This window comes from Roseateles sp. P2_H4, assembly GCF_056403315.1.
The window spans coordinates 55531-110230 of the sequence record NZ_JBFUFR010000017.1 but is presented as its reverse complement, the minus strand read 5'-3'; the positions used below and the strand labels follow the sequence as shown (position 1 = coordinate 110230).

The following is a 54700-nucleotide window of genomic DNA, read 5'->3' as shown; positions in this document are numbered from 1 at the left end:
CAGCTCGACGGTTTCGGGCGCGACGCTGAAGTCGGCGAAGCGCGCCGCGAAGCGGGCCAGCCGCAGGATGCGCACCGGGTCTTCGGCAAAGGCGGGCGACACATGGCGCAGCACCTTGGCGGCGATGTCGCGCTGGCCGTCATAGGGGTCGATGAGCTGGCCCTGCTCGTCCTGCGCCATCGCATTGATGGTCAGGTCGCGGCGCGCCAGGTCCTGCTCCAGCGTGACGTCGGGCGCGGCGTGGAAGGCGAAGCCGTGATAGCCCGCGGCCGTCTTGCGCTCGGTGCGGGCCAACGCCACTTCCTCGTGGGTCCGGGGGTGCAGGAAGACGGGGAAGTCCTTGCCGACGGCCTGGTAGCCGGCGTCCAGCAAGTCCTTGGGCGACGCACCGACGACGACCCAGTCATGGTCCTGCACCGGCAGGCCCAGCAGGCGGTCGCGCACGGCGCCGCCGACGAGATAGGTCTGGAAGGTCTTGGACATCGCCCGCATTCTGCGGCCACACTTCAGGGCATGAAGCCCCCACGTCAACTCCGTTTCCTGCCCCCCGAGGGGGCGTCAGTGCCCTACGGGCGGCCGGGCGGGCACTGATGAAGACCCTCAGTGAACACGGCGCTTTTGGTGGCACGCAGCGCTTCCACCAGCACGACTCGACCGAGATCGGCCTGCCGATGCGCTTCGCCCTCTTCACGCCACCCGAGCCGCGGGCGCTGCTGGTCTATCTGGCCGGCCTGACCTGCACGGAAGAGACCTTCACGATGAAGGCCGGCGCCCAGGCCGTGGCGGCCGAGCTGGGCCTGGCCCTGCTGATGCCCGACACCAGCCCGCGCGGCGCCGGTGTGCCGGGTGAGAGCGATGCCTGGGACTTCGGCGTCGGCGCGGGCTTCTATCTCGATGCGACGCGTGAGCCCTGGGCGAAGCATTGGCGCATGGAAAGCTGGCTGATGAAGGAACTGCTGCCGCTGGTGCAGGCCGAGACGGGGCTGGACCGCGTCGGCATCTTCGGCCACTCCATGGGTGGCCATGGCGCGCTGACGCTGGCCCTGCGCCACCCCGGCCGCTTCGCCTCGCTGTCGGCCTTTGCGCCCATCTGCGCACCCATGCAGTGCCCCTGGGGCCAGAAGGCCTTCAGCGGCTATCTCGGCGACGACCGTGCGGCCTGGGCCGCCCATGACGCCAGCGAGCTGATGCGGGCCCAGGCCAGCGCGCCCTATCCCGGCGGCATCCTCATCGACCAAGGCCTCAATGACAAATTCCTGGCCGAGCAGTTGCACCCCGAGGCCTTCGAGGCCGCCTGCGCCGCGGTCGGCCAGCCCCTGACGCTGCGCCGCCAGGCCGACTACGACCACGGCTATTACTTCATCGCCAGCTTCGTCGACGACCATCTGCACCACCACGCCGGCCAGCTGCTCCCCTAACTTCTTTGCAATTCATGTGGGAAGCCACAGTCCCCGCCGCGGGCCTTCGCACCTAAGCTGCCGCCAAAGCCGGTTCCGCTCGAAGAACTGATGGAGACACGCATGCAAGCCACCGCCACCGGGCGCCCGCCCATCTATCGGTCCCTCTACGCCCAGGTCATCACGGCCATCGTCATCGGCGTCGTCGTGGGCCACTTCTGGCCGCAGACGGGCGAGGCCTTGAAGCCGCTGGGCGACGGCTTCATCAAGCTGATCAAGATGATCATCGCGCCCATCATCTTCTGCACCGTGGTGGTGGGCATCGCGGGCATGGAGGACATGAAGCGCGTCGGCAAGACCGGCGGCTATGCGCTGCTGTACTTCGAGATCGTGTCGACCATCGCCCTCATCGTCGGCCTCATCGTCGTCAATGTGCTGCAGCCCGGCGAGGGCATGCATGTGGACCCCAAGACGCTGGACACCAAGGGCATCGCCGCCTACACCGGCCCGGGCAAGCTGCAGGGCACGGTGGACTTCCTGCTGGCCATCATCCCGACCACGGTGGTGGACGCCTTCGCCAAGGGCGAGATGCTGCAGGTGCTGCTGTTCTCGCTGCTGTTCGGTTTCGCGCTGCACCGCTTCGGTGGGCGCGGCACGCTGGTGTTCGACGGCATCGAGAAGACCTCGCATGTGCTGTTCGCCATCGTCGGCATGATCATGAAGGTCGCCCCCATCGGTGCCTTCGGCGCGATGGCCTTCACCATCGGCAAGTACGGCGTCGGCTCGCTGATCTCGCTGGCCAAGCTGATGGGCACCTTCTATGCCACCTGCCTGATCTTCATCTTCATCGTGCTGGGCACCATCGCCAGGCTGCACGGCTTCTCGGTGTGGAAGTTCATCAAGTACATCAAGGAAGAGCTCTTCATCGTGCTGGGCACCTCGTCCAGCGAGTCGGTGCTGCCGCGCATGATGGCCAAGCTCGAGAACCTGGGCGTGCGCAAGTCCACCGTCGGCCTCGTCATCCCGACCGGCTATTCCTTCAACCTCGACGGCACCTCCATCTACCTGACGATGGCGGCCGTCTTCATCGCCCAGGCGACCGACACGCCGATGACGCTGACCCAGCAGCTGACGCTGCTCGGCGTGCTGCTGCTGACCAGCAAGGGCGCGGCCGGCGTGACCGGCAGCGGCTTCATCGTGCTGGCAGCCACSCTGTCGGCGGTGGGCGGCGTGCCGGTGGCGGGGCTGGCGCTGATCCTGGGCATCGACCGCTTCATGTCCGAGGCGCGGGCACTGACCAATCTGATCGGCAATGGCGTTGCCACCGTCGTCGTTGGCAAGTGGACGGGCGACCTCGACTCAGCGCGCATGCAGGCGGTGCTGAACAACGAGACGCCAGCCCAGGCCGACGAACCCGAGGAGGTGCTGGACGCCGTGGACCAGCACATGCCCAATAACCCGACGCCCCGATAGGTATTTGGCACGACCGTGCTAAATTGCGGGCATGGAAACCCGCAGCGAACGCGCTGAAACCACGCTGGCCGCCATCGTCAGCGCGGCGCTGGACATGGCCGTCACCGAGGGCCTGGAGAGCATCAGCATCGGCGAGCTGGCCAAGCGACTGGAGCTGTCCAAGAGCGGCGTGTTCTCCCGCGTCGGCTCGCGCGAGCAGTTGCAGGTGGCGGTGCTGCTGGAGTTCGACAAGCGCTTTGTGCAGACCGTCTTCCTGCCCGCCATGGGCGAGGCGCGCGGCCTGCCGCGGCTGCAGGCCGTCATGCGCCGCTGGCTGCTCTGGGCCAGCGACGTCGACCGCCACAAGACCTGCCTCTACACAGCCGGCGCCTTCGAGTACGACGACCGCGAAGGCCCGGTGCGCGAGCACCTGCTGGACGGCGTGCTGCGCTGGCGCGCCACGCTGCGCCGCACGGTGCTGCAAGCGATGGAGGCCGGCCATCTGCGCGCCGACCTCGACGCCGAGCAGATGGTGTTCGAGATGGACGCCATCTTCACCATCCTGCTGCACGACGCCCGCTTCCTGCGCGATCCGCGTGCCGGTGAGCGCGCGGAGCGTGCCTGGCAGCGCCTGCTGAACGACTGCCTCCCTGACTGATTGAACCCATGCCCGCTGACTTTTTTCGCTTGCCTTTTCGTCGCACGGTCGTGCGAAATACGGAGCCTGTATGACCACCTCGCACAACCCTGCCGCCGCCTTCTACGCGTCGCCCACCGCCCGCGGCATCGCGGCGCTGCTGCGCGGCCTGCACCGCCTGTCGCCCGACCTCGGCACGCGCGTCGCGCTCAGCCTCTTCTTCACGCCCATGCCGACCAAATGGCTGGCCCGCTCGCGCGACGTGCCGCGGCCTTGGGTGGAGCGCCAGCTGCCTTTCGAGGGCGGCCATATCAGCGTCTGGCAGCGCAACGACATCGAGGCCGGCCGGCCCAAGGTGCTGCTGACCCATGGCTGGGCCGGTGACGCCCAGCAACTGCGGCCGCTGGCCGACACGTTGGCGGCGGCTGGCTTCGAGCCCCTGCTGCTGGACCTGCCGGCGCACGGGCGCAGCAGCGGCTGGCGCAGCAATCTGCTGCAGTGGGTGAGGGCGCTGTTTGCCGTCACGGCGCGTTTCGGCCCCTGGGACGGCGTCGTCGCGCATTCCCTGGGTGCATTGGCGATGTCGCATGCGCTGGCCCGCGGCCTGCCGGTGCGACGTGCGGCGCTGGTCGCGCTGGCGCCGGCACCGGCGCAGTTCCTGCGCTGGTTCGCCCAGGCCATGGGCACCGGGGAGGGCCTGGCCTTGCGCATGCGCGGCCAGGTCGAGCAGCGCGAGGGCGTGTCGCTTGGCCTTTTCGAGCCCGCCTGGCTGGGCGAGCGCGTCGGGCAGCCGACGCTGATCGTGCATGACCGCGGCGATGTGACGGCCCCCCTTGCCGGCAGCGAAACGCTGCTGGCCGGCCTGCCCGCGGGCCGCATGCACGTGACCGAGGGCCTGGGCCACCGCCGCCTGCTCAGTGACCCGGCCGTCATGCAGCAGGTGCTGGCCCACCTGTCGGCAACGCCGTCGCTGAGGGCCGTTTGAACCGCCGAGGGACAATCGAGGGATGGCAGTCCTCTCCCTCTCCAACGCCCACCTCGCTTTCGGCCACGTCGCCCTGCTCGACGGTGCCGGCTTTTCTCTCGAAGTCGGCGAACGCGTCGGCCTCATCGGCCGCAACGGCACCGGCAAGTCCTCGCTGCTGAAGATCCTCGCCGGGCTCGAGAAGCTCGATGACGGCCTGCTGCAGCAGCAACAAGGCCTGACCAACGTCTATGTGCCCCAGGAGCCCGAGCTGCGCGGCGACGCGACCATCTTCGACGTCATCAGCGAGGGCGTGGCCGAGCACAAGGCGCTGCGCGAGCGCTACGAGATCCACGACGAGAACGACGACCTGGCCTGGGTGCAGGAGCGCATCGAGCACATCGGCGCCTGGAACTGGGAGCAGCGCGTCGAAGAGACCCTGCACCGCCTGGGCCTGGACGGCTCGCGCCTGGTGAGCACCTTGTCCGGCGGCCTGAAGAAGCGCGTCGCGCTGGGCCGTGCGCTGGTGGCACAGCCCGATGTGCTGCTGCTGGACGAGCCGACCAACCACCTGGACCTGGACGCCATCACCTGGCTGGAAGGCCTGCTGAACGACTTCAAGGGCTCGCTGCTGCTGATCACCCACGATCGCGCCTTCCTGGACAACGTGGCCAACCGCATCGTCGAACTGGATCGCGGCCAGCTGCGCGGCTACCCCGGCAACTACGCCGCCTTCCAGGCCGCCAAGGCCTATGAGCTGGAGAACGAGGCGCTGTTCAACGCCCGCTTCGACAAGCTGCTGGCGCAGGAGGAAGTCTGGATCCGCAAGGGCGTGGAGGCACGCCGCACGCGCTCGGTCGCGCGCATCCAGCGCCTGGAGGCCATGCGCCTGGCGCACGCCGCGCGGCGCGACGTGCAGGGCAAGGTCAGGCTGGACATCGACACCGGTGGCGCCAGCGGCAAGATCGTCGCCGAGCTGGAGGACGTGTCCAAGAGCTATGGCGAGCGCGCCATCGTGCGCGGCTTCACGTCCACCATCCTGCGCGGCGACAAGGTCGGCCTCATCGGGCCCAACGGCGCCGGCAAGACGACGCTGCTGAAGATGATCCTCGGCGAACTGGCGCCCGACAGCGGCACGGTGCGCCTGGGCTCGCGGATGAGCGTGGCCTACTTCGACCAGATGCGCGACACGCTGAATCTCGACGCGACGCTGGCCGACACCATCAGCCCCGGGTCGGAGTGGATCGAGATCGGCTCGCAGAAGAAGCATGTGAAGAGCTATCTGGGCGACTTCCTGTTCTCGCCGGCCCGGGCCAACTCGCCGGTGCGCACCCTCTCCGGCGGCGAGCGCAACCGCCTGCTGCTGGCCCGCCTGTTCGCCCGCCCGGCCAACGTGCTGGTGCTGGACGAGCCCACCAACGACCTCGACATCGAGACGCTGGAGCTGCTGGAGGAACTGCTGGCCGACTACGACGGCACCGTCTTCCTCGTCAGCCACGACCGACGCTTCCTGGACAACGTCGTCACGTCGACCATCGTCTACGAGGGCGATGCGCGCTGGCGCGAGTACGAAGGCAGCGTGCAGGACTGGCTGACGCAGTCCCGGCGCGCAGCGTCCCTGCAGGCCCAGTCGGCGCCCAAGGCCGCCGCGGCCCCCACGCCGCCGCCCGCGCCCGAGCCGGCCCCGGTCGTCGCGACCAAGCGCAAGCTCAGCTACAAGGAGCAGCGCGAGCTGGACGAGCTCCCCAAGCAGATCGCCGCATTGGAGGCCGAGCAGAAGCAGTTGAACGCGCTGATCGCTGGCAGCGAGCTGTACACGCAAGGTGCGACCCGCATCGCCGAAGTGACGGACCGCGCGGCCGACATCGACGCCGAGCTGCTGACGCTGATGGAGCGTTGGGAAGTGCTGGAGGCAAAGTGAACGCCCTGAACCAGGAGTGGCTGGCCCTGCAGTCCCAGCACGAGCGCTACGAGGCTCTGGCCCTGGGCGTGAAGCTGGTGGCGTTTGCGGCCACCGTCCTTGTTCCCGACAACACGCTGGCCTTGGCGCTGCTGGCCCTGCTGTGGCTGCAGGAAGGCGTACTCAAGACCTTCCAGGGTCGGCTGGGCGATCGCCTGCTCGCCGTCGAGGCAGGGCTGAAGGCGGGCGAGGGCGTGGTGGCGATGCAGCTGCACAGCGACTGGCTCGCCAGCCGGCCGCGTGGCGCGGGCTTGGTGACGCAGTACCTGAAGAGCGCGCTGCGCCCGACGGTCGCTTTACCTTATCCGTTGCTGATGGCGCTGGTGGTCGTCGTCTAGGCGGGCTGCAGCTTGTCGAGGGTCACGAGGCTGCTCTGGCCCTTGAGCTGAACGACCGTCTCGCCATGGCGGTGCACGACGTACTGGGCCACGTGAACGGCGCCGTTGAAGCGCACCTTGTCGCCGGGCTTGATGACGGGTTGAGGCGGGATCACCGGCAGCACGGGGCGCGCAGCCGGCTTGGCCGCGCGCATCACATCGCGCACCTGGCCATGCAGGCCGGGCGAGCGCTTGGCCAGGGCGTCGAGCGAGCGCGTCATCTCGGCCCGGAGCTGCTCGGCCGTGAAGGGCTTCTTCAGCAGGAAGTCGGCACCATGGGCCTGAGCCTCGAGTTCATGCTCGGGCGTCACCTCGAAGCTCAGCAGCGACAGATGCAGCGAGGGCCGCACCTCGCGCAGGCGCTGGTAGAGCTGGATGCCGCTGAGCGGCGCCTTGGCAAACCAGTCGGTGATCAGGAAATGAGGCTTGAAGAGCAGGCCCTGGGCCAGGGCGGCCTCGGTGTCGGCGCAGCACAGGATGCTGTCGGCGGCGAAGCCGCGGCTTTGAAGCAGCTGCCGCGCAAAGGTCTGTACGCCGGCCAGGGGATCTACAACGAGGAATTTCAAGGAGTCTGTCATGGCCGCCGGAGGGCCGCGGAAACGATTTCGCAGCGGCAGGATTTTGCCGCCCGCGCCGCGCCCGGCCCGTGACAAACACCCGCTCGGCGAGAACTTTTCGTCAGCCCTGCAGTCGGCAGAAATCGGCCCGCAGCCCCTGCGGTGTGCGGGCCAGGTACAGGGCCTGGGCGTCGCCGCCATCCTGGGTCAGCGTGTGGATGGCGTCGCCCACGCCGGCCGGCAGCGCGCCGGCAAAGCGCAGGCTGAACTGCTCGCCCGGCTGGCGGCTTTTCAGGGCGCTGGCAGCCCGCAGCGTGACGGCGTGGCCATCGATCTCGAAGCGCTGGCCGACATGGGCCTGCCAGCTCGCCAGCCCGGCCCGGGCGTCGAGGCTGGGGCGCACCGCGGCCAGCGCAGCCGTCGCGCCGGCGCCGGCGACGACAGCGGCCCCGCCGCTCTTCAGGAAATCGCGCTTGTTGATCACGGCAGGCACTCCTCAGGGCTGGGGGCGGGGCGTCGCATGGCCTGGTAGAGGCCCTGCAACTCGCCCTCGGCGACAAAACCCAGGCGCTCGTAGAGGCGCCGGGCGGGGTTGTGGATTTCCACCTGGATGCTCAGGGACCGGCCGGAGTCGGTCAGGGCCTGCAGGCAGCGCGTGCCGATGCCGCGGCCGCGCCAGGCCGGCAGCAGCGCGATGTCGAGGACGTGCAGGCGGTCGGTCCGGTCGTCCAGCCAGAGCCGGCCGGCCACCTCGTCCTGGACGAGGATGAGATGGCAGACCGAGGCGGGGTAGTGCAACGCATAGTGCTGCTGCTGGGCGCGGTGCTGCATGGCGACGAACTGCGCGCATTGCTCCGCAGGCCAACCCGTCAGCGCCATCTCGTCGGCGCGGGTGCCGGCATAGATGGCCAGCTGCCAGGCTTGGTCGGCAGGGGTGGCGACGCGCAGGCGGTAGTCCATCAGCTGCGCGCCGGAAAGATGCCCTGCATCGCGATGCAGAACATCAGCGCCAGATAGGGCTGGCGGTTCTCGTGCGGCTGGCCACCGCCCGCCGCGCCCACCATGCTGGCGGCCATCGGTGCCGGCGCGCCCGGCGCGCGATAGGTGCTGGCGCCATTGACGGGTGGCGCCATCATGGCGCCGCCCGGGCTGGCGGCCAGGCCGGCGCTRCCGGCCTTGAGGTCGTGGTTGTGGGCAGGCATCTCGGCCGCGGTCAGTGTCACGCTGGCCTGGCCGGTGTCCTCGGCCAGGAAGCGATCGCTCAGGCCGGGGCCCTGGCCTGGTCCCATCGCGAAACGCCCGACCAGATTGGGCAGCGCGAAAGTGGTCTTGCCGTTGCCGCCGTAGTAGGTGCCGAGCAGCGAGAACAGCGCGGTGTTCTGGCTGATGGGCAGCAACTGGCCGTCGCAACTGGCCCAGCCGACAGGGGCGAAGCTGAAGGGCAGCACGCGGATTTCGGCGACGAAGGGGTCGGACATGACGTGCTCCTCAGGCCTGTGACGGGAAGATGCCGAACAGCGCAATGATGTAGTTCAGCGCCAGCGTCGGGCCCATGTTCTGGTGGGGCTGGGAGGCGCCGCTGCTGCCAATGGCGCCGGCCGCCATGGCCGTGCTGCCGGCGCTGGTGTCGTAGCTGTTGACGGCCGTGGTGGCCAGCATCGCGCCGCCGGGGCTGCCCATGCTGGCGGCCGCCGAGCTGCCAGCCATGGCGTGGCTGTGCACGGGCATCTGGGCGAGCGTCAGCGTGACGGTCTCGCTGCCGCCAACCTCGCCGATGACGCGACTGCTCAGCCCCGGTCCCTGGCCCTGGTGCACCGGCAGGCGGCCGCGCAGATCGGGCATGGCGAAGGTCTGCTGGCCGTCGCCGCCATAGGTCGTGCCGATCAACTGGAACAGCACGTCGTTGTCGGCGATCGACAGCAACTGGCCCTGGCACAGGGCCCAGCCGACGGGTGCGAAGTTGCCGGCAAAGAGGCGGATTTCGCCGACGTAGGGAGTGGACATCGCAGTCTCCTAGTTGCGGCTCGGAAAGATGCCCTGCATCGCGATGACCCAGCTCAGCACGACATAGGGCTGCATGTTGTCGTGCGGCTGGCCGCCGCCCTTGCCGGCGATGGAGGTGGCGCCCATGACGGTGTTGCTGCCCGGGGGCGCATAGCGGTTGATGCCGCCGCGCGGCTTGGACGCCGGCACGGCACCGCCGGCGACGCTGGCGTTGGCGAGGTCGCTGGTGGCCGTCAGCGTGTGGCTGTGGGCGGGCAGCTCGGCCAGCGTCAGCGCCACGGCCTCGGCGCCGGCCCTGTCGCCGAGGTTGACGCCCGCGCCCTGGTGCAGGGGCGAGCGGCCGCGCAGGTCGGGCAGGGCGAAGGTGGTCTGGCCATTGCCGCCATAGGTCGTGCCCAGCAGCGCGAACAGGGCCTGGTTCTGGTTGATGGGCAGCAGCTGGCCATTGCACTGGGCCCAGCCCTTGGGGGTGAAGCCGAAACTCACCAGCTTGAGCTCGCCGAGGAAGGGAGTGGACATCGCGGTCTCCTAGCCGAACACGGCCTCGTAGCGCAGGGCATCGGCCGTGCGGGCCACGGGCACGAGGAAGATCTCCATGGCGTCGAGGCGCGGGTGCTCGACGCGGTAGATGCGCTGCGGCAGCGGCGGCTCGGCCGGCGCCTCGAAGGTCAGGCTGAAGGGTTGGCGGCCGTTGAAGGCCTCGCCACGGCCGGCGCGGGCTTCGATGAGCTGGGCGGGCAGCCCGGTGGCATCGTCGAGGCGCAGCGTGAAGCGGCTGCCCACCAGCGGCTCGAAGCGCGCCAGCGTGAAGGCGGCGGTTTCAGCCACGGCGGCGGCGCAGCACGGGCAGCAGGCCGCTCGCCAGCAGCAGCCAGGCGGCGGGCTCGGGGACGGCGGCGGTGACAAAGTCGATGCGGAACTCGGCGTAGTTGTCGCCCCCTCCCGCGAAGCGCTGCTTGAACTGCAGGGTGTCGAGATCGAAGCTGTAGGAGTCGGCATCGACCTTGTGCACCAGCACCGCAGGGTCGTTCGGGCTGAGCAGGCCGCTCGCGCTGGCGGGCCCCGAGGTCGCGAAGCCGTCGTAGGCATAGACCAGCACATTGGTGATGACGCGGCCCGTGAAGGCAATGCCGTCGAACTGGTAGCGCGCATGCTGACCACCACTGCCGACATAGCCCGTCGTCAGCACGCCGCCCGTGTCGTCGCCGGCGGCCACGCGCATCAGGATCATGGTGCCGGTGAAGAAGACGCGCTCGTTGTCGAGCATGAAGCCGCTGATGTCGCCCGCGCCACCCAGGTTGGTGGCCTGGACACCTTGGGCGAGGTCGGCGAAGGCTACCGTCTGCGACAGCGCGATGGCCGCCGGGCCGCCGCTCATCGTGCCGCCGGGGGCGAGCAATTGCACCGTGATGTCGCCCGCGAAATCGGCCTGGGCGGTGAGCGAGGCCAGGGTGAGGGCGACGCCGCCGAGGAGGCGGGCGAAACGGAACCGGTTGCCGAGCATGGAGTCCCCCGGGCGTTGTCAGGCGGCTCAGTGGACTCGCAGCGCCGCTCCAGCGCCAGGGGTTGCTCCCGTGAACAAGGGGGATGAACCTAGGGGGGCGCCGCCCGGCCTTGCAGGCTGTCCACGCCGGCGCGCAGCGCGCGCCAGAAGGCCGGGTCCTGCGAGGTCGCCATATTGATGCGCATCAGCGAGCCGGGCCGGCGCGTGGCGCTGAAGAGGGCGCCAGGCGCGATCAGCCAGCCGGCGTCCAGCAGCGGCTGGGCCAGTCTCTCGGTGTCGACACCGACGTCCAGCCAGCCGAACAGGCCGTCCGGCGGCGCGGCCCAGGCAAAGCCCTGCTTGGTGGCCAGCACCGAGATGCGCTGGCGCGCCGTGGCCAGGCGCTCGCGCAGGCGCTGCGCATGGCGGCGCAGCCGCCCCTGTTCCAGGCACAGCGCGACGGCACGCTCCAGCACGGGCGAGCTGGTCAGGCCGTCGAGCAGCTTGGTGTCGGTCAGCGCGCGCAGGCGCTCGGGCGCGGCGGCCAGGTAGCCCACGCGCCAGGCCGGTGTCAGCACCTTGGAGAAGCCCGACACATAGGTCACGCGGCGCAGGCCATCGAGGGCCGCCAGGCGCGGCAGATGCTCGGGCGCCAGGAAGCCGTAGCTGTCGTCCTCGACGATGAAGAAGTCGTGCTCGTCGGCCAGGCGCAGCAGCTTGTGGGCGCCGGCCAGGTTGAGGCTGTGGCCGGTCGGGTTGTGCAGTACCGACACGGTCAGGTAGGCGCGCGGCGCATGCGCGGCGGCCAGGGCACCCAGCACGTCCAGGTCCGGTCCGTGGGCCCCACGCGGCACGGGCAACAGACGGATGCCGGCCTGCGTGAGCCGCGCAAACATGATGGCCCAGCCGGGGTCGTCGACGAGGACGGCATCGCCCGGCTGCAGCTGCGTGCGGATGATGAGGTCCAGCGCGTGCGTGGCGCCATTGGTGGTCAGGATCTGCGCCGGCGCAGCGTGGATGCCGAGGTCGTGCAGGCGCTGGCCGAGGGCCGCGCGCAGGCGCTCGTCGCCGCTCGGGTCGCCATAGCTGGTCTGCACGGCCAGCGCGTCGTTCGCATTCAGGCGGCGCAGGGCGGACTGCAGCAGCGTCGGGTCCAGCCAGTCGGCCGGCAGCGTGCCCAGGCCGGGCGAGCGCGCCGCGTCGGCCTCGAACATGCCGCGGATCAGCGCGGTCGCGTCCATCGGCGCCTGGCGCGGCATGGCCGTGGCGGGCGCGCGGGGCGCGGGGGTTCGCGTCGTGGCAGGGCGACTTTCACGCACGAAGAAGCCGCGCTGGCGGCGCGCCTCGAGCAGGCCGGCGGCCTGCAGCTGGTCATAGGCGGCGACGACGGTGTGCGGGCTGACGCCGTGCTGGCGCGCGCAGTCGCGCACCGACGGCAGGCGGGCGCCCGGCAGCAGCAGGCGTTCGCGGATGCGCTGGGCATAGCGCTCGGCGAGCTGGCCGGCCAGCGGCAGGCTGGCGCCGCGCTGCAGCGGAGGGTGTGTACCGGTCGGCATGGCAATACAGATTCGTGGTCTGGTTGGCTGACTGTACTGGTTCTGTATCGGTGTCATGCCTCAGACTGGGTTCATGTCAGGGTTTTCCACGTCCACCACGGTCTCGACGACCACCTCGTCCGATGCAACGCGCGGCCTGCTGCTCGGCGGGGCCGGCGTCGTCATGTTCGCCCTCAGCATCCCGATGACGCGGCTGGCCGGCGGCAGCACCGCGGCGCCCCAGCTCGATCCGGCCTTTGTCGCCTTCGGGCGCGCCGTCGTCGCCGGGCTGCTGTCGATCGCCTACCTGTGGGCCACGGGCGCACGCCGGCCGCGTGGCGGTGAATGGCGGCTGCTGGCCTTCACGGCCGCCGGTGTCGTGTTCGGCTGGCCGCTGCTGCTGGGCTTCGCGGTCCGCCATGTGGATGCCGTGCATGCGTCCGTCGTGTCCGGCGTGTTGCCGCTGGCCACGGCCGTCATCGCGGCGCTGGTGCTGCGCCAGCGGCCGAGTGGCGGCTTCTGGATCTGCGCCTTGGCGGGCTTGGCCCTCGTCATCGGCTTTGCCGCCTGGCGCGGTGCGGGCGGCCTGGAGCTGGCGGATGGGCTGCTGCTGGGCGCCGTCGTCAGCGCGTCGGCGGGCTATGTCAGCGGCGCCAAGCTCACTCGGGAACTGACGGCCGAGCAAGTCATCTGCTGGGTGCTGGTCATCAGCCTGCCCATCACCGTGCCGCTGGCGGTGCTGACGCGACCCACCGCGCCGGTCGCGGCCTCGGCCTGGGGCGGCTTTGCCTATGTGTCGCTGGTGTCGATGTGGATAGGCTTCTTCGCCTGGTACCGCGGCCTGGCCTTGGGCGGCACGCTGCGCGTCAGCCAGGTGCAGGTGCTGCAACCCTTTTTGTCCATGCTGTTTGCCGTGCCGCTGCTGGGCGAGCGGCTGGACGCGATGACCGTCGTGTTCGCCGCCGCCGTGCTCGCGGTCGTGTGGCTGGGCAAACGGCAACCGGTTCACTGAAGGAGGCCTGCCATGAACGAACGTTTCACCACTCAACTCGTGCCCGGCCAGGCGCTGACCTTGGCCGCCATGGCCGCGCCGCGCCGCCTGGTCGTCACGAGTGGCCGGCTGTGGCTGACGGTGTCCGGTGGCACGGACGACCATTGGCTGCGCGCCGGCGAGGGTTTGACGCTGGCGGCCGGGCAGGAGGTCGTCGTCGAGGCCTGGCCGGAGGCGGCCTTCCAGTTGTTGCAGCCGGCGCCCAGGCGCAGAGTCGAGGCCAGGCCGGCACGGGGCTGGCGCATGAATCTGGCGGGGCAGGGCGCATGAAGACACTCGGCATTCTGGGCGGCATGAGCTGGGAGTCGACCCAGCACCTGTATGCGTTGATCAACCGCGGCGTCGCGGCGCGCCTGGGCGGCCTGCACAGCGCCCGGCTGGTGCTGCACAGCGTCGACTTCGCGCCCATCGCGGCCATGCAGTCGGCCGGCCAGTGGGCCGAAGCGGCACGCGTGCTGGGAGATGCCGCCGCTGGCCTGAAGCGCGCCGGCGCCGAGGCGCTGCTGATCGCGACCAACACCATGCACCTCGTCGCCACCGAGATCGAACAGGCCGCCGGCCTGCCGGTGCTGCACATCGTCGACGCGACGGCCGAGGCGCTGCGCGCCGCCGGCGTCAAGCGCGCCGGCCTGCTGGCCACGCGCTTCACGATGGAGCAGGGCTTCTATCGCGAGCGCATGTGGGAGCGCTTCGGCATCGAAGTCATCACGCCCGACGAGGCCGGCCGCAGCGAAGTGCACCGGCTGATCTACGAGGAACTGTGCCGCGGCCGCTTCGAGCCGGCCTCGCGCGAGGCCCTGCGTGGCCAGGTCGCCGCACTCGCCGACCGCGGTGCCCAGGCCGCCATCCTGGGCTGTACCGAGCTGGGCCTGCTGTTGCCGGCTGAAAGCGCTGCCGCCCTGCCGCTGTTCGACTCCACCGATTTGCAGGCCCGCGCCGCCGTCGACTGGATGCTAGGCTGACTCCTTTGAAATCCCACGTAACTCCATCATGAGCACCGTCTGGACCCAAGCGCGCCGCGCCGCGCGGATGAACCCGTCCATCATTCGCGAGATCCTCAAGGTCACTGAGAAGCCGGGCATCCTGTCCATGGCCGGTGGCCTGCCGAGCGCGGATACCTTTCCCGTCGACGCGCTGAAGGCCGCCTGTGACCGCGTGTTGAGCAGGAACCCGCGCGAGGCCCTGCAGTACGCGGCCAGCGAGGGCTTTGCGCCGCTGCGCGAATGGGTGGCGGCGCGGGTCGCCTCACTCGGCATGAACGTCAATCCCGACCAGGTGCTGATCACCAGCGGCTCCCAGCAGGGGCTGGACCTGGTGGGCAAGATCCTCTGCGACGCGGGCGCACCGGTGGCCGTCGAGACGCCGACCTATCTCGGTGCCCTGCAGGCCTTCACGCCCTTCGAGCCGCTGTTCGCCAGCCTGGCCAGCGACCACGAAGGCCCGCGCCCCGAGGCCATTGCGGCATTGCCGCACGACGCGCCCGGCACGCGCTTCAGCTATCTGCTGCCCAACTACCAGAACCCCACCGGCCGCGTCATGAGCGCCCAGCGCCGCGTCGAAGTCGTCGAGGCCTCGCGCCGCGCCGGCGTGCCCATCGTCGAAGACAACCCCTACGGCGACCTGTGGTTCGACGAGCCGCCGCCGGCCTCGCTGTCCAGCCTGTGGCCCGAGGGCTCGCTCTATCTGGGCTCCTTCTCCAAGGTGCTGACGCCGGGCTTCCGCCTGGGCTATATCGTGGCGCCGCCCGAGCTGTACCCCAAGCTGCTGCAGGCCAAGCAGGCCGCCGACCTGCACACGCCGGGCTTCAACCAGCGCGTCGTGCACGAAGTCATCCGCGACGGTTTCCTGGACAGCCACATCCCCACCATCCGCGCCCTCTACAAGGCCAATCGCGACGCCATGGCCGAGGCCCTGCGCGAGCACCTGCCGGCCGGCTGCGACTATCTGTCACCCCAGGGCGGCATGTTCTTCTGGATCCGCCTGCCCGAGGGCCTGGACGCGATGGCCCTGCTGCCGCGGGCCGTGGATGCCGGTATCGCCTTCGTGCCCGGCGCGGCCTTCTATGCCCAGCATCCCGACCCGCGCACGCTGCGCCTGTCCTTCGTGACGCTGACGCCCGACCTGATCCGCGAAGGCGTCGAGAAGCTCGGCCGTGTGCTGCACGAGGCGCTGGAGCCGGCCACGGAGCACGCGCCTTGACGTCACGCGACGGCTACCGGCTCAGCTTCGCGCCCGAGGACATCGACGCGCGGGCCGCGCATGCCTTCCTCGTCGGCGCCTACTGGTCCGAGGGGGTGCCGCTGGCCATCGTAGAGCGCTCGATCGCGAACTCGCTGTGCATCGCGATGCACGCTGAAGGGCAGGGCCAGGTCGGCTTCGCCCGCGTCGTGACCGACCGCGCGACCTTCGCCTACCTCTGCGACGTCTACGTGCTCCAAGCCCACCGCGGCAGCGGCCGCGCGAAGTGGATGATCGAGACGCTGCTGGCCCATGCCGACCTGCAGGGCCTGCGCCGCTTCATGCTCTTCACCCGCGACGCCCATGCGGTCTACACCGGTCACGGCTTCTCGCCGCTGGCCAACCCGCAGCGCGGCATGGAAATCGTTCGCCCAGGCCTCTATCTCAAGCCATGACTCAACTCCGCCGCTTCGCCCAGGTCGATGTCTTCACCGCCACGCCGCTGAAGGGCAATGCCCTGGCCGTCGTCATTGACGGCGGCGGCCTGTCCGACGCGGAGATGGCGGACTTCGCGCGCTGGACCAATCTGTCCGAGACGACATTTCTGCTGCCACCCACCGACCCGGGCGCCGACTACCGCGTGCGCATCTTCACGCCCGGCGGTGAGCTGCCCTTTGCCGGCCACCCGACGCTGGGCAGTGCGCACGCCTTCCTGGCCAGCGGCGGCGATGCGAGGAAGCCCGGTGAGGTCGTGCAGCAATGCGCCATCGGCCTGGTGCGCGTGAAGCGCGATGGCGCGCGCCTGGCTTTTGCCGCGCCGCCGCTGCAGCGCAGCGGCGTGGTCGGTGCGGCAGAACGAGCACAGGCGATCGCTGCGCTGCGCATCGCGCCCGAGGCCTTGCTGGATCTGGAATGGGTGGACAACGGCCCGGGCTGGATGGTCGCGCGCCTGGTCGATGCGGCCAGCGTGTTGGCCCTGCAGCCCGACTTCATCGCCATGCAGGGGCTCAAGCTCGGCGTCGTCGGGGCGTATCCCGAAGGCAGCGAATGCCAGTTCGAGGTGCGTGCCTTTGTGCCCGACCTCGGCATTCCCGAAGACCCGGTGACCGGCAGCCTGAATGCGGGTCTGGCACTGTGGCTGCAGGAAAAGGGTCTGGCGGGCGACAGCTATGTCGCGGCCCAAGGCGCAGTCCTGGGCCGCGCCGGCCGTGTGCATGTGAGGCGAGATGCCGAGGGCACCTGGATTGGCGGGGACGTCACGCCGCTGATCCATGGTCAGGTGAAGTTGTGAGCATGGAGCTGGACCACCTCGTCGTCGGTGCCGCGACGCTGGAAGAGGGCGTTGCCTGGTGCGAGCGCGTGCTGGGTGTGACGCCCGGCCCCGGCGGCAGGCATGCGCTGATGAGCACGCACAACCGCCTGCTCAACATCAGCGGCCCCAACCATCCGCGGGCCTATCTGGAGATCATCGCCATCGACCCCGAGGCGCCCCCACCGGCCCGCGCGCGCTGGTTCGATCTCGACCTGCCCGAATTGCGTGATCGCCTGGCCGCCGGGCCGGGGCTGATCCACTGGGTGGCCCGGGTTCCCAATCTCGATGCGGCCCTGGCCAATTGGCAGAGCGAGGGCGTGGATGCCGGCAAGGCGACCGAAGCCTCGCGCGGCAACCTGCGTTGGCGTATCGCGCTGCGCGAGGATGGCCGCCGCCTGCGCCGCGAAGCGTTGCCCGTGCTGATTGAATGGGGCGAGGCGCACCCGACCGACAGCATGGTCGATCAGGGCGTGCAACTGCTGGGCTTTGATTCACGCGACGGCCTGCGCGCGCGTCTCGCCACGCCACGCGGCGAGGTCGAACTGGAGGCGATTGGCTGATGAAGACCGAGGATCTGTTTCGCGAAGACGCGACGCTGCTGGCCTGTGACGCGACCGTCATCGCCCAGGGCGAGGGCGGCGTGTTGCTCGACCGTAGCGTTTGCTACCCGCTCGGCGGTGGCCAGGCCGGCGACACCGGCTGGTTGATCGCGGGTGAACAGCGCTGGCGCATCACCGACACGCGCAAGAGCAAGGAGCACGCCGAGGCCATCGTCCACCTGATCGAAGGCGAGCTGCCGGCCGTCGGCACCGCGGTGCGCGTCGAGGTCGACGCCCCACGCCGCCAGGCCCATCGGCGTTTCCACACCGCCACGCATCTGCTGTGCGCGCTGCTGCCCTATCCGGTCGATGGCTGTTCCATCACCGAGACCTATGCGCGGCTGGACTTCCACACCGACGAGCCCTTCGACAAGGAGGCCATCCAGGCGGGTCTGGATCGGCTGGTCGCTGAGGCGCATCCGGTGGGGCACCGCTGGATCACGGAAGACGAGCTGGACGCCAATCCCGGCCTGGTCCGCTCGATGAGCGTGCAGCCGCCGCGCGGACTTGGCCGCATTCGGGTGCTGGAGGTGCAAGGCGTGGATCTGCAGCCATGCGGTGGGACGCACGTCAGCAACACATCTGAGATCGGTCCTGTGATCGTGACAAAGATAGAAAAGAAGAGCGCCAAGACCCGTCGCGTGGTCTTGGGATTTGCTGCCTGAGGCGGCTGGCTAAACTGCGGCGCCTATGGCCGGCCCAGACATCCAGCTCATCACACCCGAGTCCCCCGAGGACTGGCAGGAAGCCCGGCTCGTGCTGCGGGACTACGCCAACAGCCTGGACATCGATCTCGACTTCCAGGGTTTCGAGCAAGAACTCGCCGGACTGCCCGGCGCCTACGCGCCGCCCGGTGGCCTGATGCTGCTGGCCACGGTTGATGGTGCCATCGCCGGCAGCGGCGCCTTCCGCCCCTTGCCCGATGCCGACTACCCCAACGCCTGCGAGATGAAGCGCCTCTATGTGCGTCCGGCCTTCCGTCGTTTCGGCCTGGGGCGCATCCTGGCGCAGGCGCTGATGGACCGCGCCACCGAGGCCGGCTACTCGTCCATGCTGCTCGACACGCTGGATGACATGGAAGCGGCGCGCGGCCTCTACGAGAGCCTGGGCTTCGCCGAGGTGCCGCCGTTCTACTTCAACCCCATCCCCGGCGCCCATTACCTGAAGGCCGAGCTCGGCGCCTTCCGGCCGAGTTACTTCGGATAACCGCCTAGAGTGGCGGGATGGCCTCCCAAGACATCCAAGCCCTCGGTTCCCACCGCTGCCTGCTCGGCGAATCGCCGCTCTGGCATCCCACTGAAAAGCAGCTCTACGCGGTCGACATTCCTGGCCGTCAGGTGCTGCGATGGCATGCGGGTGCCGAAGCGCCCGAGGTCTGGCGCCAGGACGCCGAGCCCGGCTGCATCGCGGCCCGTGCGGGTGGCGGCCTGCTGGTGGCGCGTCGCGACGGCCTGTGGGCGTTGGACACGACGACAGGCGCCCAGACCCTCGTCAGCCCACCGCCCTACGACCCGGCGCGGCTGCGCTTCAACGACGGCAAGGTCGACCCGGCTGGCCGGCTGTGGATCGGCAGCATCTCCGACGCCCGCGAGCCCGAGGCGGCGCTCTACCGCTTCGACGGCCAGGGCTTCTCGGCCCAGGTGCCCGGCCTGACGACGTCCAACGGCCTGGCCTGGAGCCCCTCGGCCAAGCGCATGCACTGGTCAGACACCAAGGCCCACCGTGTCTACGTCGCCGACTTCGACGCGGCGACCAGTACGCTGTCCGCGCCGCGCGTCTTCGCCGAGTTCAAGCCGCGCGCACCCGGCGAGGTCTATGGCGGCCGCCCGGACGGTGCGGCCATGGATGCTGAGGGTTGCTACTGGGTCGCCATGTTCGAGGGCGGCTGCGTCTTGCGCATCGCGCCGACCGGCGAAGTGGTGCAGCGCGTCGAGCTGCCGGCGACCTGCCCGACCATGCCCACCTTCGGCGGTGACGACCTGCGCACCCTCTTCATCACGACGGCCCGCGAAAAGCGCCCGGCCGACGAACTGGAGCGCGAACCGCTCGCCGGTGCCGTGCTGCAGCTGCGCGTCGACGTGCCGGGCTTGCCCGCCAGCCTGACAGGCGCCTGAATCCTGGGCCGGCGAGGGGGCGTATTTACCCCGGTGTAACTAGTCACCTATAATGAGTGGCTTTGTTGGGTGGCGCCTGTGCGCCGCCCCGGTGCAATCAGCTTTCCGGCAGTTTGGGAGGCTGAGCCGCCCACCCCAGGATCAGGCGCCATGACCGAGAACGGCCCCCGAAAGACCTGGCCCCCCGCTGTTTCGACGGCCGGTGGCTGGGACGACGACATCGAGGAGCCGCCCGTCAAGGCATTGAACCCGGATGAGGCGGCGGCGCTGAAGTCCGCGTTGCCGATGCTGTCGCCCTGGCGTGTGCTGGGGATGCAGCTGGTGGCAGGCTTGCTGTGCGTGGCCGTGATCCGGCTGTGGACGGCGTCCGGCGTGGCCATGGCCTCGGCGCTCTACGGCGCTGCGGCGGTGGTGCTGCCGAACATGCTGCTGGCGCGGGGCCTGACAAAGCACGTGGACTCTGCGGTCGGTGCGGCTGCGGGCTTCATGGGTTGGGAATTTTTGAAAATCGGTGCATCGATCGCGATGCTGGTGCTGGCGCCAAAGGTGGTGCCGGGCCTGAGCTGGCCAGCCCTGCTGGTCACCCTCGCGGTGTGCATCAAAGTGAACTGGCTTGCGCTCGCTTGGCGCAGCCGTCGATAGAACTGACGAGGCAGAAAGAAACATGGCAGCAGAAGGCCACGAAACAGCCGCCCCGAGCGCTGGTGAATACATCATTCACCACCTGCAGCACTTCCAGAGTGGCACGCAGAAGGGCATCGCCGACTTCTCCGTCGTCAACCTCGACTCCCTCTTCTTCAGCGTCCTGCTGGGCGTGGTGGGCTGCTTCTTCCTGTGGCGTGCCGCGAAGGCTGCTACATCGGGCGTCCCGGGCCGTTTTCAAGCCGCCGTCGAAATCCTCGTGGAAATCGTCGCTGAGCAGGCCAAGGGCATCGTGCACAACGCCAACAGCCGCAAGCTGGTGGCCCCGCTGGCCCTGACCGTGTTCATGTGGATCTTCCTGATGAACGCGATGGACTTGCTGCCCGTCGACCTGCTGCCCCTGATCTGGCAGACCATCACCGGCGACCATCACGCCAAGCTGCGTGTCGTGCCGACGGCCGACCTGTCCATGACGATGGGCCTGTCCCTCGGCGTGCTGGTCACCTGCCTCATCTACAACGTCAAGATGAAGGGCGCTGGCGGCTGGGCCCACGAACTGGTGGCAGCACCGTTCGGCGACAAGGTCTATCTGTACCCGATCAACTTCGCGATGCAGATCATCGAGTTCGTCGCCAAGACCGTCTCGCACGGCATGCGGCTGTTCGGCAATATGTACGCCGGCGAACTGATCTTCCTGCTGATCGCCCTGATGGGCGGCGCCATCACCACGGTGAGCTTCGGCATGGGCGCCTTCCTGTTCAGCATGCACGTCATCGCCGGCTTCGTCTGGGCAGCGTTCCACCTGATCATCATCACGCTGCAGGCCTTCGTCTTCATGATGCTGACGCTGGTCTACATCGGCCAGGCCCACGACGCGCACTGATTGCGCGCACTGAGCCTCACCCCAGTTTCCCCAAGCAGTTTTCCTTCAACCCTTTTCTCTAGTCCCTCTAAGGAGTCATCGTGGAAGTCATTAGCTTTGTTGCCCTCGCCGCTGGTCTGATCATTGGTCTGGGCGCCTTCGGTGCTTGTATCGGTATCGGCATCATGGGCAGCAAGTACCTTGAGTCCGCCGCTCGTCAGCCCGAGCTGATGAACGAACTGCAGACCAAGATGTTCCTGCTGGCCGGCCTGATCGACGCGGCCTTCATCATCGGCACCGGTATCGCCCTGTGGTTCGCCACTGCCAACCCGTTCCTGGGTCAGCTGGCGCAAATCGCCGCCAAGTAATTCGACGTTGCCGCCCCGCCCTCGGACTCCTGGGGGCGGCTTCAAGCACTCGAAAACTTTGTGAGGCACCAAGGTGTTTATTAACGCATCGCTCATCGTTCAGATGATCGTGTTCCTGGCGCTGGTCGGGTTCACGATGAAGTATGTGTGGCCGCCGATCGTCAAGGCGCTCGATGAGCGTGCCGCGAAGATCGCCGCAGGCCTGTCCGCCGCTGACAAGGCCAAGGCCGAGCTGGCCGGCGCCGAAGCGCAGATCGCCAAGGAACTGGCTCAGACCAAGGCCGAATCGGGCAAGCTGATCTCGGACGCCGAGAAGCGTGCCGCTGCCATCGTCGACGCCGCCAAGGGCAAGGCCGAAGAAGAAGGCGCCAAGATCCTGGCCGCCGCCAAGGCCGACGCCGAGCAGCAGGTTTCCCGCGCTCGCGAAGTCCTGCGCGAGCAAGTCGCTTCGCTGGCCGTCAAGGGCGCCGAGCAGATCCTGCAGAAGGAAGTCAACGCCGGCGTTCACGCCGAGCTGCTGGCTCGCCTGAAGACGGAGCTGTAAATGGCCGAGATCGCCACCATCGCCCGCCCCTACGCGGAAGCGCTGTTCCAGGTTGCCAAGTCGCAAGACCTGACCTCTTGGGGCCAGCAACTCGACGCGCTGGCCCAGGTGGCGCAGGACGCCGATCTGCGCCAGTTCGCCGATCACCCCAAGGCCCAGGTCGAGCAGGTCGTCGCGGTCGTGACCGCTGCCGCCAAGCAGACCCTCGCCGCCGGCGTGCAGAACTTCCTGCGCACCATCGTCGAGAACGGCCGCCTGGCTGCACTGCCCGAGATCGTGGCCCAGTACCACGTGCTGGCCAACGCTGCTTCGGGCGTGTCCGACGCGCAGATCTTCAGCGCCTACGAGATCAGCGACGCTCAGCTCGCTGACCTCAAGGCTGCGCTGGAAAAGCGCTTCGGCCGCAAGCTCGAAGCCCATGTGCAGCTGGAGCCCAGCCTGATCGGCGGCGTTCGCGTCGTCGTCGGCGACGAGGTGCTGGACACCTCCGTCAAGGCCCGCCTTGAGCGCATGAAAGTTGCGCTGACTGCCTGATCCGCAGCTGGACACCCGCAAGACATTCCGATTTACCCCGCGTCTGACCCCGCCCTTGATCCGGCGAAGGAACGGCCACCTGGGAGACCTAGCATGCAACTGAATCCCGCTGAAATTTCCGAACTGATCAAGAGCCGCATCGAGGGTCTTGGTGGCAGCACGGACATCCGCAACCAGGGCACCGTCGTGTCCGTTTCCGACGGCATCGTCCGCGTCCACGGCCTGTCCGACGTGATGCAGGGCGAAATGCTCGAATTCCCGGTCGCCAAGGATGGCAGCCAGACCTTCGGCCTGGCCCTGAACCTCGAGCGCGACTCCGTCGGCGCCGTGATTCTGGGTGCCTACGAGCACATCTCGGAAGGCGACACCGTCAAGTGCACGGGCCGCATCCTGGAAGTGCCGGTCGGCCCCGAGCTGATTGGCCGCGTCGTCAACGCGCTGGGCGAGCCGATCGACGGCAAGGGCCCGATCAACGCCAAGATGACCGACGTCATCGAGAAGGTCGCCCCGGGCGTGATCGCCCGCAAGTCGGTCGACCAACCCGTGCAGACCGGCCTGAAGTCGATCGACTCCATGGTTCCCGTCGGCCGTGGCCAGCGCGAACTGATCATTGGTGACCGTCAGACGGGCAAGACCGCCGTCGCCATCGACGCGATCATCAACCAGAAGGGTCAGAACATGACCTGCGTCTACGTCGCGATCGGCCAGAAGGCCTCGTCGATCAAGAACGTGGTGCGTGCTCTGGAACAAGCCGGCGCGATGGAATACACCATCGTCGTGGCCGCCTCGGCCTCCGAGTCGGCCGCGATGCAATACGTGTCGGCCTATTCGGGCTGCACGATGGGCGAGTACTTCCGCGACCGCGGCCAAGACGCGCTGATCATTTACGACGACCTGTCCAAGCAGGCCGTCGCCTACCGCCAGGTCTCGCTGCTGCTGCGCCGCCCGCCGGGCCGCGAAGCCTACCCCGGCGACGTGTTCTATCTGCACAGCCGCCTGCTGGAGCGTGCCGCTCGCGTCAACGCCGACTACGTCGAAGCCTTCACCAAGGGTGAAGTCAAGGGCAAGACCGGTTCGCTGACGGCCCTGCCGATCATCGAAACCCAAGCCGGTGACGTGTCCGCCTTCGTGCCGACCAACGTGATCTCGATCACCGACGGCCAGATCTTCCTGGAAACCAGCCTGTTCAACGCCGGTATCCGCCCCGCCATCAACGCCGGTATCTCGGTGTCGCGCGTCGGTGGTGCTGCCCAGACCAAGCTGATCAAGTCGCTGTCCGGCGGTATCCGTACCGACCTGGCCCAGTACCGTGAACTGGCTGCGTTCGCGCAGTTCGCTTCCGACCTGGACGAAGCCACCCGCAAGCAGCTGGACCGCGGTGCCCGCGTGACGGAACTGCTGAAGCAGGCCCAGTACTCGCCGCTGTCCATCTCGCTGATGGGCGCGTCGCTGTACGCCGCCAACAAGGGCTTCATGGACAGCATCGAAGTGCAGAAGGTCCTGGCCTTCGAACACGGCCTGCACCAGTTCCTGAAGACCAGCCACGCCGCCCTGCTGGCCAAGCTGGAAGCCGACAAGGCGATGGACAAGGATGCCGAAGCTGAACTGAACGCCGCCATCACGGCCTTCAAGAAGTCCTTCGCTTAAGAAGCCACGGAACCGCGGGGCTGAGCCTCAAAACCCACCCCGCACTGACTAGGAGTTCGAATGGCTTCAAGCAAAGAAATCCGCGGCAAGATCAAGTCGGTCGAGAACACCAAGAAGATCACCAAGGCGATGGAAATGGTCGCCGCGTCCAAGATGCGCAAGGCGCAGGAACGGATGCGGTCGGCTCGCCCGTACGCTGAGAAGATCGGCAACATCGCGGCCGAACTGGCCAAGGCCAACCCCGAGTACCGCCATCCCTTCCTCGTCAAGAACGAAGAAGCGAAGACGGTCGGCATGGTCGTCGTCACGACGGACAAGGGCCTGTGCGGTGGTCTCAACACCAACCTGCTGCGCGCGGCCACGGCCAAGCTGAAGGAACTGGAAACCGCGGGCCAGAAGGCCGAGGTCGTCGCCATCGGCGGCAAGGGCCTGGGCTTCATGAACCGCATCGGCGCCAAGGTCGTGGCTCACGCCACGCAGCTCGGCGACCAGCCCCACATCGAGGCCCTCATCGGCCCCGTCAAGGTGCTGCTCGACCAATACGCCGCCGGCAAGCTGTCCGCCGTCTACCTCTGCTACACGCAGTTCATCAACACGATGAAGCAAGAGGTGAAGGTTCACCAGTTGCTGCCCCTGAAGGCTGCCGACATGGCAACCGACAAGGCCGGTCACTCGTGGGACTACATCTACGAGCCGGACGCCGCCACGGTCATCAACGAGCTGCTCGTCCGCTACACGGAAGCGCTGGTCTTCCAGGCCGTTGCCGAAAACATGGCCAGCGAGCAGTCCGCCCGCATGGTGGCCATGAAGGCCGCGACCGACAACGCCGGCACGCTGATCGGTGAGCTGAAGCTGGTCTACAACAAGACCCGCCAGGCCGCCATCACCAAAGAGTTGTCCGAGATCGTCAGCGGCGCGGCCGCGGTGGGCTGATCCAGCCCGAACGCAAAGATTTGAATTGAAGGAACGCACAAATGTCTAACACTCAAGCAGTCGGCAAGATCGTTCAGTGCATTGGCGCCGTCGTTGACGTGGAATTCCCGCGCGACAAGATGCCCAAGGTCTACGACGCCCTGAAGATGGAAGGCGCCGCTCTGACGCTGGAAGTCCAGCAGCAGCTGGGCGACGGCGTGGTCCGCACCATTGCGCTGGGTTCGTCCGACGGCCTGCGCCGCGGCACCGAGGTCTACAACACCGGCGACACCATCCAGGTGCCGGTCGGCAAGGCCACCCTCGGCCGCATCATGGACGTGCTGGGCAACCCCATCGACGAACGTGGTCCGGTCGCTTCCACGCTGACCGCCTCCATCCACCGCGCCGCTCCGGCCTACGACGAGCTGAGCCCGTCGCAGGACCTGCTGGAAACCGGCATCAAGGTGATCGACCTGATCTGCCCGTTCGCCAAGGGCGGCAAGGTGGGTCTGTTCGGTGGCGCCGGCGTCGGCAAGACCGTCAACATGATGGAGCTCATCAACAACATCGCCAAGGCGCACAGCGGTCTGTCCGTGTTCGCCGGCGTGGGTGAGCGCACCCGTGAGGGCAACGACTTCTATCACGAGATGTCGGACTCCGGCGTCGTCGTGCAGGAGAAGCTCGAAGACTCCAAGGTCGCCATGGTCTACGGCCAGATGAACGAGCCCCCGGGCAACCGTCTGCGCGTGGCGCTGACCGGCCTGACCATCGCCGAGTCCTTCCGCGACGAAGGCAAGGACGTGCTGTTCTTCGTGGACAACATCTACCGCTACACGCTGGCCGGTACCGAAGTGTCCGCACTGCTGGGCCGCATGCCTTCCGCCGTGGGCTACCAGCCGACGCTGGCCGAGGAAATGGGCCGCCTGCAGGAACGCATCACGTCGACCAAGGTCGGCTCGATCACGTCCATCCAGGCCGTCTACGTCCCTGCGGACGACTTGACCGACCCGTCCCCCGCCACGACCTTCGCCCACTTGGACGCCACCGTCGTGCTGTCGCGTGACATCGCCTCGCTGGGTATCTACCCCGCCGTGGACCCGCTGGACTCGACCAGCCGCCAGATCGACCCCAACGTCGTCGGCGAAGAGCACTACTCGACGACCCGTGCCGTGCAGCAGGTGCTGCAGCGCTACAAGGAACTGCGCGACATCATCGCCATCCTGGGCATGGACGAACTGTCGCCGGATGACAAGCTGTCGGTCGCCCGCGCCCGCAAGATCCAGCGCTTCCTGTCGCAGCCTTTCCACGTCGCCGAAGTGTTCACGGGCACCCCGGGCAAGTACGTGCCGCTGAAGGAAACCATCCGCGGCTTCAAGATGATCGTCAACGGCGAGTGCGACACGCTGCCGGAGCAGGCCTTCTACATGGTCGGCACCATCGACGAAGCCTTCGAGAAGGCCAAGAAGATTCAATAAGACATTGCGGGACAGACCTGACGCGCAGCGGCAGCTCTGTCCCCAACTGATCAAGTCTTGAATCTTTGCAACCTAGCCAAGGAAGATTGAACATGGCAACCCTCCACGTCGACGTGGTCTCCGCCGAAGAGCAGATCTTCTCCGGCGAGGCCAAGTTCGTCGCCCTGCCGGGCGAGAGTGGCGAGCTCGGCATCCTGCCGAAGCACACGCCGCTGATCACCCGCATCAAGCCGGGCGCCGTGCGCATCGAGCTGGCCGATGGCAGCGAAGAGTTCGTCTTCGTCGCCGGCGGCATCCTCGAAGTGCAGCCGAACCGCGTGACCGTGCTGGCCGATACCGCCATCCGCGGCAAGGATCTGGACGAAGCCAAGGCCCTCGAGGCCAAGAAGCAGGCCGAGGAAGCGCTCAAGAACGCCAAGAGCGAACTCGACCAGGCCGCGATCCAGAACGAACTGCTCACGCTGGCGGCCCAGGTCGCGGCGCTGCGCAAGTTCCGCGCGAAGAGCTAAGGGCAAGCCCTGGCTGAACCGCAAGCCCGCCTCTTGGCGGGTTTTCTACTTTCTGACCCACCCATGACTTCCCCCGCCACCGCTCCCGCTGCTGCCCAGGATGGCCTGGATCTGCATGTCGAGCAGTGGGCGGCATGGGCGCCGGGTCTCGCGTCGCAGGACGACTGGCGCGCCTGGCTGCGCGATCCGCAGCCCCTGCCCGCCGACGCCCCGGCGTCGCCCCCCTTGCCCGAAGTGCCCGCCATGGCGCGGCGCCGCATCGATCCCCTGGGCCGCGCGGCCCTGCAGGTGGCCTACTGGGCCCAGCAGGATGTCGATGCCACGCTGCTGACGGCCATGCCGCTGGTGTTTGCGTCGCGTTGGGGCGAACTGGCGCGTTCCATCACGATGCTGCAGGAACTGGCGCAGGGCGAGGCGCTGTCGCCCACGGCCTTCAGCCACTCGGTGCACAACGCCATCGGCGCCCAGTACTCCATCCAGCGCGGCATCACGGCCAACGTCAGCGCCGTGGCGGCGGGCGAGGTCAGTGCCGCCGCCGGCTGGGTCGAAGCCCAGGCCCTGCTCGCCACCGGCGCGCCGGCCGTGTTGCTGACCGTCTTCGATGCGCCCCTGCCGGCGCTGTACGCCCCCACCGGGCTGGATGCGGCGATCGCGCCCCTGCATGCCTTTGCCTTGCGGCTGCGGCTGGCACGGCCGGGCGAGGCGGCTGTGCGGCTGTCACGCGAGGCCAGCCTCCCGCCTGCGACGCCCAAGGCGCCGACGGCGCCCAATCTGCAGTTGCTGCACTTCCTGCTCGACCCTGCCGCCGAACTGCGCCAGGCAGACGGCGCTGCGGACTGGCACTGGCGCCATGTCGTCGCTCGCTAGCCTGGCTTCGGCTTGGTCGCGCGCCTGGCGGGTGCCGGCCACGGCCTTCAGCTTCACCTGCTTCGGCCTGGGCGGCCTGCTGATGGGCCTGATCGCCTTTCCGCTGATCAACCTGCTCGTCTGGGAGCCGCTGCGCCGCATCCGCTGGTCGCGCGCCCTGGTGGGCGCCAGCTTTCGCGGCTTCATCGGCCTGATGACGCTGCTAGGCTTGGTGCGGGTGCGCTGGACGGGCGCCGAGCGGCTGCAGCGCCGCGGCCTGCTGGTGCTGGCCAACCATCCGACGCTGATCGACGTCGTGGCGCTGATTGCCCGCACGCCCAATGCCGACTGCGTCGTGCGCGGTGGCCTGGGCAACAACCCCTTCACCTGGGGCCCGGTGCGCGCCTGTAACTATTTGCGCAACGACCGTGGCAGCGAGGTGTTGGAAGGATTCAACGCCAGCCTGGCATCCGGCAGCAATCTGGTGATTTTTCCCGAAGGGACCCGCAGCGTGCCGGGGCATGCTTTGCAGTTGCAGCGCGGTGCGGCCCAATTGGCCCTGCGCAGCGGCGTGGCGATCACGCCGGTGCACATCCGCTGCGAGCCGCTGGGCTTGAGCAAAGGTTGGCCGTGGTGGAAAACCCACGACCGGCCGTTACAGCTGAGTCTGGATGTGGGCGAGGACATCGCCGTGACACCCTTTCTAGAGGGGGCTCACGGAGAATTCCCGCTCGCCGCCAGGCGGCTCACGGGATACTTGCGGGACTATTTTTCTAGGGGAAAAGGCGATGGAACAGAGCCTGGAACTTGAAATCAAGACCTTGCTCATCGACGCCTTGAACCTCGAGGACATGAGCGCAGACGACATCGACGCCGAGCAGCCGCTCTTCGTCGAAGGCCTCGGCCTGGATTCCATCGACGCGCTCGAGCTGGGCCTGGCGCTGCAGAAGCGCTATGGCGTGACCATGTCGGCCGACTCGGAAGAGACGCGCCGGCATTTCCGCTCGATCCGGGCGTTGGCAGCCTTCGTGGCCACAAGCCGCAAGAGCTGAATCGCCAGGGGAGTTCAAATGACCGAACAAGACATCTACACGCGCCTGTCGGCCATCCTGGTCGAGACCTTCGACATCGAGCCCGAGCGCATCCGCCCAGAGGCCCGGCTGTACGACGACCTGGACATCGATTCCATTGATGCCGTGGACCTCATCGTCAAGCTCAAGCCCCTGGTGGGCAAGCGCCTGCAGCCCGAGGCCTTCAAGTCGGTGCGCACGCTGCAGGACGTCGTCAACGCGCTGACGGCCCTGCTGCAGCAGGCTGACGAAACGACCGGCGAAGATGAAGCCGCGCTGCCGCGCGCCGCCTGAGTTCTTCTCTCCTTCCTTTCGTCCCAGCGTGCGCAACATCCTCTGGGTGGCGCTGACCGCCCTCTATCCCGTTCTCGTCTACCTGGGTCTCGCACATGCCGAGCCCCGGGTATTGGCCTTGCTGCTGCTCGCGCTGGCGCTGGCGCGTTATCTCGCCTCACGCAGCCAGCAGGCGCTTGCGGTCGCGCTGGCCGGCCTGGTGCTGGCGGCGCTGACGGCCTGGTCCAACCAGCTGTTGCCGCTGAAGATCTATCCGGTGGCGATGAACGTGGCCATGCTGGTGCTGTTCGGCGCCAGCCTGCTCAAGGGCCAGACCGTCGTCGAGCGCCTGGCGCGCCTGCACGACCCCGAACTGGACGCTCACGGCGTGGCCTACACCCGGCGCGTCACCATCGTCTGGTGCGGCTTCTTCATCCTCAACGGCGGCATCAGCCTGGCCACGGCCCTGTGGGGCAGCGAGCAGACCTGGGCGCTCTACAACGGCCTCATCACCTATGTGCTGATGGGCAGCCTGATGGGCGGCGAATGGCTGGTGCGCCGCCGCGTGCGAGCCGGCAAGCATGTGGCGTGAACTCCGACTCGGCCTCGCCGGTGCGCTGAGCCCGGCGCGGGCCGCCCAGCCCGTGGGCATTCGCGCCGGCCGCGCCATCATGTCGGCCGAGTTCCTGGCCCAGGCAGCCGGCTGGTTCGCGCATTTCCAGGCGCTGGCGACAGGGGATGTCGCTCTCCATTTCGAAGACACCTTGCATGCCGCCGCGGCCCTGTTTGGCGCCTGGCATGCGCGCAAGACCGTCTGGTGGCCTGGTGACGCATTGCCGGCCACGGCGCAGCGCCTGTCCGAGCGCGTGGGTGCCTTTGCCGGCGACTGGCCCGGCCGCCCCGATGCGACCGCCGCCGTGCCAGACGCTGCGCCGCCCGACTGGCAGCCGCTGGACCCGCAAGCGCCGCAGCTCGTGGTCTTCACGTCCGGCAGCAGCGGCGAGCCGACGGCCATCCCCAAGCAGCTGCACCAGCTCTTCGACGAGGTGAGGGCGCTGGAAGCCGAGTTCGGCGCACGCCTGGACGGCGCGACCATCCAGGCCACCGTCAGCCACCAGCACATCTACGGCCTGCTGTTCCGCGTGCTGTGGCCGCTGGCCGCCGGCCGGCCCACCGCGGCGCACCGCGTGGCCTATCTCGAAGACCTGCATGCCGCCCCCGGCCCTGGTTCCGGTCGTTTGGCGCTGATTGCCAGCCCGGCCCATCTGAAGCGCCTGCAGCTCGCCGTCACGGGCGACCTGCCCGAGCGCCTGGCCGCCGTGTTCAGCTCCGGCGGCCCGCTGCCGGCCGATGCGCTGCCCCCTTGCGCCGAACGCCTGGGCCAGACGCCCATCGAGGTCTATGGCAGCAGCGAGACCGGCGGCGTGGCCTGGCGCCAGCGCCCGCCCGGCGCCGGCGATGCCGAGCCCTGGCGCGCGCTGCCGGGCGTCGAGTGGCAGTTGAGCGATGGCCAATTGCAGCTGCGCTCGGCCCATATCGGTGGCGATGCCTGGTACACCGCCGCCGACCATGCCCGCGCCGAAGGCCCCGGCTTCGTGCTGCTGGGCCGCGCGGACCGCATCGTCAAGGTGGAAGAGAAGCGTGTGTCGCTGGCCGCCGTCGAGCAGGCTCTGACGTCCAGCGGCCAGGTGCAGGAAGCCCGCGCCCTGCTGCTGCCGGGTTCGCGCCAGGAGCTGGGCGTCGTGCTGGTGCCCACGGCCGAGGCCTGGGACGCGATCGAGAAGGCCGGCCGCGCCGCCTGGCTGGCGCCGCTGCGCGAACGCCTGGCGGCCCAGCTGGAGGCCACCGTGCGCCCGCGCCGCTGGCGTTTGTGCAGCGAGCTGCCCGCCAACACCCAGGGCAAGGCGACGCAGGCTGCGCTGCAGGCCCTGTTCGACCCCATGCGCCCGCCGGCGCGGCTGCTGGTACGCGAGCCGTTGACGGCGCGGCTGCGCCTGGACATCGAGGCCCGCCACCCCGGCTTCGAGGGCCATTTCGACGGCCAGCCCGTGCTGCCCGGTGTCGTGCAGCTGGACTGGGCCGAACGCTTCGCCCGCGAGCTGTTCGCGTTGCAGCCGGCCTTCGCCGGGTTGGACCAGCTCAAGTTCCAGCAGGTCATCCGCCCCGGTACCACCGTGGACCTCGAGCTGACCGTCAATGCCGACGGCAGCGAGCTGCGCTTTGCGCTGACCAGCGAGCGCGGTGCCCACGCCAGTGGCAAGCTGCGCTTCGGAGCCGCTGCGTGAAGGTTTGCGCCGTCATTCCCGTCTACAACCATGGCGGCACCGTCGCTGCGGTGGCGGCCCAGCTGCGCGGGCAGGGCCTGCCGGTGCTGCTGGTGGACGACGGCAGCGAGGCCGCCACCGCGACCCAGCTCGACGCGCTGGCGCGGCAGGACGGTATCCAGCTGCTGCGCCTGCCGCACAACCAGGGCAAGGGTGCCGCCGTCATCGCCGGCATGCGCCTGGCGGCCGAGCAGGGCTATACGCATGGCCTGCAGATCGACGCCGATGGTCAGCACGATGCCGGCGACGCCGCGCGTTTCGTCGCCGCCGCCGAGAGCAATCCGAAGGCGCTGATCTGCGGCTGCCCCGTCTACGACGCGTCCGTGCCGCGTGCGCGGCTGTATGGCCGCTATGCCACCCACATCTGGGTCTGGATCAACACGCTGAGCTTCGCGGTGCGAGACTCGATGTGCGGCTTTCGCGTCTACCCGCTGGCCACCACGCTGCCGCAGTTGGCCCATGCGTCCATGGGCCGGCGCATGGACTTCGACACCGAGATCGCCGTGCGCCTGGTGTGGGCCGGCGTGCCGGTCGTCAACCAGCCCACCCGCGTGCACTACCCGGTGGGCGGCATCTCGCACTTCCGCGTCTGGCGCGACAACGTGCTGATCTCGGCCATGCACACGCGGCTCTTCTTCGGCATGTTGTGGCGTTCGCCGCTGCTGCTGGCGCGCAAGCTGCGGGGCACGTCGACATGACCGCGCGCGCGCAGCACTGGGCGTCGTTGGGTGAAACGACCTTCGTCAGCGGCATCTGGCTGCTGTACGGCGTGCACAGGCTCTTCGGCCGCCGCCTGGTGCGCTGGGCCATGTTCCCCGTGGTGGTGTTGCATTGGCTGACGCGCCCGGCGCTGAGGCGTTCTTCGCTCGAATACCTGCGCCATCTGCACCGCGCCGAGCCCGGCGTGTTCAAGCGCGAGCCCGACTGGCGAGAGGGCCTGCGCCACGTCGCCTGCTTTGCCGAGACCATGCTGGACAAGCTGCTGGCCATGGCCGGCCGCTACCCGGGCGAAGCCGTGCGCGAGCAGGACTTCTCCATGGTCGACGCCATGCTGGCCCGCGGCCAGGGCGGCATCCTGATCACTGCCCATATGGGTTGCCTGGAGCTGTGCCGCATGATCGGCAAGTCCAAGCATGGGCTGAAGCTGACGGTGCTGGTGCACACCCGCCATGCCCAGGCCTTCAACCGCATCCTCAAGCGCCTGGACCCGAACTCGGCCGTCAATCTGCTGGAGGTCACCGACTTCGGCCCCAACATGGCGCTGCAGCTCAAGGCCCTGGTGGATGCCGGCGGCTGGGTGGCCATTGCCGGCGACCGCGTGCCCATCCAATCCGCTCAGACCGTCACCGTCGATTTCCTCGGCGCGCCGGCGCCGCTGCCGGTGGGCGCCTATGTGCTGGCCGGCGTGCTGCACTGCCCGCTGGTGCTGCTGACCTGTCTGCACAAGGGCGCCGGCTACGAGATCCGTTTCGAGCTGCTGGCCGAGCGCCTGCACCTGCCGCGCGCCGGCCGCCGCGAGGCTCTGGCCCAATACGCCCAAACCTACGCGCAGATCCTGCAGCGCCGCCTGCGCGAATCGCCCTATGACTGGTTCAACTTCTACGCTTTCTGGGACAGCCCGCATGCCGCTTGAACAGCACCCCCAAGGCTGGGCGCAGCCCAGCCCGCCCCCCGAGGGGGTCAAGGAACCTAGGGGCGGCCCGGCGGTTCCTTGCGAGATTGTTTTCGACGGCCGCCCGCTGAGCCTGGATGACATCGCCGCCATCTCCCGCCGCGAGGCCCGCGCCTGCCTGAGCGACGCGCCCGACTTCGTGCGCCACATCGACGCCGGTGCCGAGTTCATTGCCCGCCTGTTGGCCGAGGACGGCGTCGTCTACGGCGTCACCACCGGCTATGGCGACTCCTGCACCGTCAGCATCCCGCCGGCGCTCGTCGCCGAGCTGCCGCGTCATCTTTACACCTATCACGGCATCGGTGCCGGCCCCATGCTGGCGCCCGAGCAGGTGCGTGCCGTGCTGGCCGTGCGCCTGCAGTCCCTGGCGCAGGGTGTGTCGGGCGTGAGCTACGCCTTGCTGCAACAGTTGGCTGCCCTGATCGAGCACGACATCCTGCCGCTGATCCCCAGCGAGGGTTCGGTTGGCGCCAGCGGCGACCTGACGCCGCTGAGCTATGTCGCGGCCGTGCTGTGCGGCGAGCGCGAGGTCTGGTTCCAGGGCCAGCAGATGCAGTCGGCGCAGGCCCTCGCGGCCGTTGGCCTCAAGCCGCACACGCTGCGGCCCAAGGAAGGCCTGGCCATCATGAACGGCACGGCCGTCATGACGGCCCTGGCCTGCCTGGCCTTCCAGCGCGCCGAGAGGCTGTCGCTGCTGGCCACGCGCATCACGGCGGCCAATGTGGTCGCCAGCGCCGGCAATGCCCATCACTTCGACGAGCGCCTGTTCGCCGTCAAACCGCATGCCGGCCAGCAGCGCGTCGCCGCGCGCCTGCGCACCGACCTCGCCAGCGACAGGCCCAGCCGCAATGAACAGCGCCTGCAGGACCGTTACTCGCTGCGCTGCGCCCCCCACGTCATCGGCGTGCTGGAAGACGCGCTGCCTTGGCTGCGCCAGTTGATCGAGAACGAGCTGAACAGCGCCAACGACAACCCGCTGGTCGATGCGGTGGAAGAGCGCGTGCTGCATGGTGGCCATTTCTACGGCGGCCATATCGCGATGGCCATGGACACGCTGAAGACGGCCGTCGCCAACGTCGCCGACCTGCTCGACCGCCAGCTCGCCCTGCTGGTGGACACGCGCTTCAACCACGGCCTGCCGTCGAATCTGAGCGGTGCGCTCGGCGAGCGCGCCGCCATCAACCATGGTCTGAAGGCGCTGCAGATCAGTGTCTCTGCCTGGACGGCGGAGGCCCTGAAGCAGACCATGCCGGCCTCGGTCTTCAGCCGCAGCACCGAGTGCCACAACCAGGACAAGGTCAGCATGGGCAGCATCGCGGCCCGCGACGCGCTGCGCGTGCTGGACCTCAGCGAGCAGGTCGTCGCCGGCCTGCTCATCAGCGCCCGCCAGGGCCTGGGGCTGCGCCAGCGTCTGGGCGGCCTGCAGCTGAGCCCGTCGTTGTCGGCCTGGTACGAGCAGCTGTGTGCCCGCCTGCCGCTGATCGACGAAGACCGCGCGCTGGACGCCGAGCTGCAGATGTTGCTGCGCGAGATCCGTTTGCCCGCCGGAGCCCTGCATGCGCCTGCGTGAGGATCCCCGTCTCGCCCACGAGATCGAGATCACCCCCGCCTTCCACGATCTCGATCCGATGGAGATCGTCTGGCACGGGCGCTATGTACAGTACCTGGAGCAGGCCCGCTGCGCGCTGCTGCAGCGCTTCAACTACGACTACCCCGAGATGCGCGCCAGCGGCTACTCGTGGCCCATCATCCATCTGCAACTGAAGTACGTGCGCCCCGCCGAATACGGCATGCGCCTGGGCGTGCGCGCCTGCATCACCGAGTGGGAGCATCGCCTGCGCATCGACTACACGGTGCGCGACCTCGCGACCAACGAGCGCCTGACCAAGGCCCACACGCTGATGGTGGCCGTGGACATGCGCAGCAAGGAAATGCAGTTCGCCAGCCCGCCCATCTTGTTTGAACGTCTGGGCATCCCCCTGCCATGAAGCGCCGCCTCTTCCTTCTCGCCGCGTGCCCGTTGCCCGCGTTGGCCGACACCATCGCCCAGGTCCAGCAACGCCTCGTCAGCGCCGCCGTGCAGCGCGGTCGCTTCGAGCAGGACAAGCAGCTCGCCGGCTTCGCCAAGCCGCTGAAGAGCCAGGGCGACTACCTGCTGGTGCGCGGCAAGGGCCTGATCTGGCGCACCACCGCACCCTTCGCCAGCCAACTGGTGCTGACGCGCGACCGCATCGCTGGCGGTGGCGGGCTGCAGCTGGACGCCAGCAAGGAGCCCGGCATCCGCGTCGTGACCAGCCTGATGCTGTCGCTGCTGGACGGCGACCTCGGCGCGTTGCAGCAGGCCTTCGAGGTGCAGGCCAGCCTGGTCGGCGACAAGGCCTGGCGCGCGGCGCTGAAACCGAAGGCCGCTGCGCTGGCCCAGCTCTTCAGCCGCATCGAGCTGGAAGGCGACCGCCAGCTGCGCCGCATCGTCATGACCGAAGCCCAGGGCGACACGACGACGCTGCGCTTCGACGAGCAGGCCCGCGAGCCCGCCGCCCCCAGCGCCGACGAGGCCAAGCAGCTTGGTTGATCGCCCCCGCCTGTGGGCGCCCATGCTTTGGGCGCTCGCGCTGCTGCTGATGGCCGCCGGCCTGGCCGTGGCCGCCTGGCAGGGGCGCGTGCGCATCAACACCGATGTGCTGGCCATGCTGCCCAAGGACGAGCGCCGGCCCGAGGTCGAGCAGGCGCTGGCAGCGCTGGCCAAGGCCGGCGAAGGCCGCGTCATCGTGCTGCTGCGCGCACCCGACCACAGTGAGGCGGTGATGGACCGCTTCATCAGGAAGCTGCAGGCCGCCGCACCCGGCATCAAGCTGCGCCATCAGGTGTCGGACCAGCAGCAGGCCGACTGGCTCAAGTTCTTCGCCCCGCAACGCGGCGCCCTGCTGACCGATGCGCAACGCGCCCGGCTGGAGTCCACCGCGTCGGATGTGCTGGCCCAGGAGGCCCTGACCGGCCTGATGCAGCCCATGGGCCTGCCGCGCGTGGGGCGCTGGATCGACGACCCCTTCAACACCCTCGGGGCCTGGCTCGCCGAGCGCGCGCAAAGCAGCAAGGTGCGCGCCCTCGACGGCCGCCTGCGCCTGGCCGATGCCCAAGGCGACTGGATGCTGGCGCTGATCGACAGCGGCGCCAGCGCCTTCGCGCTCAGCGACAACGAGCGCATCGCCAATGCCCTCGCGCAGGCCCGCGCGGCCGTGCCGGAGGCCCAGGTGCTGGCCGCCGGCGTGCCCCTGCATGCGCATGCCGCCGCCACCCAGGCCCAGCGCGAGATGCATCTCATCGGCGTGGGCTCGCTGGTCGGCGTGTTTGCGCTGAGCTGGTTTGCCTTCGCCCGCATCCGGCCACGCCTGCTGGTGCTGCTGTCGGTGGGCAGCGGCCTGCTGGTGGCCGTGGCGGCGACGCTGGCGGTGTTCGGCGAGCTGCACCTCATCACGCTGGTGTTCGGCGCCAGCCTTGTCGGCGTGGCCGAGAACTACGCCAGCAGCCACTACAGCAGCCGCATCGCCCAGCCGCCGGCGCAGCGCTTCGCCTTGATGCGCGAGCAACTGCCGACCATGGTGCTGGCGCTCAGCACGACGCTGGCCGGCTATGCGCTGCTGGCAACGACGCCTTTCCCCGGCCTGCAGCAGGTCGCGCTGTTCTCCGCCGCCGGCCTGACGGCCGCCTTTGTCAGCACCTGGCTGTGGTTCCCGCATCTGGACGCCGGCCCCGTGCCCGTGCGGCCGCTGACGCGCGCTCTCGGCCGAGCCTGGCAGCGCTGGCCGCAGCTGAACTGGCGCGGTGGCCTGATCGGTGGCCTCGTCATCGCCGCGCTGCTGGCTGCGGCGGTCTGGCGTGGCCGGGCCAACGACGACATCCGCCTGCTGCAGAACACGCCGCCCGCGCTGATGCAGGAGCAGATCGACATCGGCCGGCGCCTGGACCTGCCCAGCCCGGCCCAGTTCTATCTGCTCACCGCCGGCAGCGAAGCCGTGCTGCTGGAGCGCGAGGAAGCCCTGAAGGCCAAGCTTGGCGGCGTGCCGGGACTGGCCGGCTGGCAGGCCGTGTCCGACTGGGTGCCGTCGCCCGCCCGCCAGGCCACCGACGCGGCCCTGGTGCAGCGCCGCTGGGCCGAGGTGTCGCTGGGGGTGGCCGAGCAACTGGGCCAGCCCCTGCCGCAGCGCGACGCCGTCGCCGCGCCCGTGCTCACCGTGGAGGCCTGGCGTGCCGCGCCCGTCAGCGAGGCCGCGCGCCACCAGTGGCTGGGTCGCGATGCCGATGGCCGCTGGCACAGCGTCGTGATGCTGCGCGGCGTGTCGCGCGAACGGCTGCCCCAGCTCGCGGCCCTGGCCGACGGCGACACCGTGCGCTGGGTCGACAAGGTGGCCGATGTCTCCGAGCTGCTGGCCCGCCAGCGCATCCGCATGCTGGGCGTGCTGGTCATCGCCGTCGGCGCCGTGGCCGCCCTGCTGGCCTGGCGCCTGGGTGCCGCCTGGTGGCGGGCCCTGGTGCCGACGCTGCTGGCCGGCGGCCTGTCCCTCGCCGCCACCGCGCTGCTGGGCCAGCCCTGGCAGCTCTTCCATGTGCTGGCCCTGCTGCTGCTGCTCGGCGTGGGAGTGGACTACGGCATCTTCCTGCTCGCCCAGCCCAGCCGGCGCGACCTGCGCGGCTTCGTCTCCATCACACTCGCGGCCGCCAGCACCTGGCTGTCCTTCGGGCTGCTGGCCCTGTCCGGCACGCCGGCCTTGCGGGCCTTCGGCCTGACCCTGGGCCTGGGAATTGCCCTGGCCTGGGTCCTCACTCCCTTCTTCATCACCGACCATGACTCACGAAACGACTGACGTCTGCATCATCGGCGCAGGCCCAGCAGGCGCCGTCGCTGCGGCCCTGCTGCGCCGCCAGGGCCTGGCCGTGACCGTGCTGGAGCGTCAGACCTTCCCGCGCTTCTCCATCGGCGAGAGCCTGCTGCCGCAGTCCATGGCCTATATCGAGAAGGCCGGCCTGCTGCAGGACGTTGTCGAGGCCGGCTTCCAGTTCAAGAACGGCGCCGCCTTCTGCCGCGGCCCGAAGCGCACCGCCTTCGACTTCCGCGACAAGTTCACCCCCGGCTGGGGCACCACCTACCAGGTGCAGCGCGCGCATTTCGACAAGGTGCTGGCCGACGGTGCCGCCAAGGCCGGCGCCGATGTGCGCTACCGCCATGAGGTGACGGCCGTGCGTGTGAGCCCGGGCCAGCGCCCGCAGCTGGACGTGCAGCCGCTGGACGGCGGCGCGGCCTATACCGTGGAGGCCGGCCATCTGCTGGACGCCAGCGGCTTCGGCCGCACGCTGCCGCGCCTGCTCGACCTGGAGACGCCCTCGGCCTTCCCGGTCCGCGCCGCCACCTTCACGCATGTGCAGGACCGCATCAGCGACCCGACGTTTGACCGCACCAAGATCCTCGTCACCGTGCACCCGGAAGATGTGGACGTTTGGTTCTGGACCATTCCCTTCAGCAACGGCCGCTGCTCACTGGGCGTGGTCGCGCGGGCCGAATACTTCGAGCGCTTCCCCGAAGACGCGACGGAGCGACTGAAGGCCGTCGTCGCCGAGACGCCCTCGCTGGCCGCGCTGCTGAAGGATGCCGTCTGGGACACCCCAGCCAACAAGCTGCAGGGCTATGCGGCCAACGTGAAATCGCTGTGGGGCCCGGGCTTCGCGCTGCTGGGCAATGCGGGCGAGTTCCTGGACCCGGTGTTCTCCAGCGGCGTGACCATCGCCGTGAAGTCCGCCGACCTGGCCGTGACGGCGCTGCTGCGTGAACGCGCCGGCGAAGCGGTGGACTGGGAGAAAGACTACGCCAAGCCGCTGCGCGCCGGCGTGGATGCCTTCCGTGCCTTTGTGGAGAGTTGGTACCGCGGCGGCTTCCAGGACGTCATCTTCCACCAGGACCAGAACCCCGACATCCGCCGCATGATCTCGTCGATCCTGGCCGGCTATGCCTGGGACCTGACCAACCCCTACGTCGCGCATCCCGAGCGCATGCGCACGCTGGAGCAGTTGTGCGCCCCCTGATCCTGTTCGCTGCGCTGTTGCTGTCAGCCTGCCAGACGCTGCCGCCACCGGCCGGGCTGCCGCCACTACAACTGGCGCCGGCCGCTTTCGGTGCCGAACTGTCGCTGGCCCAGCGGCTGACGGTGACCGACGCGCCCGACGACCCCAACGGCGCCGTCACCGAGCGCCAGCTCGACACGCTGCTGCAGGTCGACGCCCAGCAATTGCAGCTGGCCGGTCTGGCATTCGGCCAGCGCGTGCTGACGATGCAATGGAACGGCCGTGAGCTGCAGGTCAAGCGCCACCCCATGCTGCCCGCCGCGGTCGACCCGGCGCGCGTGCTGCGCGACGTGGCGCTGGTGTTTGCGCCCCTGCCCGCGCTGCAGGCCGCGCTGCCCGCGGGCTGGACGCTGGATGAAGCCGGCAACGAGCGCATCCTGCGCCAGGCCGGCGAGGTGCGCCTGACCGTGCGCTACCTGGACGGCCGCGCACGCGTCGAGATCGACAATCGCGCCGAGCACTACCAACTGCGCATCGAATCGCGCCCACTGGAGGGCGGCTGATGAATTTCTACCTGAATGCCCTGGGCGTCGTTTGTGCGGCGGGCGACAACGCCGACACGCTGGCGCAGGCGCTGTGGGCGAGCGCCCCCGGTGGCGTCGAAGCCGAGGCCTGGCGCGGCCGCACGCTGCACCTGGGTCGCGTGCGCCAGACCCTGCCCTTGCCCGAGGCCACGGCACAGCGCAGCCGCAACAACGCGCTGCTGCTGACCGCACTGCAACCCATCCGCGCCGCCGTGGACGCCGCGCGTGACCGCTTCGGCCCGCAGCGCGTGGCCGTCGTGCTGGGCACCAGCACCTCGGGCGTCGGCGAGAGCGAAGCCGCCTGGCGTCAATACCAGGCCGAGGGCGGTCTGCCCGCCTGGCACGACGTGCGCCAGCAGGAGATCGGCTCCGGCGCCACATTGCTGGCCGCCGAACTCGGCGTGCTCGGCCCGGCCTATGTCATCTCCACCGCCTGCTCGTCCAGCAGCAAGGCCCTGGCCAGCGCCGCGCGGCTGCTGCAAGCGGGCATGGCCGACGCCGTCGTCTGCGGCGGTGCCGACAGCCTGTGCGACTTCACCGTCGCCGGCTTTGCCGCGCTGGAAGCCGTCAGCGACGCGCGCTGCAACCCGATGAGCGCCCAGCGCTGCGGCATCAACATCGGCGAGGCGGGCGCGCTCTTCCTGATGACCCGCGACAAACATGTCGATGGGGGCGAAGGCCCGGCCGTGCGCCTGGCCGGCTGGGGCGAGACCAGCGACGCCCACCACATCTCCGCCCCCGAGCCCAGCGGCCGCGGCGCCGAGGCCGCGATGCGCGCTGCGCTGGGCATGGCGGGCCTCACGCCGGCCGACATCGGCTACCTCAACCTGCACGGCACGGCCACGCAGCACAACGATGCGATGGAGAGCGAAGCCGTGGCCCGCGTCTTTGGCCTCGACACACCTTGCAGCTCGACCAAGCCGCTGACCGGCCACACGCTGGGCGCCGCCGGCGCGTTGGAGGCTGGCATCGCCTGGCTGACGCTGCTCGGCGACGGGGGCCTGCCGGCCCACCATTTCGACGGCGAGCGCGACCCGGCCCTGCCTGCCATCCGTCTCGTGCAGCCGGGCGAGCGCCTGGCCGCTGCGCCGCGCGCCGTGTTGTCCAATTCCTTTGCGTTCGGCGGCAGCAATGCCGCCCTGGTACTCACACGTGAAGACTGATCCCACCATCGCCGAACTGGTGCCGCACCGCGGCGCCATGTGCTGGCTCGACCACGTCATCGAGGCCGATGCCGAATCGCTGCTGGCCGAGGCCTGCGTGCGCGCCGACCACCTGCTGGTGCGCGATGGCCAGCTCAGCGCCTCGGCCGGCGTGGAGTACATGGCGCAGGCCGCCGCCGCCTGGGCTGGCTGGCAGCGCCGCGCCAGCGAAGGCGGCGCCTCGCGCATCGGCTTCCTGCTCGGCACGCGCCGCTACCAATGCAGCGTCCCGGCCTTCCGCGTCGGCGATGTGCTGCGCGTCAAGGTGCAGCGTCTCTTCCAGGCCGACAACGGCCTCGGACAATTCGAATGCGTCATCGCCATCGATGGCGCCGAGGTGGCACGCGCCAGCCTCAATGTCTTCGGGCCTGACGACCCGGAGGCTTTCCTGAACGGACAGACCCCATGAGCAGTACACCCCACACCGTCCTCGTGACGGGTTCCAGCCGCGGCATCGGCCGCGCCATCGCGTTGCGGCTGGCGCGCGACGGCTACGACGTCGTCATCCATTGCCGCAGCCGCCGTGACGAGGCCGAGGCCGTCGCCCAGGCCGTGCGCGAACTCGGCCGCAATGCCCGCGTGCTGGCCTTCGACGTCGCCGACCGCGCCGCCACCGCCGCCGCACTCGAGGCCGACGTCGAGGCCCATGGCTGCTATTACGGCGTCGTCTGCAACGCCGGCATCGCCCGCGACGGCGCCTTCCCGGCCCTGACCGGCGAGGACTGGGACGCCGTCATCCACACCAATCTGGATGCCTTCTACAACGTGCTGCAGCCGCTGACCATGCCGCTGGTGCGCCGCCGCAAGCCGGGCCGCATCGTCACGCTGGCCTCGGTCTCGGGCCTGGTGGGCAACCGCGGGCAGGTCAACTACAGTGCCGCCAAGGCCGGCATCATCGGCGCCACCAAGGCGCTGGCCGTCGAGCTGGCCAGCCGCAAGATCACGGTCAACTGCGTGGCGCCGGGCCTGATCGAGACGGACATGATCGAGCCGCATGTGCTGGAGCACGCGATGCAGATGATCCCGGCGCAGCGCGTCGGCCAGCCCGAGGAAGTGGCGGCCCTGGTCGCCTTCTTGATGAGCGAGGACGCCGCGTACATCACGCGGCAGGTGATTTCGGTCAACGGAGGGATGGTCGGATGAGGGCGGGCCGAGCGACGGGCCGCTCCCTAGCCGGCCTGCATCCCCTCGGGGGATCGGCCGGCGTACTCGGCGGACGAGGGGCAGACATGCTGCAGGTGATTTCTGTGAATGGGGGGATGGTCGGGTGAGCAATAGAAGAGTCGTCATCACCGGCATCGGCGCGCTGTCACCGCTGGGTCATGACGTCGAGACCGTCATGGACAGCCTGCACGCCGAGACCAACAAGGTCCAGCGCATGTCCGATTGGGCCGACTACGAAGGCTTGAACACGCAGGTGGGCGTGCCCTGTGCGCACTTCGAGCTGCCGGCCGACCGCTACAACCGCAAGACCATGCGCAGCATGGGCCGCGTGGCGCAGATGGCCACGCGCTCGGCCGAACTGGCACTGGAGCAGGCCGGCCTCATCGGCGACCCGCTGCTGACCAGCGGCCGCATGGGCGTGAGCTTCGGCAGCTCCAGCGGCACGCCCAGCGCCATCGGCGACTTCGGCCGCATGATGACGGTCAAGAGCATCGAGGGCATCAACGCCAACACCTACGTGAAGATGATGTCGCACACGGCGACCGTCAACATCGCGGTGTTCTTCGGCATCACCGGCCGCATCATCACGACGAGCAGCGCCTGCACGTCCGGCAGCCAGGGCCTGGGCTATGCCTACGAGGCCATCCAGAGCGGCCGCCAGGTCGCCATGCTGGCCGGCGGCGCCGAGGAGCTGGACCCGACGCAGGCGGCCGTGTTCGACACGCTGTTCGCCACCAGCACCAAGTACAACGACCAGCCGCGCCTGACGCCGCGCCCCTTCGACGCCGACCGCGACGGCCTGGTGCTGGGCGAGGGCGCCTGCACCTTCCTGCTGGAAGACTACGAGCATGCCAAGGCGCGCGGCGCGCACATGCTTGGCGAGATCGTCGGCTATGGCACCAACTGCGACGGCACCCACGTCACGCAGCCGCAGTCCGCCACCATGGCCCAGGCCATGCGCCTGGCGCTGGAGGACGCCGGCCTGCCCGCTGGCGCCATCCCCTACGTCAACGCCCACGGCACCAGCACCGATCAGGGCGACGTGGCCGAGAGCCAGGGCACGCACAGCGTCTTCGGCCCGGGCATCGCGATCTCGTCGCTGAAGAGCTATATGGGCCACACCCTGGGCGCCTGCGGTGCGCTGGAAGCCTGGATGACGCTCGAGATGATGAAGGCCGACTGGTTCGCGCCCACCATCAACCTCAAGCGCGTGGACCCGCGCTGCGGCGATCTGGACTATGTGCTCAGCGGCGGCCGCAAGCTGCAGACCGAGTACGCGATGACCAACAATTTCGCCTTCGGCGGCATCAACACCTCGTTGATCCTGCGCCGTCTTTGAAGTCGACAACAACAAGCCTGGGAGGGCCTGATGAAGCAGAGCGTTCTGACTGTCGCGTTGATCCTGGTGGCCGCGGCCGCGCAGGCCACCACCACCCCAGAGCAGGAACTCGCCGCCGGGCGCAAGATCGCCGCCAGCCTGTCGCAGGAGGGCCGCGACCTCTGCGTCTTCGACAACGGCGCACCGTCCGACATGCCGCACGAGAAGCTTGGTGACCTGAAGGTGGCCAAGCAGACCTATGGCGGCGTCAAGGAGTTGCTGCCGAAGTTGGTGGAGGAGGCCCTGGCGCAAAGGGCCGATGCCATCGTCGACTACAACAGCGCGCAGCGTTTCGGCTTCTGGCCCTGGCGCATGGTGCGCCCCGTCGTCTCCGGCAAGGCCATCCGCTGGAACGAGCCGCCGCGCAAGTCCTGCGAGGCCATGGGCGGCGTGCGCATCGAGACCATCCTGCTCACCAACCGCAGCCCCGAGGCCATGGCGCAGAATGCCCGGCCGCAGGCACCAGCCCGCGCCGCGGCCGATCAACCGGCCTCCGCGCCGCAGTAATGGCCTTACCGCTCACTCAAGGAAACCGTCCATGAAGACTCGCCTCATCGCACTGGCCCTGGTCTCGATGCTGTCCAGCGTGCCCGCGTTCGCACGCGACACCGTGCTGCACATCCCGCTGGCCGACGTGCTGGAGCTGCCCGAAGCCAAGGAAAAACTGGACCCGTCGTTCAAGTTCCTTCTCGACGGCCAGCCCACGCCCAAGAACACCAAGCGCCTTGGTACCGACGTCAGCAACCCCAAGACCAACGGCTTCGGCAAGGCCGACGATTACGGTTGCAAATGGGCGGCGCTGAGCGCCCTGATCAACCTGCAGGCAGGCGCCAAGCGCAATGGCGGCAACGCCGTCGTCGACATCGTCAGCTATTACAAGAAGGTCGAGTACAAGAGCGCGACCGACTTCGAGTGCCATGCAGGCGCCTTCGTCATCGGCGTGGCGCTGAAGGGCACCTACGCCAAGATCGACTGAGCCTGGCGAGCAGGCTTGAGGGCGCGGTGACGCTGCTCTGCCTGCTGGTGGCCGAGCCCGAGGTGCGGGCCGGCATGCCGTCGCCTGGCGTCTGGATGACGCCTTCCGAGCAGGCCCGCCTGCAGTCGTTGGGCACCGAGGCGCGGCGCGGCAGCTTCCTGGCCGGCCGCTGGCTGGCACGACTCGCCGTGCAGCGCTGGCTGGCCGCTGAGCGGCCTCCTGCGCTGGACGTGGCGGACAGCGGCGCCTGTCGCGTGGCGGGTCGCGACGATGTGTTCGTGTCGATCAGCCACAGCGCCGGCAGCGTCGCCTGTGCCGCCGCCGGCATGCCGGTCGGCATCGACGTCGAAAGCCTGGCGCGGCCGCGCGACCATCTCGCCCTGGCCGAAACCGTGCACAGCCCCGCCCAGCGAGCCGAGCTCGCCGCCTTGGCGCCCGAGGCGCGTGCGCAGGTTTTCCTGCGGGCCTGGACGCTCAAGGAAGCCTGGCTCAAGGCGCGCGGTCAGGGCCTGGATTTCGCGCTGATGCGGTCACTGGACTTCAGCGACGACCCGTCCGGCGATGTGGCCGCCACGACGCTGGAGGGCCTGGTGCTGGCGGTGGCCGGCCACCCCACCTTGCCTTTGCGCATCGAGGGCCCCATGAATGCAGTGTGGCGGCGTTACCAGGCACTGACGCTCGGCGAATAAACTGCCGGCCCGATGAAAAAGCAGTACATAGCCAGGATGGCGTTCGCGGGTCTGGCGCTGGTCGCCGCGACCCATGCCGCGGCCGACCCATCGCCGCTGGCCGAACATGTGTCGGTGACCGGGCCGGTACCCATCCGCCTGCTGTTGACCTTCGATGACGGTCCCAGCGCACGCGAGACCGACAACCCGACCGTCCAGATCCTCGACGGCCTCGCTCGCAACGCGCTCCAGCCGGGCATCAAGGCCCTGTTCTTCGTGCAGACGGGCGCCGTGAACGGCGGTGCCACGCCGCGCGGCCAGGCGCTGATGCGCCGCACGCTGGCGGAAGGCCATGTGCTGGGCTTTCACACCGCCACGCCCGGCCACACCAGCCACACCCGGCTGGGTGAAGACGGGCTGGAAGGCAGCCTCAGCGAGGGCCTGGCCGTGCACATGGCGCTGGCAGGCCGCCAACCGGTGCTGGTGCGCCCGCCCCACTGGGCCTATGACGCGCGCACCTTCGCCGCCTACCAACGTCACGGCCTGAGCCTGGTGATGACCGACCTGTCGGCCAACGACGGCAAGATTCCCTGGCCCAACGCCAGCCTGCGCCGGCGCTCCCACTTCGAGCACCAGATGCGCGAGCTGCGCCGCCATGTGAACGACATCCCGCCGGTGGATGGCGTGCGGCCCGTGGTCATCACCTTCCATGATGCCAACCCTTTCACCGGCAGCCACATCGACGAGTACCTGCAGATCCTCGTCGACGGCGCCAACAAGGCCGGATTGGTGCTGGCCGATCCGCCGTTCTACGACTCGGCCGAGTCGCTGGAGACCGCGGCCCGCGCGCGGGCGCTGACGGACCCGAGCGTGCAGGTCCGCATTCCGGGCTTCTGGACTTCGTTGCTGGCCTGGCTACTGCCGGAGCCCGCGCTTCCTTAGCTTGGCTTGCGCGCGACGGCGTTGAGCAAGGTCTCTTCGCGATTTTTCGGCAGGCCGAGTCCAAGCCATTCGCGCGCACCCAGATCGCTGCGGCTCCACCACAGATAGGGCGTGCTGATGCGGTCCGCGTCGACCTGAAAGCCGGCCTCGCGCACCAGCGCCACGAACTCCTCGGCCGTGCGCTGCACATGCATGGGGTGGCGGAACAGCAGCCGGATGATCCAGCTGTGGATGTAGGCGCGCGTGCTCTCGGCCAGCAGCAGCAGGCCGCCCGGCTTGAGCACGCGGAAGGCCTCGGCCAGGGCCGCTTTCTGGTCGACGATGTGGTGCAGGGTCTGGTGGCACAACACGATGTCCACGGACGCGTCCGGCAGCGGAATGCGCTCGGCGTGCGCGGCGTGCAGCGTGACGGGCACAGGGCAGGCCTTGACCATCGCGGCGGCGCGGGCCTCGAAGTCGGGCTCGGGGTCCAGCGCATGGATCTGGGCCGGCGCAAAGCGCGCCGCCATCTCGGGCAGGGAATGGCCCTGGCCGGTGCCGATGTCCAGCATGACGCCGCCGCGCGGTGCGTCGGGCGCCATGCGTTGCAGGTCGCTCAGCGCACGGCCCAGCACATGTACGCGCCAGGTGGCCGTGGACAGGAACCACAGGCCGAAGCGGGTTTCCGGCACAAAGGCCAGTTTCTGGGAGTTGGGGGCGCTGGCAGTGGTCATCGCGGCTGGGGGGCGGACGCCAGTTGGCGCCCCGAAAAACAAGTCGGCGATGATAGAGCGTTGACCGCCGCGCACCTGTCCGCCCCATGAGCACCGAACCCTCCCGCATCACGCTGCAAAGCCCCGATGGCGCCAGCGCCGAACTCAGCCTGCATGGCGGCCATCTGCTGTCCTGGAAGCCTGCCGGCGCCGCCGAGCAGCTCTATCTGTCGCCGCGCAGCGAATTCGCGCCGGGCAAGGCCATCCGCGGCGGCGTGCCGGTGTGCTTCCCGCAGTTCTCCGAGCGCGGCCCCCTGCCCAAGCATGGCTTTGCGCGCACCTTGCCATGGGAGCTGGTCCTGCAGCAGCAGGGCAAGGACGACGCACTGGCCGTCCTGCGGCTGCGCGACAACGACGCGACGCGCGCCTTGTGGCCGCATGCATTCGAACTGGAGCTGAGCGTGCGTGTGGGCGGTCGCACGCTGGACGTGGAACTGGCCTGCGAGAACCTGGGCGACGTGCCCCTGCAGTTCACGGCCGCCCTGCACACCTATCTGCGCGTGGGCGACCTGGATGCCGTCAGCGTCGAGGGCCTGGCCGGCCTGCGCTATTTCGACAGCATCAAGCAGGCCGAGGCGCTGCAGCGCATGGACCTGCTGCTGACCGGCGAAAAGGGCGTGCTCGACCTGGACCGCATCTACTTCGGCGTCAAGGAGCGGCCGCTGCTGGTGGCCGAGGACCGTCGCCAGGTCGTCATCCGCCAGCAGGGCTTCGAGGATGCGGTGGTCTGGAACCCCGGCCCGGAGCGCTGCGCCAAGCTGGCCGACATGCCGCCCGAGGGCTGGTCGGAGATGCTGTGCGTGGAAGCGGCCTGCATCGGCCGCCCCGTCGAGCTGCCGGCGGGTGAGAGCTGGGTCGGGCGGCAGAGCTTGTCTCTACCGTGACGGGATAATCCGGGGCATATGTTCGCCCCCCTGCAAAACGACACCTTCCTGCGCGCCTGCCTGCGCCAGCCCACCGAGCACACCCCCATCTGGCTGATGCGCCAGGCGGGCCGCTACCTGCCCGAGTACCGCGCCACGCGCGAGAAGGCCGGCAGCTTCATGGGCCTGGCCACCAACCGCGACTACGCCACCGAGGTGACGCTGCAGCCGCTGGAGCGCTTCCCGCTGGACGCGGCCATCCTGTTCAGCGACATCCTGACCGTGCCCGACGCGATGGGCCTGGGCCTGTCCTTCCAGCAGGGCGAGGGCCCGAAGTTCGCGAAGGTCGTGCGCGACGAAGCCGCCGTGGCGGCGCTCGAAGTGCCCGACATGGACAAGCTGCGCTATGTCTTCGACGCGGTCACGTCCATCCGTCATGCGCTGAACGGCCGCGTGCCGCTGATCGGTTTCTCCGGCAGCCCCTGGACGCTGGCCTGCTATATGGTCGAAGGCGGCGGCTCGGACGACTACCGCCAGGTCAAGAGCCTGATGTATTCGCGCCCCGACCTGATGCACCGCATCCTCGAAGTGAACGCGCAGTCCGTGGCGGCCTATCTGAACGCCCAGATCGAGGCCGGCGCCCAGGCCGTCATGCTGTTCGACTCCTGGGGCGGCGTGCTCGCCGACGGGGCCTTCCAGCAGTTCAGCCTGGCCTATTCGCGACAGGTGCTCAGCGCCGTGAAGACCGAGCACGACGGCGTGCGCATCCCGCGCCTGCTGTTCACCAAGGGCGGCGGCCTGTGGCTGGACGAGATCGCCGATACCGGCGCCGATGTCGTCGGCCTGGACTGGACGATGAACCTCGCCACCGCCCGCGCCCGCGTGGGCGACCGCGTCGCGCTGCAGGGCAATCTCGACCCCAATGTGCTGTTCGCGCCGCCCGAAGCCGTGCGCGCCCAGGCGCGTGCCGTGCTGGACAGTTTCGGCAAGCCCGCCGCCGGCCATGGCCATGTGTTCAACCTCGGCCACGGCATCAGCCAGTTCACGCCGCCCGAGAGTGTGGAGGCCTTGGTGGACGAGGTTCACCAGCATTCGCGCCGCCTGCGCGCAGCCGTCTGACAGGGCCGTCAAATCTGCACTTGCGCGGTGACTTATCCCCAAAATTTGGGGGGCGAGGGCGCCGGAACGCGGTTGGTGCGGCGCACCTAAGAGTTTTCCCGAATTCGTGCTAAGTGCTTGATTTTCAAGGTAGTGCCCAAAAAGCATCGGCGGGCTAATTTGGGGCATTGCAATGCTCATTGRCCTTCTATCGGTCCTCGGCGGCTGATTTGCTCACAAACTTATCCACAGAAATTGTGGGCAACCCAAGAGCCTTTACGAATCATGCACTTGCAGCCACTTGCTGAGCCACTGCTTCACAAGAAGCACGGAGCTGCGCATGGCTGAAACCGGGGGGGCCACAACGGTGCGCGTGGCGGTTGACGCGCCGCAGCACAGCGGCTTGAACGGCCCGCTTGATTACGCCAGTGAGCAGGCGCTCGCATCGGGGTCCCTGGTGCGGGTGCCGCTGGGCAAGCGCGAGTTGCTGGGCATCGTCTGGCCGGGCGACGAAACCCCGGCGCCGGGCGTTGCGCTGCGGCCCGTGGCGGCGGTTTTTGACGCATTGACGCCGCTGGGCGCCGACTGGTGCCGGCTGCTGGATTTCGCCGCCGGCTATTACCAGCGCAGCGTCGGCGAACTGGCCAGCGCCGTGCTGCCGCCGCAGTTGCGCGAGCTGTCGCCCGAGCAACTCGCCGCGCGGCTGCGCAAGCTGGACCGCAAGGCAGCCAAGCCGGTCGCCGTACCCGAGCCGGTCAGGCCCGAGCTGGCGCCGGAGCAGGCGACGGCGGTGGCGCGTATTGCGGCCCAGATCGATGGCGGTGAGCGCAAGCCGCTGCTGCTCTTCGGCGTCACCGGCAGCGGCAAGACCGAGGTCTATCTGCGCGCCGCCGAGGCCGCGCTGGCGGCAGGCCGCCAGGTGCTGGTGCTGGTGCCCGAGATCAACCTGACGCCGCAACTGGAGGCCCGCTTCACCGAGCGCTTCGCGGCGCTGCTGCCGCAACCGCTGGCCATCGTGTCGCTGCACAGCGCGCTGACGCCGGCCCAGCGCCTGCAGAACTGGCTGGCCGCCCACCTCGGCCGGGCCCGCCTGGTGCTGGGCACGCGGCTGGCCGTGTTCGCGTCAATGCCCGAACTGGGGCTGATCGTCGTCGACGAGGAACACGACCCTTCCTACAAGCAGCAGGACGGTGCGCGCTACTCGGCACGCGACCTGGCCATCTGGCGCGCGCATGACCTCAAGGTGCCCGTCGTGCTGGGTTCGGCCACGCCGTCGCTGGAGAGTTGGCAGCACGCCGAAAGCGGCCGCTATGAGCGCCTGACGCTGGCCGCACGCATCGGCGGCGGGGCGCTGCCCCGGGTGCGCCTGTTCGACATGAAGGCCTTGCCGCCCACCGCGGGTGTGACAACCGCGCTGACGGCGCCGCTGCTGGCGGAGCTGAAGGCGCGCCTGGAGCGCGGCGAGCAGAGCCTCGTGTTCCTGAACCGCCGCGGCTATGCGCCGGTGCTGCATTGCGGCGAATGCCAGTGGAAGAGCGACTGCCCGCATTGCAGCGCCTGGCGCGTCTTCCACAAGCGCGACCGCACGCTGCGCTGCCATCACTGCGGCTTCACCGAGCGCGTGCCGAGCGCCTGCCCCAACTGTGGCAACCACGATATCGCGCCCATCGGCCGCGGCACCGAGAAGCTGGAGGAGCAGCTCGGCGAGGCGCTGCCCGGTGCCCGCGTGCTGCGCATCGACGCCGACTCGACGCGCCGCAAGGGCGAGCTGGAGGCGCAGTTGCAGGCCGTGCATGACGGCGACGTCGACATCCTTGTCGGCACGCAGATGATCACCAAGGGCCACGACTTCCGGCGCATCCGCTTCGTGGCCGCGGTGAACCCGGATGGCGCCCTGTTCAGCAGCGACTTCCGCGCACCGGAGCGCCTGTTCGCGCTGTTGATGCAGGCCGGCGGCCGCGCGGGCCGCGATGCCTCGGGTGAGACGCCGGCCGAGATGTGGGTGCAGACCTGGCATCGCGAGCACGCCCTCTACCAGGCGCTGGCGCGCCACGACTATGTGCGCTTCGCGGGCGACCAGCTCGCCGAGCGCCGCTCTGCCAGCCTGCCGCCCTTCGCCCACCTGGCCCTGCTGCGTGCCGAGGCGCGCACGGTGGAGGCGGCCAAGGCCTTCCTGGCGGCGGCTGCGGAGCTGGCGCATGACGACGGCGTGCTGGTCTACCCGCCGGTGCCGCACGCGGTGGCGCGCGTGGCCGATGTGGAGCGGATGCAGATGCTGGTGGAGGCGACGCAGCGGGCGCGGTTGCAAGCCTTTCTGCGGGCGTGGGTGCCCGAGCTGATCGCGCTCAAACGGGAGCACAAGGCCGTGCTGCGTTGGGCGGTCGACGTGGATCCCCTAGCGATCTGACGCCTCCACAATGGCGCGATGGACACCCATCGCCGCCACCTGCTGCAACTGTCTCTGGCCGCCGGCCTCGCGCCCAGTCTTCTGCGCCATGCGCGCGCGGACGTGGCACCGCGTTTCGCGCTCGGCATCGCCTCGGGCCACCCGACCGCTGACGGCATGGTGCTGTGGACGCGGCTGACCGGTGCCGACCTGCCGGAGCGTGTCGAGGTGCGCTGGGAGGTGGCGGAGGACGAGGCCTTCCAGCGCCGCGTCGCCACGGGCACCGAGACGGCCGAAGCGGGTTGGGCGCACAGCGTGCATGCCGAACCGGCAGGGCTGAAACCCGGCCGCTGGTACTGGTACCGCTTCGAGGCGCTGGGCCAGCGCAGCCCGGCGGGCCGCACGCGCACCGCGCCGGCGGCGGACGCGCTGGAGCCGCTGCGCTTCGCGATCGCGAGCTGCCAGCGCTGGGACCATGGCTTCTTCGCCGCCTGGCGCCACATGCTGGCCGAGGAGCTGGACCTGGTCATGTTCCTGGGCGACTACATCTACGAGTACGGCGCCGCACCGGGCCGTGTGCGCGACGTCGAGGGCGGCGCGGCGGTGACGCTGGACCAGTACCGCGGCCGCTACGCACAGTACAAGTCCGACCCCGCGCTGCAGGCCATGCATGCCGCCGTGCCCTGGCTGTTCGTCTGGGACGACCACGAGGTCGAGAACGACTACGCCGGGCTGCGCGGCGAGAAGATCGCGCAGGACTTCCCCGCCCGCCGCAGCGCCGCCTACCAGGCCTACTGGGAGCACCAGCCCCTGCCCAAGGCCTGGCGCCCGCGTGGCGTGGACATGCGCATGCATGGCCGCCACGCCTGGGGGCGGCTGGCCGTCATCCACGCGCTGGACGATCGCCAGTACCGCGACCCGCAGCTGTGCACCCGCGCGGGCCGCTACGGCAGCAACACGCTGCCGCTGTCCGAATGCCCCGGGCTGCTGGACCCCAAGCGCACGCTGCTCGGCGCGGCCCAGGAGCGCTGGTTGGCCGAGGGTTGGGACACGACAGCCGGCCGCTGGAACCTGGTGGCGCAGCAGACCTTGATGGCGCGGATGAACTGGAATGCAGCCGAGCCCACAGCCCCCATCTATTGGACCGACGGCTGGGACGGCTACGCGCCCGCGCGCGACCGCCTGCTGGGCGTCGTGCGCGAGCGCAAGGTGCCCAATGTCGTCGTGCTGGGCGGCGATGTGCACAGCCACGTCGTGGCCGATCTGAAGGCCGACTTCGACGACCCGGCCTCAGCCACCGTCGCCAGCGAGTTCTGTGGCAGTTCCATCACCAGCTGGGGCGGCAAGCAGCCACTGGACGATGTGCTGAAGCTGAACCCGCATCTGCACTACGGCCGCAATGACCAGCGCGGCTATATGGCCTTCACGCTGGATGCGCGCGACGGCCTGCGCGCTTCCGTGCGGGCACTGGACGACGCGCTCAAACCCGACAGCGGCATCAGCACCRCTGCGCGCTTTGTCGTGGCGCCGGGCCGTGCCGGTGTCTTGAAAGCCTAGCCGATCAGCGCGCCGGCACGGGTGCGGCCAGCGCCGCCGCCAGCGCCTGGGCGCGGCGCGCTTCGGCCTTGCGGCGCAGCGTGCGCGGCAGCAGCAGGCAGCCCGCCAGCGCGGCGAAGGTCAGTGCCAGGCTGCCGGGCTCGGGGAYGCGGTTCAGGCTGACGTTGTCGAGGTTGCCACCCAGGCCGTCGCTGCTGCCGACGGAGGCGAAGCTCAGCAGGTTGCGGCCGGCCTGGGCCGTCAGGCTGAACTTGACCTCGGTCCAGGCATTGCCGCTGCTGCCCAGGCCGCTCAGCGTGGCGCCCAGCTGCACGCCATTCCAGAACGCCTGCATGCCGTTGGTCGAGGCCGCCTGGAACTCGCGCGGTGCGTACCAGAAGCTCAACTCGTACCTGGCGCCGGCCGACAGGTTGTCCAGGTATTGACCCATCAGCGTGTTGCCGTTGGTGTCGAGCTCGACGTAGTTGCTGCCGTCCTTGGCGGTGCCGGCGACGTTGTTGCGGACCTCGAAGCCGGTGCCGGGGCCGGCCAGCCAGGTCCAGCCCGTCATGGACGCGACATTGACCCAGCTGCCGTTGGCCACGGCGGTGCTCTCGAAGCTGCCGTTGACGATCAGGTTGCCGGCCGGCACAGGAGCGGCCAGGGCAGAAGCGCTGAGGGCGATCAGGGCAAGCAGGGAGGCGACGCGTTTCATGGGTGGGGCAGGGCGGTGTGATGACTGGCCGCGATTCTTTGGCCTGCCCTGCCCGGCGCCCGGTGCAGAGTTCACACCCGCGCCAACACCCCCCTCAGACCGGTGTGCGGCCCGTGAAGCAAATCACTGAAATGGAGCCCCTCGCCCAGTCTTGCCGCGCTGAACGCCGGCAAGCCCAGTCGGTCCCCCGAGGGGACGGCGATGCTTGCCGGATTGACCGGCAAGCACATCGCCTCACGCGGGCCGGCTAGGGAGCGGCCCGGCGCTCGGCCCGCAAGACTGAAAACGCGTCCTCAGGCGCGAGGCGCGTGGGCGAGGGTGCTGGCCAGCGCGGCGGCGCGGCGCTGCTGTTCCTGGCGGCGCAGGGCGCGGGTGACGGGGCGGGCGAGGGCCAGTGCCAGGGCGCCGAGGGCGATCAGCAGGGAGCCGGTATCGATCTGGGCGGGCAGGATTTCAAATTCGGCTTCGACCCGGCGGGTCGCTGGCGTCCAGTGGCTGTTGCCATTCAGTGACGTCAGGCTGGCCGAGCCCAGGCGACCGGCATCGGCAATCATGGTGGCCGTCGTCGTGTCGACGATGGGCTGGCGGGCTTCACGCGCGGCTCCGGCCGGAACCGAGGCGGTCAGGGCAGCGAGGGCGGCAGCAAGGACCAGGGCTTTCATGTGCAGGCTCACCGGAAAGAAGGACTGGATCGCATTGTTCGCAGCCTAGCGTGGCGAAGTTGTGAAGACTTCACGCGCTTGAGGGGTACCCCCGCGAATGAGCGCTCCATCCTTGAAATTCATGAAGCCCCTCGTCCAAGCCGTGCTTGGCCGGTCCCCCGAGGGGACGGCGACGCTTGCGGCATCGAGCCACAAGCACATCGCCAGCGCGGGCCGGCTCGGGAACGGCCCAGCGCTCGGCCCGCATTCCGGCACTACGGCCACGATTTACTGGGATGACGCCCGGGCGGCCGCCTTGGCGGCCAGTTCCTCGCGCATACGCTTGAGCTTTTCCCGGGGATCTTCGCGGGTGCTGCCCTCGTGCAGCTTCATTTCGGCCAGGAAGCGGCTGGGAATGCCCACAACGGTGTCGCGGCCTTTTT

General features: G+C 69.2%; 65 protein-coding genes (2 of these 65 running past the window's edge). 51 read left to right on the top strand and 14 right to left on the bottom strand.

Annotated elements, in window-relative coordinates; genetic code table 11:
- On the bottom strand, positions 1–483 hold the beginning of the coding sequence (locus tag AC1DW3_RS14660; protein ID WP_477932109.1) for a multifunctional CCA addition/repair protein. Its footprint begins 750 nt before the window's first position; only the first 483 of its 1233 coding nucleotides appear in the window; it begins with the start codon at positions 481–483; its stop codon lies beyond the left edge, outside the window.
- A 107-nt stretch (positions 484–590) separates the two neighbouring features.
- On the opposite strand from AC1DW3_RS14660, the gene fghA reads away from it, so the two are divergent.
- The 6 genes from fghA (at position 591) to AC1DW3_RS14630 (ending at position 6748) form a co-directional block, all read left to right on the top strand.
- Complete coding sequence (fghA, locus tag AC1DW3_RS14655) at positions 591–1418, top strand: S-formylglutathione hydrolase (protein WP_477932107.1); 828 nt, start codon at positions 591–593, stop codon at positions 1416–1418.
- 102 nt (positions 1419–1520) lie between these two features.
- Positions 1521–2870, top strand: a complete 1350-nt coding sequence (locus AC1DW3_RS14650) for a dicarboxylate/amino acid:cation symporter (RefSeq protein WP_477932105.1) — start codon at positions 1521–1523, stop codon at positions 2868–2870.
- Between the two features lie 31 nt (positions 2871–2901).
- Positions 2902–3507 carry a TetR/AcrR family transcriptional regulator gene (locus AC1DW3_RS14645; protein ID WP_477932103.1) on the top strand — a complete coding sequence of 202 codons (606 nt, stop codon included), beginning with the start codon at positions 2902–2904 and terminating at the stop codon, positions 3505–3507.
- A gap of 70 nt (positions 3508–3577) precedes the next feature.
- Entirely contained in the window at positions 3578–4471 is an 894-nt protein-coding gene (locus tag AC1DW3_RS14640; RefSeq protein WP_477932101.1) for an alpha/beta hydrolase, read from the top strand.
- Positions 4472–4493: 22 nt separating this feature from the next.
- Positions 4494–6371, top strand: a complete 1878-nt coding sequence (locus AC1DW3_RS14635; RefSeq protein WP_477932099.1) for an ATP-binding cassette domain-containing protein — start codon at positions 4494–4496, stop codon at positions 6369–6371.
- The gene (locus tag AC1DW3_RS14630) at positions 6368–6748 is read left to right on the top strand and encodes a hypothetical protein (protein ID WP_477932097.1); all 381 of its coding nucleotides are present in this window, start codon (positions 6368–6370) and stop codon (positions 6746–6748) included. Before AC1DW3_RS14635 ends, AC1DW3_RS14630 begins: the two co-directional genes overlap by 4 nt.
- On the opposite strand, the gene AC1DW3_RS14625 is transcribed toward AC1DW3_RS14630, so the two are convergent.
- The 9 genes from AC1DW3_RS14625 to AC1DW3_RS14585 all read right to left on the bottom strand — a co-directional run bounded on the left by AC1DW3_RS14625 (position 6745) and on the right by AC1DW3_RS14585 (position 12387).
- On the bottom strand, positions 6745–7353 hold the full coding sequence (locus tag AC1DW3_RS14625; RefSeq protein ID WP_477932095.1) for a response regulator: 609 nt from the start codon (positions 7351–7353) through the stop codon (positions 6745–6747). The two genes, AC1DW3_RS14630 and AC1DW3_RS14625, sit on opposite strands and share 4 nt — an antisense overlap.
- Positions 7354–7465: 112 nt before the next feature.
- On the bottom strand, positions 7466–7828 hold the full coding sequence (locus AC1DW3_RS14620; protein ID WP_477932093.1) for a DUF6916 family protein: 363 nt from the start codon (positions 7826–7828) through the stop codon (positions 7466–7468).
- A complete protein-coding gene (locus AC1DW3_RS14615; RefSeq protein ID WP_477932092.1) occupies positions 7825–8304 on the bottom strand; it encodes a GNAT family N-acetyltransferase in 480 nt (159 codons plus the stop codon). The genes AC1DW3_RS14620 and AC1DW3_RS14615 overlap by 4 nt, the downstream gene beginning before the upstream one ends.
- Positions 8304–8822 (bottom strand): phage tail protein, encoded by a 519-nt coding sequence (locus AC1DW3_RS14610; RefSeq protein WP_477932090.1) that lies wholly within the window; start codon positions 8820–8822, stop codon positions 8304–8306. The genes AC1DW3_RS14615 and AC1DW3_RS14610 overlap by 1 nt, the downstream gene beginning before the upstream one ends.
- 10 nt (positions 8823–8832) lie before the next feature.
- Positions 8833–9348 carry a phage tail protein gene (locus tag AC1DW3_RS14605; protein ID WP_477932088.1) on the bottom strand — a complete coding sequence of 172 codons (516 nt, stop codon included), beginning with the start codon at positions 9346–9348 and terminating at the stop codon, positions 8833–8835.
- Positions 9349–9357: 9 nt separating this feature from the next.
- Positions 9358–9867 carry a phage tail protein gene (locus tag AC1DW3_RS14600; protein ID WP_477932086.1) on the bottom strand — a complete coding sequence of 170 codons (510 nt, stop codon included), beginning with the start codon at positions 9865–9867 and terminating at the stop codon, positions 9358–9360.
- 9 nt (positions 9868–9876) lie between these two features.
- Positions 9877–10176, bottom strand: a complete 300-nt coding sequence (locus tag AC1DW3_RS14595; protein ID WP_477932084.1) for a DUF6916 family protein — start codon at positions 10174–10176, stop codon at positions 9877–9879.
- Positions 10169–10852 (bottom strand): hypothetical protein, encoded by a 684-nt coding sequence (locus AC1DW3_RS14590; RefSeq protein ID WP_477932082.1) that lies wholly within the window; start codon positions 10850–10852, stop codon positions 10169–10171. The genes AC1DW3_RS14595 and AC1DW3_RS14590 overlap by 8 nt, the downstream gene beginning before the upstream one ends.
- A gap of 89 nt (positions 10853–10941) precedes the next feature.
- Complete coding sequence (locus AC1DW3_RS14585) at positions 10942–12387, bottom strand: aminotransferase-like domain-containing protein (protein WP_477932080.1); 1446 nt, start codon at positions 12385–12387, stop codon at positions 10942–10944.
- Positions 12388–12460: 73 nt separating this feature from the next.
- Between AC1DW3_RS14585 and AC1DW3_RS14580 the strand changes: the two genes are divergently transcribed.
- From AC1DW3_RS14580 to AC1DW3_RS14380, 41 genes are all read left to right on the top strand, one after another.
- A complete protein-coding gene (locus AC1DW3_RS14580; RefSeq protein ID WP_477932078.1) occupies positions 12461–13378 on the top strand; it encodes a DMT family transporter in 918 nt (305 codons plus the stop codon).
- 12 nt (positions 13379–13390) lie between these two features.
- Entirely contained in the window at positions 13391–13687 is a 297-nt protein-coding gene (locus tag AC1DW3_RS14575) for a DUF2917 domain-containing protein (RefSeq protein ID WP_477932076.1), read from the top strand.
- Positions 13684–14379, top strand: a complete 696-nt coding sequence (locus AC1DW3_RS14570; protein WP_477932074.1) for an aspartate/glutamate racemase family protein — start codon at positions 13684–13686, stop codon at positions 14377–14379. Before AC1DW3_RS14575 ends, AC1DW3_RS14570 begins: the two co-directional genes overlap by 4 nt.
- Before the next feature lie 28 nt (positions 14380–14407).
- Positions 14408–15616, top strand: coding sequence for an aminotransferase-like domain-containing protein (locus AC1DW3_RS14565; RefSeq protein ID WP_477932072.1), 1209 nt, complete (start codon positions 14408–14410; stop codon positions 15614–15616).
- Entirely contained in the window at positions 15613–16050 is a 438-nt protein-coding gene (locus tag AC1DW3_RS14560) for a GNAT family N-acetyltransferase (protein WP_477932070.1), read from the top strand. The genes AC1DW3_RS14565 and AC1DW3_RS14560 overlap by 4 nt, the downstream gene beginning before the upstream one ends.
- Positions 16047–16886 (top strand): PhzF family phenazine biosynthesis protein, encoded by an 840-nt coding sequence (locus AC1DW3_RS14555; protein WP_477932068.1) that lies wholly within the window; start codon positions 16047–16049, stop codon positions 16884–16886. Before AC1DW3_RS14560 ends, AC1DW3_RS14555 begins: the two co-directional genes overlap by 4 nt.
- Before the next feature lie 2 nt (positions 16887–16888).
- Complete coding sequence (locus AC1DW3_RS14550; protein ID WP_477932066.1) at positions 16889–17467, top strand: VOC family protein; 579 nt, start codon at positions 16889–16891, stop codon at positions 17465–17467.
- A complete protein-coding gene (locus AC1DW3_RS14545; protein WP_477932064.1) occupies positions 17467–18171 on the top strand; it encodes an alanyl-tRNA editing protein in 705 nt (234 codons plus the stop codon). Before AC1DW3_RS14550 ends, AC1DW3_RS14545 begins: the two co-directional genes overlap by 1 nt.
- A gap of 25 nt (positions 18172–18196) precedes the next feature.
- On the top strand, positions 18197–18712 hold the full coding sequence (locus AC1DW3_RS14540; protein ID WP_477932062.1) for a GNAT family N-acetyltransferase: 516 nt from the start codon (positions 18197–18199) through the stop codon (positions 18710–18712).
- Between the two features lie 17 nt (positions 18713–18729).
- Entirely contained in the window at positions 18730–19620 is an 891-nt protein-coding gene (locus tag AC1DW3_RS14535; RefSeq protein ID WP_477932060.1) for an SMP-30/gluconolactonase/LRE family protein, read from the top strand.
- Between the two features lie 150 nt (positions 19621–19770).
- Positions 19771–20262, top strand: a complete 492-nt coding sequence (locus tag AC1DW3_RS14530; RefSeq protein WP_477932058.1) for an ATP synthase subunit I — start codon at positions 19771–19773, stop codon at positions 20260–20262.
- 22 nt (positions 20263–20284) lie between these two features.
- Complete coding sequence (atpB, locus tag AC1DW3_RS14525; protein WP_477932056.1) at positions 20285–21145, top strand: F0F1 ATP synthase subunit A; 861 nt, start codon at positions 20285–20287, stop codon at positions 21143–21145.
- Between the two features lie 80 nt (positions 21146–21225).
- The gene (gene atpE / locus AC1DW3_RS14520; RefSeq protein ID WP_056873235.1) at positions 21226–21492 is read left to right on the top strand and encodes a F0F1 ATP synthase subunit C; all 267 of its coding nucleotides are present in this window, start codon (positions 21226–21228) and stop codon (positions 21490–21492) included.
- A 73-nt stretch (positions 21493–21565) separates the two neighbouring features.
- On the top strand, positions 21566–22036 hold the full coding sequence (locus tag AC1DW3_RS14515) for a F0F1 ATP synthase subunit B (RefSeq protein WP_477932053.1): 471 nt from the start codon (positions 21566–21568) through the stop codon (positions 22034–22036).
- Positions 22037–22570 carry a F0F1 ATP synthase subunit delta gene (locus tag AC1DW3_RS14510; protein ID WP_477932051.1) on the top strand — a complete coding sequence of 178 codons (534 nt, stop codon included), beginning with the start codon at positions 22037–22039 and terminating at the stop codon, positions 22568–22570. It abuts the gene before it with no gap.
- Between the two features lie 93 nt (positions 22571–22663).
- Complete coding sequence (atpA, locus tag AC1DW3_RS14505) at positions 22664–24217, top strand: F0F1 ATP synthase subunit alpha (RefSeq protein WP_477932049.1); 1554 nt, start codon at positions 22664–22666, stop codon at positions 24215–24217.
- Positions 24218–24277: 60 nt separating this feature from the next.
- Positions 24278–25150, top strand: a complete 873-nt coding sequence (gene atpG / locus AC1DW3_RS14500; RefSeq protein WP_477932048.1) for a F0F1 ATP synthase subunit gamma — start codon at positions 24278–24280, stop codon at positions 25148–25150.
- Positions 25151–25191: 41 nt separating this feature from the next.
- A complete protein-coding gene (gene atpD, locus AC1DW3_RS14495) occupies positions 25192–26604 on the top strand; it encodes a F0F1 ATP synthase subunit beta (RefSeq protein WP_477932046.1) in 1413 nt (470 codons plus the stop codon).
- Positions 26605–26696: 92 nt separating this feature from the next.
- The gene (locus tag AC1DW3_RS14490; protein ID WP_477932044.1) at positions 26697–27113 is read left to right on the top strand and encodes a F0F1 ATP synthase subunit epsilon; all 417 of its coding nucleotides are present in this window, start codon (positions 26697–26699) and stop codon (positions 27111–27113) included.
- Between the two features lie 63 nt (positions 27114–27176).
- Entirely contained in the window at positions 27177–27980 is an 804-nt protein-coding gene (locus AC1DW3_RS14485; protein ID WP_477932042.1) for a beta-ketoacyl synthase chain length factor, read from the top strand.
- An 82-nt stretch (positions 27981–28062) separates the two neighbouring features.
- Entirely contained in the window at positions 28063–28770 is a 708-nt protein-coding gene (locus tag AC1DW3_RS14480; protein WP_477932040.1) for a lysophospholipid acyltransferase family protein, read from the top strand.
- On the top strand, positions 28748–29011 hold the full coding sequence (locus AC1DW3_RS14475; protein ID WP_477932038.1) for a phosphopantetheine-binding protein: 264 nt from the start codon (positions 28748–28750) through the stop codon (positions 29009–29011). The genes AC1DW3_RS14480 and AC1DW3_RS14475 overlap by 23 nt, the downstream gene beginning before the upstream one ends.
- An 18-nt stretch (positions 29012–29029) precedes the next feature.
- Positions 29030–29323 carry an acyl carrier protein gene (locus AC1DW3_RS14470; protein ID WP_477932036.1) on the top strand — a complete coding sequence of 98 codons (294 nt, stop codon included), beginning with the start codon at positions 29030–29032 and terminating at the stop codon, positions 29321–29323.
- 28 nt (positions 29324–29351) lie between these two features.
- Positions 29352–29894 (top strand): COG4648 family protein, encoded by a 543-nt coding sequence (locus AC1DW3_RS14465; RefSeq protein WP_477932034.1) that lies wholly within the window; start codon positions 29352–29354, stop codon positions 29892–29894.
- Positions 29884–31587: an ApeI family dehydratase gene (locus AC1DW3_RS14460; protein WP_477932032.1), complete on the top strand. Its 1704-nt coding sequence runs from the start codon at positions 29884–29886 to the stop codon at positions 31585–31587. The genes AC1DW3_RS14465 and AC1DW3_RS14460 overlap by 11 nt, the downstream gene beginning before the upstream one ends.
- On the top strand, positions 31584–32324 hold the full coding sequence (locus AC1DW3_RS14455) for a glycosyltransferase family 2 protein (protein WP_477932030.1): 741 nt from the start codon (positions 31584–31586) through the stop codon (positions 32322–32324). The genes AC1DW3_RS14460 and AC1DW3_RS14455 overlap by 4 nt, the downstream gene beginning before the upstream one ends.
- Positions 32321–33259 (top strand): LpxL/LpxP family acyltransferase, encoded by a 939-nt coding sequence (locus tag AC1DW3_RS14450; RefSeq protein WP_477932028.1) that lies wholly within the window; start codon positions 32321–32323, stop codon positions 33257–33259. Before AC1DW3_RS14455 ends, AC1DW3_RS14450 begins: the two co-directional genes overlap by 4 nt.
- Positions 33249–34868: an HAL/PAL/TAL family ammonia-lyase gene (locus AC1DW3_RS14445; RefSeq protein ID WP_477932026.1), complete on the top strand. Its 1620-nt coding sequence runs from the start codon at positions 33249–33251 to the stop codon at positions 34866–34868. The genes AC1DW3_RS14450 and AC1DW3_RS14445 overlap by 11 nt, the downstream gene beginning before the upstream one ends.
- The gene (locus tag AC1DW3_RS14440; protein WP_477932024.1) at positions 34855–35286 is read left to right on the top strand and encodes an acyl-CoA thioesterase; all 432 of its coding nucleotides are present in this window, start codon (positions 34855–34857) and stop codon (positions 35284–35286) included. Before AC1DW3_RS14445 ends, AC1DW3_RS14440 begins: the two co-directional genes overlap by 14 nt.
- On the top strand, positions 35283–35870 hold the full coding sequence (locus tag AC1DW3_RS14435; RefSeq protein ID WP_477932022.1) for a LolA family protein: 588 nt from the start codon (positions 35283–35285) through the stop codon (positions 35868–35870). The genes AC1DW3_RS14440 and AC1DW3_RS14435 overlap by 4 nt, the downstream gene beginning before the upstream one ends.
- Positions 35863–38160, top strand: coding sequence for an MMPL family transporter (locus AC1DW3_RS14430; RefSeq protein ID WP_477932020.1), 2298 nt, complete (start codon positions 35863–35865; stop codon positions 38158–38160). Before AC1DW3_RS14435 ends, AC1DW3_RS14430 begins: the two co-directional genes overlap by 8 nt.
- Positions 38141–39373: an NAD(P)/FAD-dependent oxidoreductase gene (locus AC1DW3_RS14425; protein ID WP_477932018.1), complete on the top strand. Its 1233-nt coding sequence runs from the start codon at positions 38141–38143 to the stop codon at positions 39371–39373. The genes AC1DW3_RS14430 and AC1DW3_RS14425 overlap by 20 nt, the downstream gene beginning before the upstream one ends.
- Positions 39361–39915 carry a DUF3261 domain-containing protein gene (locus AC1DW3_RS14420; protein WP_477932016.1) on the top strand — a complete coding sequence of 185 codons (555 nt, stop codon included), beginning with the start codon at positions 39361–39363 and terminating at the stop codon, positions 39913–39915. Before AC1DW3_RS14425 ends, AC1DW3_RS14420 begins: the two co-directional genes overlap by 13 nt.
- Positions 39915–41099, top strand: a complete 1185-nt coding sequence (locus AC1DW3_RS14415; RefSeq protein ID WP_477932014.1) for a beta-ketoacyl-ACP synthase — start codon at positions 39915–39917, stop codon at positions 41097–41099. The genes AC1DW3_RS14420 and AC1DW3_RS14415 overlap by 1 nt, the downstream gene beginning before the upstream one ends.
- Positions 41089–41547, top strand: a complete 459-nt coding sequence (locus AC1DW3_RS14410; RefSeq protein ID WP_477932012.1) for a hotdog family protein — start codon at positions 41089–41091, stop codon at positions 41545–41547. The genes AC1DW3_RS14415 and AC1DW3_RS14410 overlap by 11 nt, the downstream gene beginning before the upstream one ends.
- On the top strand, positions 41544–42281 hold the full coding sequence (gene fabG / locus AC1DW3_RS14405; RefSeq protein WP_477932010.1) for a 3-oxoacyl-ACP reductase FabG: 738 nt from the start codon (positions 41544–41546) through the stop codon (positions 42279–42281). The genes AC1DW3_RS14410 and fabG overlap by 4 nt, the downstream gene beginning before the upstream one ends.
- Before the next feature lie 124 nt (positions 42282–42405).
- Complete coding sequence (locus AC1DW3_RS14400; RefSeq protein WP_477932009.1) at positions 42406–43641, top strand: beta-ketoacyl-ACP synthase; 1236 nt, start codon at positions 42406–42408, stop codon at positions 43639–43641.
- Between the two features lie 30 nt (positions 43642–43671).
- Positions 43672–44187 carry a hypothetical protein gene (locus AC1DW3_RS14395; RefSeq protein WP_477932008.1) on the top strand — a complete coding sequence of 172 codons (516 nt, stop codon included), beginning with the start codon at positions 43672–43674 and terminating at the stop codon, positions 44185–44187.
- A 31-nt stretch (positions 44188–44218) separates the two neighbouring features.
- Positions 44219–44656, top strand: coding sequence for an excinuclease ATPase subunit (locus AC1DW3_RS14390; RefSeq protein WP_477932007.1), 438 nt, complete (start codon positions 44219–44221; stop codon positions 44654–44656).
- 26 nt (positions 44657–44682) lie between these two features.
- Positions 44683–45345 (top strand): 4'-phosphopantetheinyl transferase family protein, encoded by a 663-nt coding sequence (locus AC1DW3_RS14385; protein ID WP_477932006.1) that lies wholly within the window; start codon positions 44683–44685, stop codon positions 45343–45345.
- A 12-nt stretch (positions 45346–45357) separates the two neighbouring features.
- On the top strand, positions 45358–46266 hold the full coding sequence (locus AC1DW3_RS14380) for a polysaccharide deacetylase family protein (protein WP_477932005.1): 909 nt from the start codon (positions 45358–45360) through the stop codon (positions 46264–46266).
- Here AC1DW3_RS14380 and AC1DW3_RS14375 read toward each other — a convergent pair.
- Positions 46263–46979 (bottom strand): class I SAM-dependent methyltransferase, encoded by a 717-nt coding sequence (locus AC1DW3_RS14375; RefSeq protein WP_477932004.1) that lies wholly within the window; start codon positions 46977–46979, stop codon positions 46263–46265. The genes AC1DW3_RS14380 and AC1DW3_RS14375 overlap by 4 nt on opposite strands.
- Positions 46980–47065: 86 nt before the next feature.
- Here AC1DW3_RS14375 and AC1DW3_RS14370 point away from each other — a divergent pair, with 86 nt between their 5' ends.
- The 4 genes from AC1DW3_RS14370 to AC1DW3_RS14355 all read left to right on the top strand — a co-directional run bounded on the left by AC1DW3_RS14370 (position 47066) and on the right by AC1DW3_RS14355 (position 52922).
- Entirely contained in the window at positions 47066–47902 is an 837-nt protein-coding gene (locus AC1DW3_RS14370) for a D-hexose-6-phosphate mutarotase (RefSeq protein WP_477932003.1), read from the top strand.
- 18 nt (positions 47903–47920) lie between these two features.
- On the top strand, positions 47921–49000 hold the full coding sequence (gene hemE / locus AC1DW3_RS14365) for a uroporphyrinogen decarboxylase (RefSeq protein ID WP_477932002.1): 1080 nt from the start codon (positions 47921–47923) through the stop codon (positions 48998–49000).
- Positions 49001–49319: 319 nt separating this feature from the next.
- Positions 49320–51386: a primosomal protein N' gene (locus AC1DW3_RS14360; protein ID WP_477932001.1), complete on the top strand. Its 2067-nt coding sequence runs from the start codon at positions 49320–49322 to the stop codon at positions 51384–51386.
- Between the two features lie 18 nt (positions 51387–51404).
- Entirely contained in the window at positions 51405–52922 is a 1518-nt protein-coding gene (locus AC1DW3_RS14355) for an alkaline phosphatase D family protein (RefSeq protein ID WP_477932000.1), read from the top strand.
- 4 nt (positions 52923–52926) lie between these two features.
- On the opposite strand, the gene AC1DW3_RS14350 is transcribed toward AC1DW3_RS14355, so the two are convergent.
- The 3 genes from AC1DW3_RS14350 to AC1DW3_RS14340 all read right to left on the bottom strand — a co-directional run.
- A complete protein-coding gene (locus AC1DW3_RS14350; RefSeq protein WP_477931999.1) occupies positions 52927–53616 on the bottom strand; it encodes a hypothetical protein in 690 nt (229 codons plus the stop codon).
- A gap of 293 nt (positions 53617–53909) precedes the next feature.
- Positions 53910–54278 carry a hypothetical protein gene (locus AC1DW3_RS14345; protein WP_477931998.1) on the bottom strand — a complete coding sequence of 123 codons (369 nt, stop codon included), beginning with the start codon at positions 54276–54278 and terminating at the stop codon, positions 53910–53912.
- Between the two features lie 267 nt (positions 54279–54545).
- Positions 54546–54700, bottom strand: partial view of an ATP-dependent helicase gene (locus tag AC1DW3_RS14340; RefSeq protein ID WP_477931997.1) — the 3' end only. Its footprint extends 1900 nt past the window's final position; 155 of the gene's 2055 nt are visible here — the last part of the coding sequence; the start codon falls outside the window, past its right edge; the stop codon is at positions 54546–54548.

Coding starts and splice junctions, on each gene's coding strand:
- AC1DW3_RS14345 (WP_477931998.1), bottom strand. CDS start 54,278: ATGAAAGCCCTGGTCCTTGCTGCCGCCCTCGCTGCCCTGACCGCCTCG.
- hemE (WP_477932002.1), top strand. CDS start 47,921: ATGTTCGCCCCCCTGCAAAACGACACCTTCCTGCGCGCCTGCCTGCGC.
- AC1DW3_RS14640 (WP_477932101.1), top strand. CDS start 3,578: ATGACCACCTCGCACAACCCTGCCGCCGCCTTCTACGCGTCGCCCACC.
- AC1DW3_RS14645 (WP_477932103.1), top strand. CDS start 2,902: ATGGAAACCCGCAGCGAACGCGCTGAAACCACGCTGGCCGCCATCGTC.
- AC1DW3_RS14425 (WP_477932018.1), top strand. CDS start 38,141: ATGACTCACGAAACGACTGACGTCTGCATCATCGGCGCAGGCCCAGCA.
- AC1DW3_RS14510 (WP_477932051.1), top strand. CDS start 22,037: ATGGCCGAGATCGCCACCATCGCCCGCCCCTACGCGGAAGCGCTGTTC.
- AC1DW3_RS14375 (WP_477932004.1), bottom strand. CDS start 46,979: ATGACCACTGCCAGCGCCCCCAACTCCCAGAAACTGGCCTTTGTGCCG.
- AC1DW3_RS14470 (WP_477932036.1), top strand. CDS start 29,030: ATGACCGAACAAGACATCTACACGCGCCTGTCGGCCATCCTGGTCGAG.
- AC1DW3_RS14565 (WP_477932072.1), top strand. CDS start 14,408: ATGAGCACCGTCTGGACCCAAGCGCGCCGCGCCGCGCGGATGAACCCG.
- AC1DW3_RS14555 (WP_477932068.1), top strand. CDS start 16,047: ATGACTCAACTCCGCCGCTTCGCCCAGGTCGATGTCTTCACCGCCACG.
- AC1DW3_RS14380 (WP_477932005.1), top strand. CDS start 45,358: ATGAAAAAGCAGTACATAGCCAGGATGGCGTTCGCGGGTCTGGCGCTG.
- AC1DW3_RS14540 (WP_477932062.1), top strand. CDS start 18,197: ATGGCCGGCCCAGACATCCAGCTCATCACACCCGAGTCCCCCGAGGAC.
- AC1DW3_RS14605 (WP_477932088.1), bottom strand. CDS start 9,348: ATGTCCACTCCCTACGTCGGCGAAATCCGCCTCTTTGCCGGCAACTTC.
- atpG (WP_477932048.1), top strand. CDS start 24,278: ATGGCTTCAAGCAAAGAAATCCGCGGCAAGATCAAGTCGGTCGAGAAC.
- AC1DW3_RS14545 (WP_477932064.1), top strand. CDS start 17,467: ATGAAGACCGAGGATCTGTTTCGCGAAGACGCGACGCTGCTGGCCTGT.
- AC1DW3_RS14600 (WP_477932086.1), bottom strand. CDS start 9,867: ATGTCCACTCCCTTCCTCGGCGAGCTCAAGCTGGTGAGTTTCGGCTTC.
- AC1DW3_RS14530 (WP_477932058.1), top strand. CDS start 19,771: ATGACCGAGAACGGCCCCCGAAAGACCTGGCCCCCCGCTGTTTCGACG.
- AC1DW3_RS14635 (WP_477932099.1), top strand. CDS start 4,494: ATGGCAGTCCTCTCCCTCTCCAACGCCCACCTCGCTTTCGGCCACGTC.
- fghA (WP_477932107.1), top strand. CDS start 591: ATGAAGACCCTCAGTGAACACGGCGCTTTTGGTGGCACGCAGCGCTTC.
- AC1DW3_RS14490 (WP_477932044.1), top strand. CDS start 26,697: ATGGCAACCCTCCACGTCGACGTGGTCTCCGCCGAAGAGCAGATCTTC.
- AC1DW3_RS14435 (WP_477932022.1), top strand. CDS start 35,283: ATGAAGCGCCGCCTCTTCCTTCTCGCCGCGTGCCCGTTGCCCGCGTTG.
- atpB (WP_477932056.1), top strand. CDS start 20,285: ATGGCAGCAGAAGGCCACGAAACAGCCGCCCCGAGCGCTGGTGAATAC.
- AC1DW3_RS14450 (WP_477932028.1), top strand. CDS start 32,321: ATGACCGCGCGCGCGCAGCACTGGGCGTCGTTGGGTGAAACGACCTTC.
- AC1DW3_RS14415 (WP_477932014.1), top strand. CDS start 39,915: ATGAATTTCTACCTGAATGCCCTGGGCGTCGTTTGTGCGGCGGGCGAC.
- AC1DW3_RS14550 (WP_477932066.1), top strand. CDS start 16,889: ATGGAGCTGGACCACCTCGTCGTCGGTGCCGCGACGCTGGAAGAGGGC.
- AC1DW3_RS14370 (WP_477932003.1), top strand. CDS start 47,066: ATGAGCACCGAACCCTCCCGCATCACGCTGCAAAGCCCCGATGGCGCC.
- AC1DW3_RS14485 (WP_477932042.1), top strand. CDS start 27,177: ATGACTTCCCCCGCCACCGCTCCCGCTGCTGCCCAGGATGGCCTGGAT.
- AC1DW3_RS14590 (WP_477932082.1), bottom strand. CDS start 10,852: ATGCTCGGCAACCGGTTCCGTTTCGCCCGCCTCCTCGGCGGCGTCGCC.
- AC1DW3_RS14580 (WP_477932078.1), top strand. CDS start 12,461: ATGTCAGGGTTTTCCACGTCCACCACGGTCTCGACGACCACCTCGTCC.
- AC1DW3_RS14460 (WP_477932032.1), top strand. CDS start 29,884: ATGTGGCGTGAACTCCGACTCGGCCTCGCCGGTGCGCTGAGCCCGGCG.
- AC1DW3_RS14480 (WP_477932040.1), top strand. CDS start 28,063: ATGGGCCTGATCGCCTTTCCGCTGATCAACCTGCTCGTCTGGGAGCCG.
- AC1DW3_RS14575 (WP_477932076.1), top strand. CDS start 13,391: ATGAACGAACGTTTCACCACTCAACTCGTGCCCGGCCAGGCGCTGACC.
- fabG (WP_477932010.1), top strand. CDS start 41,544: ATGAGCAGTACACCCCACACCGTCCTCGTGACGGGTTCCAGCCGCGGC.
- AC1DW3_RS14585 (WP_477932080.1), bottom strand. CDS start 12,387: ATGCCGACCGGTACACACCCTCCGCTGCAGCGCGGCGCCAGCCTGCCG.
- AC1DW3_RS14440 (WP_477932024.1), top strand. CDS start 34,855: ATGCGCCTGCGTGAGGATCCCCGTCTCGCCCACGAGATCGAGATCACC.
- AC1DW3_RS14475 (WP_477932038.1), top strand. CDS start 28,748: ATGGAACAGAGCCTGGAACTTGAAATCAAGACCTTGCTCATCGACGCC.
- atpD (WP_477932046.1), top strand. CDS start 25,192: ATGTCTAACACTCAAGCAGTCGGCAAGATCGTTCAGTGCATTGGCGCC.
- AC1DW3_RS14570 (WP_477932074.1), top strand. CDS start 13,684: ATGAAGACACTCGGCATTCTGGGCGGCATGAGCTGGGAGTCGACCCAG.
- AC1DW3_RS14395 (WP_477932008.1), top strand. CDS start 43,672: ATGAAGCAGAGCGTTCTGACTGTCGCGTTGATCCTGGTGGCCGCGGCC.
- AC1DW3_RS14535 (WP_477932060.1), top strand. CDS start 18,730: ATGGCCTCCCAAGACATCCAAGCCCTCGGTTCCCACCGCTGCCTGCTC.
- atpA (WP_477932049.1), top strand. CDS start 22,664: ATGCAACTGAATCCCGCTGAAATTTCCGAACTGATCAAGAGCCGCATC.
- AC1DW3_RS14615 (WP_477932092.1), bottom strand. CDS start 8,304: ATGGACTACCGCCTGCGCGTCGCCACCCCTGCCGACCAAGCCTGGCAG.
- AC1DW3_RS14445 (WP_477932026.1), top strand. CDS start 33,249: ATGCCGCTTGAACAGCACCCCCAAGGCTGGGCGCAGCCCAGCCCGCCC.
- AC1DW3_RS14390 (WP_477932007.1), top strand. CDS start 44,219: ATGAAGACTCGCCTCATCGCACTGGCCCTGGTCTCGATGCTGTCCAGC.
- AC1DW3_RS14360 (WP_477932001.1), top strand. CDS start 49,320: ATGGCTGAAACCGGGGGGGCCACAACGGTGCGCGTGGCGGTTGACGCG.